The 56,555-nt window shown below is 67.1% G+C and carries 49 protein-coding genes, 4 tRNA genes and 1 riboswitch (1 of these 54 running past the window's edge); of the genes, 29 read left to right on the forward strand and 24 right to left on the reverse strand.

Annotation, left to right across the window (positions count from 1 at the left end):
• Nucleotides 1-187: 187 nt before the first annotated feature.
• From C0R07_RS17840 to C0R07_RS17865, 6 genes are all read right to left on the reverse strand, one after another.
• Nucleotides 188-263 (reverse strand) — tRNA-Glu (locus tag C0R07_RS17840).
• 50 nt (nt 264-313) lie between these two features.
• Nucleotides 314-389 (reverse strand) — tRNA-Ala (locus C0R07_RS17845).
• Nucleotides 390-613: 224 nt separating this feature from the next.
• Nucleotides 614-689 (reverse strand) — tRNA-Glu (locus tag C0R07_RS17850).
• A gap of 53 nt (nt 690-742) precedes the next feature.
• Nucleotides 743-818 (reverse strand) — tRNA-Ala (locus C0R07_RS17855).
• Nucleotides 819-900: 82 nt separating this feature from the next.
• Nucleotides 901-3,234: a heavy metal translocating P-type ATPase gene (locus tag C0R07_RS17860; protein WP_083298714.1), complete on the reverse strand. Its 2,334-nt coding sequence runs from the start codon at nt 3,232-3,234 to the stop codon at nt 901-903.
• Nucleotides 3,231-3,629 carry a heavy metal-responsive transcriptional regulator gene (locus C0R07_RS17865; RefSeq protein ID WP_070470841.1) on the reverse strand — a complete coding sequence of 133 codons (399 nt, stop codon included), beginning with the start codon at nt 3,627-3,629 and terminating at the stop codon, nt 3,231-3,233. Before C0R07_RS17865 ends, C0R07_RS17860 begins: the two co-directional genes overlap by 4 nt.
• A gap of 211 nt (nt 3,630-3,840) precedes the next feature.
• On the opposite strand from C0R07_RS17865, the gene C0R07_RS17870 reads away from it, so the two are divergent.
• The 9 genes from C0R07_RS17870 to map all read left to right on the forward strand — a co-directional run bounded on the left by C0R07_RS17870 (nt 3,841) and on the right by map (nt 14,346).
• Nucleotides 3,841-4,905: a helix-turn-helix domain-containing protein gene (locus tag C0R07_RS17870; RefSeq protein ID WP_102789581.1), complete on the forward strand. Its 1,065-nt coding sequence runs from the start codon at nt 3,841-3,843 to the stop codon at nt 4,903-4,905.
• 114 nt (nt 4,906-5,019) lie between these two features.
• A complete protein-coding gene (locus C0R07_RS17875; protein ID WP_102789582.1) occupies nt 5,020-5,820 on the forward strand; it encodes a TlpA disulfide reductase family protein in 801 nt (266 codons plus the stop codon).
• Between the two features lie 41 nt (nt 5,821-5,861).
• Nucleotides 5,862-6,683 carry a thiol:disulfide interchange protein DsbG gene (gene dsbG / locus C0R07_RS17880; protein ID WP_102789583.1) on the forward strand — a complete coding sequence of 274 codons (822 nt, stop codon included), beginning with the start codon at nt 5,862-5,864 and terminating at the stop codon, nt 6,681-6,683.
• A gap of 473 nt (nt 6,684-7,156) precedes the next feature.
• Nucleotides 7,157-8,590, forward strand: coding sequence for a DcaP family trimeric outer membrane transporter (locus tag C0R07_RS17885; RefSeq protein ID WP_102789584.1), 1,434 nt, complete (start codon nt 7,157-7,159; stop codon nt 8,588-8,590).
• Between the two features lie 51 nt (nt 8,591-8,641).
• Entirely contained in the window at nt 8,642-9,991 is a 1,350-nt protein-coding gene (gene adiC, locus C0R07_RS17890; protein ID WP_102789585.1) for an arginine/agmatine antiporter, read from the forward strand.
• Nucleotides 9,992-10,012: 21 nt separating this feature from the next.
• On the forward strand, nt 10,013-12,301 hold the full coding sequence (locus tag C0R07_RS17895; RefSeq protein ID WP_102789586.1) for an Orn/Lys/Arg decarboxylase N-terminal domain-containing protein: 2,289 nt from the start codon (nt 10,013-10,015) through the stop codon (nt 12,299-12,301).
• Nucleotides 12,302-12,329: 28 nt separating this feature from the next.
• Nucleotides 12,330-13,232, forward strand: a complete 903-nt coding sequence (locus tag C0R07_RS17900; protein WP_019185030.1) for a cation diffusion facilitator family transporter — start codon at nt 12,330-12,332, stop codon at nt 13,230-13,232.
• Nucleotides 13,233-13,369: 137 nt separating this feature from the next.
• Nucleotides 13,370-13,582: a ParD-like family protein gene (locus C0R07_RS17905; protein ID WP_019185031.1), complete on the forward strand. Its 213-nt coding sequence runs from the start codon at nt 13,370-13,372 to the stop codon at nt 13,580-13,582.
• Nucleotides 13,579-14,346, forward strand: a complete 768-nt coding sequence (gene map / locus C0R07_RS17910) for a type I methionyl aminopeptidase (protein WP_102789587.1) — start codon at nt 13,579-13,581, stop codon at nt 14,344-14,346. The genes C0R07_RS17905 and map overlap by 4 nt, the downstream gene beginning before the upstream one ends.
• Nucleotides 14,347-14,373: 27 nt before the next feature.
• On the opposite strand, the gene C0R07_RS17915 is transcribed toward map, so the two are convergent.
• Nucleotides 14,374-15,300 carry a LysR family transcriptional regulator gene (locus C0R07_RS17915; RefSeq protein WP_102789588.1) on the reverse strand — a complete coding sequence of 309 codons (927 nt, stop codon included), beginning with the start codon at nt 15,298-15,300 and terminating at the stop codon, nt 14,374-14,376.
• Between the two features lie 141 nt (nt 15,301-15,441).
• Here C0R07_RS17915 and C0R07_RS17920 point away from each other — a divergent pair, with 141 nt between their 5' ends.
• From C0R07_RS17920 to pnuC, 5 genes are all read left to right on the forward strand, one after another.
• The gene (locus tag C0R07_RS17920) at nt 15,442-15,831 is read left to right on the forward strand and encodes a RidA family protein (RefSeq protein WP_102789589.1); all 390 of its coding nucleotides are present in this window, start codon (nt 15,442-15,444) and stop codon (nt 15,829-15,831) included.
• 72 nt (nt 15,832-15,903) lie between these two features.
• Nucleotides 15,904-18,102 carry a hypothetical protein gene (locus tag C0R07_RS17925; RefSeq protein WP_102789590.1) on the forward strand — a complete coding sequence of 733 codons (2,199 nt, stop codon included), beginning with the start codon at nt 15,904-15,906 and terminating at the stop codon, nt 18,100-18,102.
• A 103-nt stretch (nt 18,103-18,205) separates the two neighbouring features.
• A complete protein-coding gene (locus tag C0R07_RS17930; RefSeq protein ID WP_102789591.1) occupies nt 18,206-19,342 on the forward strand; it encodes a phosphotransferase enzyme family protein in 1,137 nt (378 codons plus the stop codon).
• A 40-nt stretch (nt 19,343-19,382) separates the two neighbouring features.
• Nucleotides 19,383-19,478, forward strand: a riboswitch (TPP riboswitch).
• Nucleotides 19,479-19,545: 67 nt separating this feature from the next.
• Nucleotides 19,546-21,711, forward strand: a complete 2,166-nt coding sequence (locus C0R07_RS17935; RefSeq protein ID WP_102789592.1) for a TonB-dependent siderophore receptor — start codon at nt 19,546-19,548, stop codon at nt 21,709-21,711.
• Nucleotides 21,708-22,304: a nicotinamide riboside transporter PnuC gene (pnuC, locus tag C0R07_RS17940; RefSeq protein WP_102789593.1), complete on the forward strand. Its 597-nt coding sequence runs from the start codon at nt 21,708-21,710 to the stop codon at nt 22,302-22,304. The genes C0R07_RS17935 and pnuC overlap by 4 nt, the downstream gene beginning before the upstream one ends.
• 48 nt (nt 22,305-22,352) lie before the next feature.
• On the opposite strand, the gene C0R07_RS17945 is transcribed toward pnuC, so the two are convergent.
• The 4 genes from C0R07_RS17945 to C0R07_RS17960 all read right to left on the reverse strand — a co-directional run bounded on the left by C0R07_RS17945 (nt 22,353) and on the right by C0R07_RS17960 (nt 26,318).
• Nucleotides 22,353-24,407, reverse strand: a complete 2,055-nt coding sequence (locus tag C0R07_RS17945; RefSeq protein WP_174704370.1) for a TonB-dependent receptor domain-containing protein — start codon at nt 24,405-24,407, stop codon at nt 22,353-22,355.
• Nucleotides 24,408-24,597: 190 nt separating this feature from the next.
• Nucleotides 24,598-25,527, reverse strand: coding sequence for a hypothetical protein (locus tag C0R07_RS17950; RefSeq protein ID WP_102789594.1), 930 nt, complete (start codon nt 25,525-25,527; stop codon nt 24,598-24,600).
• A gap of 46 nt (nt 25,528-25,573) precedes the next feature.
• Nucleotides 25,574-25,930, reverse strand: a complete 357-nt coding sequence (locus tag C0R07_RS17955) for a bleomycin resistance protein (RefSeq protein WP_070470823.1) — start codon at nt 25,928-25,930, stop codon at nt 25,574-25,576.
• A 10-nt stretch (nt 25,931-25,940) separates the two neighbouring features.
• Nucleotides 25,941-26,318, reverse strand: coding sequence for an H-NS family nucleoid-associated regulatory protein (locus tag C0R07_RS17960; protein ID WP_046272557.1), 378 nt, complete (start codon nt 26,316-26,318; stop codon nt 25,941-25,943).
• A 270-nt stretch (nt 26,319-26,588) separates the two neighbouring features.
• Here C0R07_RS17960 and C0R07_RS17965 point away from each other — a divergent pair, with 270 nt between their 5' ends.
• The 4 genes from C0R07_RS17965 to C0R07_RS17980 all read left to right on the forward strand — a co-directional run bounded on the left by C0R07_RS17965 (nt 26,589) and on the right by C0R07_RS17980 (nt 29,950).
• Nucleotides 26,589-26,921, forward strand: coding sequence for a glycine zipper 2TM domain-containing protein (locus C0R07_RS17965; RefSeq protein ID WP_235318858.1), 333 nt, complete (start codon nt 26,589-26,591; stop codon nt 26,919-26,921).
• Nucleotides 26,922-27,222: 301 nt separating this feature from the next.
• Nucleotides 27,223-28,497 carry a hypothetical protein gene (locus tag C0R07_RS17970; RefSeq protein ID WP_102789595.1) on the forward strand — a complete coding sequence of 425 codons (1,275 nt, stop codon included), beginning with the start codon at nt 27,223-27,225 and terminating at the stop codon, nt 28,495-28,497.
• Nucleotides 28,498-28,843: 346 nt separating this feature from the next.
• The gene (locus C0R07_RS17975) at nt 28,844-29,113 is read left to right on the forward strand and encodes a membrane protein (protein WP_019185050.1); all 270 of its coding nucleotides are present in this window, start codon (nt 28,844-28,846) and stop codon (nt 29,111-29,113) included.
• A 156-nt stretch (nt 29,114-29,269) separates the two neighbouring features.
• Nucleotides 29,270-29,950 carry a L,D-transpeptidase gene (locus C0R07_RS17980; RefSeq protein ID WP_102789618.1) on the forward strand — a complete coding sequence of 227 codons (681 nt, stop codon included), beginning with the start codon at nt 29,270-29,272 and terminating at the stop codon, nt 29,948-29,950.
• Between the two features lie 7 nt (nt 29,951-29,957).
• Here the strand turns inward: C0R07_RS17980 and C0R07_RS17985 are convergent, their stop codons facing one another.
• Nucleotides 29,958-31,442, reverse strand: a complete 1,485-nt coding sequence (locus tag C0R07_RS17985) for an FAD-dependent oxidoreductase (RefSeq protein WP_102789596.1) — start codon at nt 31,440-31,442, stop codon at nt 29,958-29,960.
• Nucleotides 31,443-31,489: 47 nt separating this feature from the next.
• On the opposite strand from C0R07_RS17985, the gene C0R07_RS17990 reads away from it, so the two are divergent.
• The 4 genes from C0R07_RS17990 (at nt 31,490) to C0R07_RS18010 (ending at nt 34,955) form a co-directional block, all read left to right on the forward strand.
• Complete coding sequence (locus C0R07_RS17990) at nt 31,490-31,975, forward strand: MarR family winged helix-turn-helix transcriptional regulator (protein ID WP_070470819.1); 486 nt, start codon at nt 31,490-31,492, stop codon at nt 31,973-31,975.
• 70 nt (nt 31,976-32,045) lie between these two features.
• Nucleotides 32,046-32,861, forward strand: a complete 816-nt coding sequence (locus C0R07_RS17995) for a S1 family peptidase (RefSeq protein ID WP_070470817.1) — start codon at nt 32,046-32,048, stop codon at nt 32,859-32,861.
• Between the two features lie 113 nt (nt 32,862-32,974).
• Nucleotides 32,975-33,562 carry a hypothetical protein gene (locus tag C0R07_RS18000; protein ID WP_102789597.1) on the forward strand — a complete coding sequence of 196 codons (588 nt, stop codon included), beginning with the start codon at nt 32,975-32,977 and terminating at the stop codon, nt 33,560-33,562.
• A 406-nt stretch (nt 33,563-33,968) separates the two neighbouring features.
• Nucleotides 33,969-34,955, forward strand: coding sequence for an MDR family oxidoreductase (locus tag C0R07_RS18010; protein WP_070470813.1), 987 nt, complete (start codon nt 33,969-33,971; stop codon nt 34,953-34,955).
• A 13-nt stretch (nt 34,956-34,968) separates the two neighbouring features.
• Here C0R07_RS18010 and C0R07_RS18015 read toward each other — a convergent pair whose 3' ends face one another.
• From C0R07_RS18015 to C0R07_RS18055, 10 genes are all read right to left on the reverse strand, one after another.
• A complete protein-coding gene (locus C0R07_RS18015) occupies nt 34,969-36,276 on the reverse strand; it encodes a chloride channel protein (RefSeq protein ID WP_070470811.1) in 1,308 nt (435 codons plus the stop codon).
• A 347-nt stretch (nt 36,277-36,623) separates the two neighbouring features.
• Nucleotides 36,624-36,779, reverse strand: coding sequence for a hypothetical protein (locus C0R07_RS19980; RefSeq protein WP_167390404.1), 156 nt, complete (start codon nt 36,777-36,779; stop codon nt 36,624-36,626).
• A 70-nt stretch (nt 36,780-36,849) separates the two neighbouring features.
• Nucleotides 36,850-36,972, reverse strand: a complete 123-nt coding sequence (locus tag C0R07_RS20235) for a hypothetical protein (protein WP_302476400.1) — start codon at nt 36,970-36,972, stop codon at nt 36,850-36,852.
• Nucleotides 36,969-37,736, reverse strand: coding sequence for a YggS family pyridoxal phosphate-dependent enzyme (locus C0R07_RS18025; protein ID WP_070470808.1), 768 nt, complete (start codon nt 37,734-37,736; stop codon nt 36,969-36,971). Before C0R07_RS18025 ends, C0R07_RS20235 begins: the two co-directional genes overlap by 4 nt.
• A 111-nt stretch (nt 37,737-37,847) precedes the next feature.
• Nucleotides 37,848-38,354, reverse strand: a complete 507-nt coding sequence (locus C0R07_RS18030; protein WP_070470806.1) for a hypothetical protein — start codon at nt 38,352-38,354, stop codon at nt 37,848-37,850.
• A gap of 111 nt (nt 38,355-38,465) precedes the next feature.
• Nucleotides 38,466-41,567: an error-prone DNA polymerase gene (locus C0R07_RS18035; RefSeq protein ID WP_102789598.1), complete on the reverse strand. Its 3,102-nt coding sequence runs from the start codon at nt 41,565-41,567 to the stop codon at nt 38,466-38,468.
• Nucleotides 41,564-42,979, reverse strand: a complete 1,416-nt coding sequence (locus tag C0R07_RS18040; protein WP_102789599.1) for a Y-family DNA polymerase — start codon at nt 42,977-42,979, stop codon at nt 41,564-41,566. The genes C0R07_RS18035 and C0R07_RS18040 overlap by 4 nt, the downstream gene beginning before the upstream one ends.
• 9 nt (nt 42,980-42,988) lie before the next feature.
• Nucleotides 42,989-43,606 (reverse strand): translesion DNA synthesis-associated protein ImuA, encoded by a 618-nt coding sequence (imuA, locus tag C0R07_RS18045; protein WP_070470800.1) that lies wholly within the window; start codon nt 43,604-43,606, stop codon nt 42,989-42,991.
• Nucleotides 43,607-43,862: 256 nt separating this feature from the next.
• Entirely contained in the window at nt 43,863-44,297 is a 435-nt protein-coding gene (locus C0R07_RS18050) for a VOC family protein (protein WP_102789600.1), read from the reverse strand.
• On the reverse strand, nt 44,219-45,565 hold the full coding sequence (locus tag C0R07_RS18055) for an MFS transporter (RefSeq protein ID WP_102789601.1): 1,347 nt from the start codon (nt 45,563-45,565) through the stop codon (nt 44,219-44,221). Before C0R07_RS18055 ends, C0R07_RS18050 begins: the two co-directional genes overlap by 79 nt.
• Nucleotides 45,566-45,640: 75 nt before the next feature.
• Here C0R07_RS18055 and C0R07_RS18060 point away from each other — a divergent pair, with 75 nt between their 5' ends.
• Nucleotides 45,641-46,084 carry a winged helix-turn-helix transcriptional regulator gene (locus tag C0R07_RS18060; RefSeq protein WP_102789602.1) on the forward strand — a complete coding sequence of 148 codons (444 nt, stop codon included), beginning with the start codon at nt 45,641-45,643 and terminating at the stop codon, nt 46,082-46,084.
• A gap of 268 nt (nt 46,085-46,352) precedes the next feature.
• Nucleotides 46,353-49,172, forward strand: a complete 2,820-nt coding sequence (locus C0R07_RS18065; protein ID WP_019185071.1) for a beta-glucosidase — start codon at nt 46,353-46,355, stop codon at nt 49,170-49,172.
• A gap of 38 nt (nt 49,173-49,210) precedes the next feature.
• Here C0R07_RS18065 and C0R07_RS18070 read toward each other — a convergent pair whose 3' ends face one another.
• Nucleotides 49,211-50,134: a LysR family transcriptional regulator gene (locus C0R07_RS18070; protein ID WP_102789603.1), complete on the reverse strand. Its 924-nt coding sequence runs from the start codon at nt 50,132-50,134 to the stop codon at nt 49,211-49,213.
• A 106-nt stretch (nt 50,135-50,240) separates the two neighbouring features.
• Between C0R07_RS18070 and C0R07_RS18075 the strand changes: the two genes are divergently transcribed.
• The 3 genes from C0R07_RS18075 to C0R07_RS18085 all read left to right on the forward strand — a co-directional run bounded on the left by C0R07_RS18075 (nt 50,241) and on the right by C0R07_RS18085 (nt 53,983).
• Nucleotides 50,241-51,596: an MFS transporter gene (locus C0R07_RS18075; RefSeq protein ID WP_102789604.1), complete on the forward strand. Its 1,356-nt coding sequence runs from the start codon at nt 50,241-50,243 to the stop codon at nt 51,594-51,596.
• Entirely contained in the window at nt 51,593-51,988 is a 396-nt protein-coding gene (locus C0R07_RS18080; RefSeq protein ID WP_102789605.1) for a hypothetical protein, read from the forward strand. Before C0R07_RS18075 ends, C0R07_RS18080 begins: the two co-directional genes overlap by 4 nt.
• A 99-nt stretch (nt 51,989-52,087) precedes the next feature.
• Nucleotides 52,088-53,983, forward strand: a complete 1,896-nt coding sequence (locus tag C0R07_RS18085) for a CocE/NonD family hydrolase (RefSeq protein ID WP_102789606.1) — start codon at nt 52,088-52,090, stop codon at nt 53,981-53,983.
• 100 nt (nt 53,984-54,083) lie between these two features.
• On the opposite strand, the gene C0R07_RS18090 is transcribed toward C0R07_RS18085, so the two are convergent.
• Nucleotides 54,084-55,178, reverse strand: a complete 1,095-nt coding sequence (locus C0R07_RS18090; RefSeq protein ID WP_102789607.1) for an alkene reductase — start codon at nt 55,176-55,178, stop codon at nt 54,084-54,086.
• A gap of 208 nt (nt 55,179-55,386) precedes the next feature.
• Between C0R07_RS18090 and C0R07_RS18095 the strand changes: the two genes are divergently transcribed.
• A complete protein-coding gene (locus C0R07_RS18095; RefSeq protein ID WP_070470785.1) occupies nt 55,387-56,145 on the forward strand; it encodes an SDR family NAD(P)-dependent oxidoreductase in 759 nt (252 codons plus the stop codon).
• 99 nt (nt 56,146-56,244) lie between these two features.
• Nucleotides 56,245-56,555 carry the 5' portion of an MgtC/SapB family protein gene (locus C0R07_RS18100; RefSeq protein ID WP_019185078.1) on the forward strand. The gene runs 148 nt beyond the window's last position, so the window shows 311 of its 459 coding nt (coding positions 1-311); it begins with the start codon at nt 56,245-56,247; its stop codon lies beyond the right edge, outside the window.

The following is a 56,555-nucleotide window of genomic DNA, read 5'->3' on the forward strand; positions in this document are numbered from 1 at the left end:
CCGCCGACCTCCTGCATGCCATGCAGGCGCTCTCCCAGCTGAGCTATGGCCCCACGTTGTACCGCGAGCCGCCTAGTATATCTGCCTGTTCACGTTTGTGGAAGCCTTTCGGGCATCCGCATCGCAACCGCAGTAGGCGGTGAACAAAAAGACCCGGCATGCCGGGCCTCGGTGTTCTTCTGATGAGTGGCGTCCCCACGGGGATTCGAACCCCGGTCGCCACCGTGAAAGGGTGATGTCCTAGGCCTCTAGACGATGGGGACGCATAAACTCATCAAATTGTTCAGCACACCGAACGGCCTAAGGTCCGGAGTGGTGGAGCCAGGCGGGATCGAACCGCCGACCTCCTGCATGCCATGCAGGCGCTCTCCCAGCTGAGCTATGGCCCCACGATGCTGGAGGCGGAATTCTACGCGGCCGTGAAGCATTCGCCAAGTCTTTTTTCTGAAATACCGAAGAAAGAATGCATGCAGGCATCCATCTGCAGAGGCTGATCGTTGCCCGCGCGAGTGCACCAGCACGCACGCGATAAAACAGGCCGCCAATGCCGAGCGTTGCTCGATGCGGCACAAACAAAAAGCCCCGACCGAAGTCAGGGCTGTTTGTTTGAAACTGGCGTCCCCACGGGGATTCGAACCCCGGTCGCCACCGTGAAAGGGTGATGTCCTAGGCCTCTAGACGATGGGGACGCACGAAAACTTCAAATTTTGTCACTGCAATCTGATCGGCCTAATGATCGGATTGGTGGAGCCAGGCGGGATCGAACCGCCGACCTCCTGCATGCCATGCAGGCGCTCTCCCAGCTGAGCTATGGCCCCACGTCGTGAGGAGCGAAATCATAGCGACGACGTTTTGGATTGGCAAGAAAAAAGTGAAGAAATATCGTCATGCAATCCGCGGTCACTCGCCGGGCAGTCGTTGATGGCGCAGCCGCAGTGCATTGCTGATCACCGAGACCGAACTCAGACTCATCGCCACCGCCGCCAACATCGGCGACATTACGATGCCCAGCGGATACAGCACGCCGGCTGCAACAGGAATGCCGAGGCCGTTGTAGAGAAACGCAAAGCCCAGGTTCTGCCGCATGTTGCGCACGCTTGCAGTGGACAGCTGGCGCGCACGCAGGATGCCGCGCAGATCGCCCTTGACCAGCGTGACCTGTGCGCTCGACATCGCCACATCGGTGCCGTTGCCCATCGCGATGCCAACGTCCGCACTCGCCAGCGCCGGCGCGTCGTTGATGCCATCGCCGGCCATCGCCACCTTGCGGCCCTGCGCCTGCAGCGAACGGATCAACGCGGCCTTGTCGGCGGGGCGCATCTCGCCGTGGACGTCATCCAGGCCGAGTTCCCGCGCGACGGCTTCCGCGGTGGCCGCGCCGTCGCCGGTGGCCATGACGATGCGCAGGCCATCGCGGTGCAGCTGCACGATCGCTTCGGCGGTGGAGGCCTTGATCGGGTCAGCCACCGCGAGCAGGCCGCCAAGCTGGCCGTCGACGGCGAGGTACATCACGCTGGCCGCGGTGCTGCGCAAGTGCTCGGCACGTTCGCGCAGCGTGTCCAGCGCGATACCGTGTTCGTCCATCAACGCGGTATTGCCAAGCAGCAGCTGCCTGCCGTCCACCGCGCCCTGCACACCCATGCCGGTCAGGGAATCGAAATCGTCCACGCTGGCCAGCGGCATCCCGCGCGCGCGTGCTTCGGCCACGATCGCGGCCGCCAACGGATGCTCGCTGCCCTGGTCCAGGCTGGTCGCCCATTGCAGGATCTGATCGGCAGCGAAGGGCGTCACCGCCTGTACGTCACGGAACGCTGGCTTGCCCTCGGTCAAGGTACCGGTCTTGTCGACCACCAGCGTGTCGATCTGGCGCAGTGCCTCGATCGCCTCGGCATCGCGGAACAGCACCCCGTGCTGCGCGGCGCGACCCGTGGCGACCATGATCGTCATCGGTGTGGCCAGCCCCAACGCGCACGGGCAGGCGATGATCAGCACCGCTACCGCGCTCAGTACCGCATGCGTCCATGACGGCGCCGGACCGAACAGTCCCCAGCCGAGGAACGTCAGCACCGCGACCGACAGTACCGCCAGCACGAACCAGTACGCGACGGTGTCGGCCATGCGCTGCATCGGGGCGCGTGAGCGCTGCGCCTGCGCCACCAGCTGCACGATCTGCGCCAGCATGCTGTCATCGCCAAGGCGATCGGCACGGACGACCAGGCTGCCAGTGCCGTTGAGTGTCGCGCCGATCACCGCGTCGCCCACGGCCTTGGCCACTGGCACCGGCTCACCGGTGAGCATGGATTCATCGATGGAGGAGCGGCCTTCGACGACCGTGCCATCCACGGGCACCTTCTCACCCGGGCGCACGCGCACGCGGTCGCCGGGCTGCAGCGCGGTAATGTCGACGTCTTCCTCGCGGCCATCCGCGCGCAGCACGCGTGCGGTTTTCGGTGCCAGGCCGAGCAGCGCCTTGATCGCGGCGGATGTTTTTGCCCGTGCGCGCAGCTCCATCAACTGGCCGAGCAGCGTGAGCGAGATGATCATTGCTGCGGCCTCGAAATAGACGCCGACATGCCCGTGCTGCTGGAACGACGGCGGGAACAGACCGGGCGCGACGGTGGCGACCACGCTGTAGCCGTACGCAGCGAGCACACCCGTCCCGATCAGGGTCCACATGTTCGGGCTGCGGCTGCGGATCGACTGCGCCCAGCGCTGCAGGAACGGCCAACCGGCCCACAGCACCACCGGCGTCGCCAGGGCCAACTCGATCCACACCCGCAGATCGGGCGCCAGGCCATGCAGCACGGGGGTCATCGCCAGCATCGCCAGGGCCATCGTCGCCACACTCAGCGGCAGGCTCCACCAGAAGCGGCGGCGGAAGTCGGTCAACTCGGGGTTCTCGCCTTCCTCAAGGCTGGGCATCGCCGGTTCCAGCGCCATGCCGCACAGAGGACAGCTGCCGGGACCGTCCTGCACGATTTCCGGGTGCATCGGGCAGGTGTACCGCGTGCCGGCGGGGGCTGGTTTGACGACGCCAGCAGGTGCGGCCAGATAGCGCTGCGGGTCGGCAATGAACCTGCGTCGGCAGCCATCGCTGCAGAACGCGTAGTCGTTGCCGTCATGGCGGGCATGGTGGGGCGTGGTGGCCGGGTCGACCATCATCCCGCAGACAGGATCCCTGACGGTGCCTGCATTGGTCGCCGTGGCGCCGGGGTGATCGTGGGCGTGCGTCATTGGCGGACGTCCGTCAACGCCGACAGGATCGGGCACTGCGCGTTGTCGCCGTGCCCGGGGCAGGCCTCGACCAGGTGCTTGAGCGCCCGGTGCATGCGCTGCAGCTCGTTGATGCGCTGTTCGATATCGGCGAGTTTGTTCACTGCGCTGTCGCGGATCTGTGCCATGTCCTGGCCGCGCTGATCGCTGAAGCCGAGCAGGTCGGCGACTTCATCCAGGCTGAAACCCAGCGCCTTGGCGCGACGGATGAACTGCAGCCGGGTCAGGTCGGCCTCGCTGAAGACGCGGTAGCCGCCGGCGCTGCGGCGGGCGGTGGGCAGCAGCTGCTGCCGCTCGTAGTAGCGCACCGTATCGATGGGCACGCCTGCCTGGCGCGCGAGCTGTCCAATGTTCATGAGCACCTCGTGGATGACCCGGTCATTGTGGACCCTGGAGTCTGGTCAAGGGTCAAGCCTTGCTGGAACCCAACTGAAGATTCATCGCGCGTGAAATTTGCAATTAGTTGCATGGTCGTCCTCGCGGGACGCCCGTAGCCTCAGGCCATCTTATGTACAGACCTGTTCTGCCCGGCCCCGTGTCGGCAGGCATTGTTCAAGGAGAATGGCCATGGACGCACCCCGCAACACGCTGCAGCCGGACCGCCGGCCGGACGCGCCGACCCTGATGGAAGTGGCGGTCGTTGAATTCCCCGGCAGTCTGCGCGCCGCCGCACCGGTGCTGTCCGAACTTGCCCAGCGCTGCAACCGCACAGTGGCCGCGGGGCGCCGCACCGGCGCACGGATGCTGGTGACGCGATGGACGATGTCCAGCCGGGGCATGCAGCGCGTTGCTGGCGCCGAACTGTTCGGCGATGCACTGCCGGCGATCATCGTCATCCCCGGCAGCGAATCGAGCTGGTCCATGGCACCGCCGGACGAACGCCTGCTGGCGTGGCTGCGCGAATGCCACGATGGCTGCAGCCTGCTCGCGGCCTGCGACGAGGGTGGCCTGCTGCTGGCCGCGGCGGGCATCCTGGCCGGCCGCCCGGTCAGCGTGCCCGATCCGGCCCGTTGCCAGGCGCTGCGCACGATGGTGCCCAGCTGGCAGCCGTGTGAACGGACCCTGGTCGACGATGGCGATCTGCTGACCGCCGCCGGACCGGACGCATGGAAGTATCTGAGCCTGCGCCTGATCGCACGGGTCTATGGGCAGAGTGTGATGAATACCGTCATCCAGCAGTTGCAGCTGATGATTCCACGCACGGAACTGGATGATCTGGAACGCTTCAGCGCCAACTTCGCCCACGGCGATCGCAGCATCCTCAAAGCACAGCGCTGGCTGCATGGCATCGCTGCCCGGGGTGTGGGGCTCGACGACATCTGCGTGCAGGCCGGGCTGGAACCGCGCACGCTGCAGCGTCGGTTCCTGAAAGCCACCGGGATGCGCCCGATCGAGTATTGCCAGCGCCTGCGCATCGCCAAGGCGCAGCTGCTGCTGCAGGCCGGCGGCGTCGTGGACCAGGTTGCATGGGCAGTGGGGTACTCGGACCAGAGCGCGTTCCGCCGGCTGTTCCTGCGTATTGTCGGGCTGACTCCGGCACGTTATCGCCGCCAGCTCGCTGCCCAGCAGCGTGAGCGGGCGCACTCACGCCCGGTCGCCCGGGTGCTTGAATCGATTCGTCCGGCTGCCTGAATCGCACGACTGTCGCGTGCTTGATCCCCTGTCGGCTTGCTGGGACCATGCCGGCGGGCCCGATGCAACAGCCGTCGCCACGTGGCAGATCACGGGCGGCGGCGGAGAAAAGCAATGATCAGCAGTGTAGGCCCGGTACCGCTTGCGGTCGTGTGGGTGTTGGTGGGTCTGGCCATCGCGATGCTGGTGGCCAGTGTGGTGCGTGCTCCAACAATCGAAGGCGTGCCGCGTCCGCGGTCGCTGGTGGTAGACATGCTGCTGCTGGGGCTGCTGGCCGGACGTGCGGCGTTCGTGATCTGGCACCTGGGCGACTATGCGCAGGATCCCTGGGGCGTGCTGCGCATTGGCGATGGCGGCTTCCTGGTGTGGCCGGCGATGGCGGCGGGGCTGGGATGGGGCGCCTGGCGCCTGCGCCGCTGGCCGTCGCTCCGGCGGCCGGTCGTGGCCGCCGCCCTGGCCGGCGTGCTGAGCTGGGCGGTACTGTCGGCGGGTGCTGGCTGGCTGCAGCAATCGCGGGTAACGCTGCCGGCGATCAGCCTGACTTCGCTGCAGGGTGAGCCGATCGCATTGGCCGACACGCAGGGCACCCCGGTGGTGGTCAATCTCTGGGCGAGCTGGTGTGGCCCCTGCCGGCGCGAGATGCCGGTGCTGGCTCGCGCGCAGCAGCGCCACCCGGACATCCGCTTCCTGTTTGTCAACCAGGGTGAAGCCCGCGAAGAGGTCGAGGGTTTCATCGCCGCCGAGCAGCTGACGCTGGACAACGTGCTGCTTGACGAGGCTGCGCTCACCGCCGAGCGGCTGCAGGTGCATGCCTATCCGACTACCCTGTTCTTCGACGGCCAGGGCCGGCTGCAGCAGATCCATCTGGGCGAACTCAGTGCCGCCGGCCTGCAATCCAAGCTCGACAGCCTGTAAGGGTGGTCGCGTTGTCATGTTCCTTGAATCCAGGAGTCACCATGAAGTTGAAGTCCTCGCGCCCATTGGGCACCGTGCTGGCGGTCTCGCTGTTGATGGCCCTGGCCGGGTGCAGCCAGGCGCAGACGCCCAGCGCCGCTGATGCCGCGCCGGCCAAGGGCGGTGCCGATCGCCCGGCGGTGCTGAAAGGCATCGAGAGGCACGGCTTCGAGGTGATCGGCGAGTTCGACGCGCCCGGTGGCCTGCGCGGCTTTGCCGGCGTGGTCGGTGGGCAGCAGCCCGCGGCGGCCTACGTCACCGCGGACGGAAAGCACGTCGTGGTCGGCAGCCTGTTCGATGCCAACGGCGAGGATGTGGGGGCGGCACCATTGGAAAAGCTGGTGGCCAAGCCGATGTCCGAGCGCAGCTGGAAGAAGCTGGATGAAAGCGCGTGGGTCCGTGATGGCCGCGCCGATGCGCCGCGCGTGGTCTACACCTTCAGCGATGCGAACTGCCCGTATTGCCATCGTTTCTGGGAAGCGGCGCGGCCGTGGGTGGACGCCGGCAAGGTGCAGTTGCGCCACGTGATGGTCGGCGTGATCCGTGAGGACAGCCCGGCCAAGGCGGCGGCGATCCTCACCGCGCCCAACCCCAGCGCCGCGTTGCTGGAGAACGAACGGCTGTTCGATCGCGGCGGAATCAAGCCGGCGGCTTCGCTGACCGCGGAGGTCGCCAACAAGCTCGATGCCAATCAGCTACTGATGATCGAACTGGGCTTCCAGGGTACGCCGGGTATTCTGTTCAAGGATGCCCAGGGCATGGTACAGCGCCGTTCCGGCATGCCCCAGGGCGATGACATGACCGTGGTGCTCGGCCCGCGCTGAGCCGAACCGGGTATCACTGCACACCGCGCCGGGCTCTGCCCGGCGCGCTTGGTTTGGGCGTCGTGCGGCCTGGCCCGGATGCGTTGACGCATTCGGCTTGATTTGGATCAAGGCTGAAAACGGGGCGGTCGCTAAGCTGCCCCGATGCGCTATTTCATGGATTGCCCCACACGCACCGGACGCGCGACTGCCCAGTCAGAAAACTGCCTGACAACATTCACGGCATTCTCACTTTGCGATTGTTACTCAGGGCGCTGGCTGACACGCACATGCGTGGCTGTCATCAGGGATGAGGGGATCCCGTGCGAGCGTACCCACGCACGCGATGCGTCCGCCGGCTTGACCGCCACCGGACCACGCGCATGCGGAGGTCGCGCGCATTGCAGTGCCGGGCTGCGTGCCGGTTGCCTGCGGCGTCATGGACGCCTGCCGGAATCGACACGTGGAACTGTGTACGGTTCAAGGAGGACGTGATGCGTTTGTCTGTATTGACGGTCGCATGCGCGGCAGCACTGGCTGCGGCGCCCGTGTACGCGCAGGATTCGGCCGCCGCGTTGCGGCAGGATATCCAGACGCTGCGGCAGACGCTGGAGCAGATGGAGAAACGACTGCAGGCGATCGAGTCCGGGCAGCCTCCACCTGCCTCGCCGGCCATCACGGCGGCGACTGCGTCCGGTACGGGCGTCACGCCCGCCCCCTTGCCAGCGCCCCTGACGGCCCAGGCCCAGGTGCCGGGCATGGGTCAGGCGATTCTGCCGCAACGCGATTCCGTCGCCGATCCCTCCAGCGCCGCCTCCCGCCCGGACAGCGCCGCCGGCCCGACCGATCCCGAGCTGAAAGGCTTCTTCGCGATCCCCAATACCGATACGCTGATCCGCATCGGCGGCTACGCCAAGCTCGATGCGATCGCCGATTCGCGCGCAGCCGGTGACCAGGAACAGTTCGTCACCTCGTCGATTCCGGTCGGCAGTGCGCATCGGGATGTCTCCAGCTTCACGCTGCATGCCAAGCAGACCCGCTTCAGCTTCGAAGCGCGGCGCCCGACCACGCATGGCAACCTGCGCTTCTATCTGGAAAACGACTTCTTCGGCAGCAGCGACAGTTATCAGTTCCGCCTGCGCCATGCCTACGGGCAACTGGGCAATACCTACGCCGGTTATGGCTATTCCACGTTCATGGATGCCGACAGCCTGCCCGACACCCTGGATTTCGCCGGGCCGGGTGGGGCGGGGTACCTGCTCGTGGCCGGCATCCACCACAGCTTCGCAATGGGCAAGGGGAACACCCTGACCGTGGCGGCCGAGGATCCGGATACCCAGTTGAGCAACCCCGCCGAGGGGATCATGCCGGTGGACCAGCTGCCGGACGTCACCGTAACCGCGCGCATGGAGCGTGACTGGGGCCATCTGCAGCTGGGTGCGGTCGCACGCAGCCTGGGGTACGACGGCGATGCCGGCGATGGCCGGCGCTTTGCGGGTGGCCTGCAGCTCAGCGGCTCGGCCGCGGTGGGCGAACAGGACCTGCTGTTGTTCGGCGCGCTCGGCGGCAAGGGCCTGGCCCGTTATACGGCCGACCTGACCGGTTCGGGCATGGACGCGGTGGTGAGCGCAGACGGGCGGCTGCAGGCGTTGTCGCTGTATGGCGGCTTCGTTGGTTACACCCATTACTGGTCGCCGCTGTGGCGCTCGAACCTGATCTACGGCCAGCTCACCAGTGGACGCAACGATGCGCTGGCCGCCGATGCGTTCCGCCAGAGCCGCTACGGCGTCTTCAACCTGCTCTGGAGCCCGGCCCCGTCCTGGACGATGGGCATGGAACTGCTCTACGGGCAGCTGGAACAGCAGAGTGGACAACGCGGCGACACGATGCGGCTGCAGGGCAGCCTGCAATACAACTTCATCAAGTAACTCCCAACGCCCGGCATGACCGGGTCCCTGCCTGGCAAAGGAGCAAGCGTCATGGCAAAAGCGAAGAAAATCGGGGTGGTCGGTGCCACCTTCCTGGTGGCCGGCAACATGATGGGGTCGGGGGTGTTCCTGTTGCCCTCCAGCCTGGCCAAGATCGGCACGGCCTCGATCTGGGGTTGGCTGATCACCACCGCCGGCGCGCTGCTGCTGGCCTTCGTGTTTGCCAAGCTCGGCAAGCTGGCGCCCAAGGCCGGTGGTCCCTATGCCTACGCCAGGGACTGGTTCGGCCCTTACATGGGTTTCCAGACCAACACCATCTACTGGTTCGCCAACTGGATCGGCAACGTTGCCATCCCGATCGCGGCAGTCGGCTACTTCAGCTACTTCTTCCCGATCCTGTCCGAGCCGTTGCCGCGCTGCATCGCGGTGCTGGCGCTGGTCTGGGCGTTGAGCTTCGCCAACGTGGTCGGCCCCTCGTTCGTGAGCAAGCTGCAGACGGTGACCACCAGCTTTGCGCTGGTGCCGATCCTGGGCATCGCGATCTTCGGCTGGTTCTTCTTCGACCCGACCATCTTCAAGGGGGCCTACAACGTCTCCGGCGAGTCCAACTTCGGCGCGATCTCCAGTGCCGCGGCGTTGACCCTGTGGGCCTTCATCGGCGTGGAATCGGCCTCGGTGACCGCCGGGGTGGTTGAAAACCCGGAGAAGAACGTGGCCCGCGCGACGCTGGGTGGCGTGTTCCTGGCCGCGATCGCCTACATCGCCAGCTCCTCGGTGATCATGGGCATGGTGCCCAATGGCGACCTGCAGGTTTCCGATGCGCCGTTCGCGCTGGCGGCGGCCAATGCGGTCGGTGGCTGGGGCGGGGCGCTGGTGAGCCTGTGCGCCTTCGTGGGCGCGGCCGGCTCGCTCGGTGGCTGGATCCTGCTGACCGCGCAGAGTGCCAAGGCGGCCTCCGATGACGGCCTGTTCCCGAGCATCTTCAGCAAGACCAACAAGGACGACGTACCGGTCAAGGGCGTGCTGATCGTGGCGGTGCTGATGACCCTGGCGGTGCTGGTCACCTCCACCTCCAAGACCGCCTCGGCCCAGTTCGATGTGATCACCTCGGCGGCGGTGGTGCTGACCCTGCTGCCGTACATCTACTCCTGCGTGGCCTGCTACTTCGTGGTCGAGCGCTCGCACACGCTGGTGCACACCGGCGCGTTCTGGCTGCTGACCAGCGTCACCGTTGTGTACTGCCTGTGGGCGATCTTCGGGTCGGCCGGCAACATCGTGCAGTACGCCTTCCTGTTCGTGCTGTTCATCACGGTGTTCTACCCGTTCTTCAGCGAGGAGCGCCGCCGCCAGCGCGGCCAGCTGCCCGCGCTCGACGCCGCCGTCCGCACGACGCTTTCGTGATATTGCCCCAGGAGAATCCCTGTGTACTTCAAGTCCCTTGATTACCCGATCATCGTCATCGACGACGACTACGAATCCCCGCGCATCGGCGGCATCCTGATCCGTGCGCTGGTGGACGAGCTGCGCAAGAATGACCAGCGCGTGCTTTGCGGCCTGACCCTGGCCGATGCCCAGGCCGGCGCGCGCACCTACGTGGCCGCCTCGGCGGTGCTGATCTCCATCGACGGCACCGAGGAGAACCCGGAGCAGTTCCAGCGCCTGCTGGGCTTCCTGCGCGAGCAGACCGCGCGCCGCGCGAACCTGCCGGTGTTCCTGTACGGCGAGCGCCGCACCATCGAGAAGGTGCCGAGCAAGCTGCTCAAGTTCGTGCACGGCTACATCTTCCTGTTCGAAGACACCAAGAGCTTCATCTCGCGGCAGGTGATGCGGGCGGCCGAAGACTACATGGCCAATCTGCTGCCACCGTTCTTCAAGGCCCTGATCCACCACACCGCCGAGTCCAATTACTCCTGGCACACGCCTGGCCATGCCGGCGGCGTGGCGTTTACCAAATCACCGGTCGGCCGTGCGTTCCACCAGTTCTACGGCGAGAACACGCTGCGCAGCGACCTGTCGATCTCGGTGCCGGAGCTGGGCTCGCTGCTCGACCACACCGGCCCGATCAAGGATGCCGAGAACGAGGCGGCGCGCAACTTCGGCGCCGACCACACCTTCTTCGTCACCAATGGCACCTCGACCGCCAACAAGATCGTCTGGCACGGGACCGTGGGGCGGGGCGACGTGGTCTTTGTTGACCGCAACTGCCACAAGTCGCTGCTGCACGCGCTGATCATGACCGGCGGCGTCCCGGTGTACTTTACCCCCAGCCGCAACGCGCACGGCATCATTGGCCCGATCAGCCTGGACCAGTTCACGCCCGAGTCACTGCAGCAGGCCATCGCCGCCAACCCGCTGGCCAGCAAGGCCTACAAGGCCGGCTCCAAGCCGCGCATCGCGGTGGTCACCAATTCGACCTATGACGGGCTGTGCTACAACGCCGAAAAGATCGCCGAGGAAATCGGCAGCGCGGTCGATTTCCTGCATTTCGACGAAGCCTGGTATGCCTATGCCGCGTTCCATCCGTTCTATGAGAACCATTACGGCATGGCCAAGGGCAAGCCGCGCGAGCAGGATGCGATCATCTTCACCACGCACTCCACGCACAAGCTGCTGGCCGCGTTCTCGCAGGCCTCGATGATCCACGTGCGCAACGCCGCGACCCAGGCGCTGGATGCCGAACGCTTCAACGAAGCCTTCATGATGCACACCACCACCAGCCCGCATTACGGCGTGATCGCCGCGTGCGATGTGGCCTCCAAGATGATGGAAGGCGCCGCGGGCGAGTCGCTGGTGCAGGAGATGCACGACGAGGCGATTGCCTTCCGCCGCGCGATGCTGCATGTACGCGAGGATCTGGGGCGCGACGACTGGTGGTTCAGCGTGTGGCAGCCGGACAAGCTGGAGCGTTCGCTGGCCAAGGGCGATGCGCCGGCCCCGATGGTGGCCAAGCGCAGCGAGTGGTACCTGCAGCCGGACGCTCACTGGCATGGCTTCGACGGCCTGGTGGATGACTACGTGCTGATCGACCCGATCAAGGTGACCCTGTTCACGCCGGGACTCTCGATGGACGGCGAGATGGGCCAGCGCGGCATTCCGGCCGCAGTGCTGAGCAAGTTCCTGTGGACCCGCGGCATCACGGTGGAGAAGACCAACCTGTACTCGGTGCTGTTCCTGTTCTCGATGGGCATCACCAAGGGCAAGTGGAGCACCCTGGTCACCGAGCTGATGGCCTTCAAGGAGCTCTACGACAGCAATGCGCCGCTGACCCGCGCACTGCCGCAGCTGGCGGCCGAGTTCCCGATCGCCTACGCCGGGTGGGGCCTGCGTGACCTCTGCGATGCGCTGCACGCCTTCAACGGCGAGTTCGGCGTGGCCGAAGTGATGCGCGCCATGTACGTGGATCTGCCCGAGCCGGTGATGACGCCCGCCGAAGCCTATGACCATCTGGTCCGCGGCCAGATCGAACGGGTCGACATCGAACAGATCAGCGGCCGCATCGCCGGCACCATGCTGGTGCCTTACCCGCCGGGCATCCCGACCATCATGCCGGGCGAGCGATTCGGCGCCAGCGATGAGCCGATCATCCAGTCGTTGCGGATCGCCCGTGAGCAGAACGCGCGCTTCCCGGGCTTCGAGTCGGATGTGCACGGGCTTATCATCGACACCGACGGCGATGCGCCGAGCTACAAGGTGGAGGTGCTGAAGGTCTGACGCCTGCGCGCAGGACCCTCGGCCAGCGATGGATACAGCACGCGAGCAGCGGGTCCTCAAATTCTCCATCGGGGTGACGATGGCGGTCAGCGCCATCGGCTTCATCGGTGGCCTGCTGGTGGGATCGCAGGCCATCCTGTTCGATGGCGTCTACAGCCTGGTGGACGTGGCGCTGACCCTGGTGGCGCTGTCGGTACTGCGGCTGGTGGCGCGGGAAGAAAGCCCGCGCTTCCAGTATGGCTACTGGCACCTGGAGCCGATGGTGGAGGCGCTTGGCGGGGCGATCCTGTCGCTGGCCTGCATCTATGCGCTGGCCAACTCGGTGATCGGGCTGACCACGGGCGGGCATGAGGTCAAGGCCGGGCCTGCGCTGCTGTGGGCGGCCCTGCTGTGCGTGAGCAATCTGGCGATGGCGGCCTTCGTGCGCACCCGCGCGATGCAGCTGCACTCGGCGCTGCTGTGGCTGGACGTGCGGGCCTGGCTGCTCAGCGGCATGATGAGCCTGGCGGTGGTGCTGGCGTTTGCGATCGCGCTGTTGCTGCGCGATGGCGAGCATGCGCACTGGATACCCTATCTGGATCCGCTGGTGCTGGCCGCGATCAGCGTGGCGGTACTACCCGTACCGTTGCGCAGTGCATGGAAGGCCATGCGCGAAGTGCTGCAGGTGGCGCCGGATACGCTGGATGCGCGCGTGCAGGCGGTGATGAAGGACTTCGTCGCCGAACACGGCTATCTGGATTTCACCAGCCACGTGGCCAAGATGGGCCGTATGCGGTTTGTGGAGATCCACATCCTCACCCACCCGGAGACGGTGATCGGCAACATCGGCAATGTGGACCGGCTGCGTGATGAGATCGCCGAGCGCCTGGATGCGCGCGGCAGTGAGTTCTGGTTGACCATCGATTTCACCGCCGATCCGGCCTGGACCTGATCGATCCCTGACCGCGCGATCACGACCGTCCAGCATCGCAGTGGCGCGAAGACGGCCGGTGACGACCCCTGGGCGGGCCTGCACAGCGCTATACGAAACGTATATGATGTGTATATACCGTATGAGAGGGGTTGCCCATGGGCATCGTGAACATCGACGACGAACTGCACGACAACCTGCGCCGCGCCAGCGGCGTCTCGGGCCGCTCGATCAATGCCCAGGCCGGTTTCTGGATCAAGATCGGCATGCTGTGCGAAATGAATCCCGGCTCGACCTACCAGGAGATCGTCAACCGTGAACTGCGTGCTGCAGGGGTTGAACCCGGCGCACTGCGGGTGGCCGAAGCATGATCAAGACCGCTGAAGAACAGGCGCTGATGCGGGTATCGGGGCGCCTGCTGGCCCAGGTGTTCGAAGCGCTGGACACGCTGCCGCTGGAAGGCATGAGCACGCTGCAGGTGAACGACTGGGTCGAGCGCTTCATCGTCGATGAGCTGCAGGCGCGCCCGGCGAGCAAGGGCCAGTATGGCTTCGGCTACGTGCTCAATTCGTCCATCGACAACGTGGTCTGCCATGGAGTGCCGTCGGCCGATGACATCCTGCGCAGCGGCAGCATCGTCAATCTCGACATCACGCTGGAGAAGGGAGGTTACATCGCCGACTCCAGCAAGACCTATCTGATCGGCGAGGTCGATTACGCGGCCAAGCGGCTGGTGCGGGTGACCCGCGAGGCGATGTGGAAGGGGATCGGGGTGGTGCGCCCGGGCGCGACGCTGGGCGACATCGGTTTTGCGATCCAGCAGCATGCCAAGGCCCACGGCTACAGCGTGGTCCGCGAATTCTGCGGCCATGGCATCGGGCAGCAGATGCACGAAGAGCCGCAGGTGCTGCACTACGGCCGTCGCGGCGATGGGCTGGAACTGGAGCAGGGCATGACCTTCACCATCGAGCCGATGATCAACCAGGGCCGTGCTGCCATCGACATGAGCGACGACGGCTGGACCGTGACCACCCGTGACGGCAAGCTCTCGGCGCAGGCCGAGCACACCGTGCTGGTGACCGCCGACGGGGTGGAGGTGCTGACCCTGCGCACGGGCGAGCGGATGCCCGACTGAGGCGGGCATCCGTGGCTGCATCGTGCATCAGCCCGGCGGCGGTCGCACCACGGGTGCATGATCGGCCACGATGCCACCGACCCAATCGATGAAGGCACGCAGCGTGGCGCTGACGTGGCGGTTGGGTGGGAAGGCCAGATGCAGTGGCATCGGCGGCAGCTGCCAATCAGCGAACAGGCGCACCAGCTCGCCTTCGGCCACGTGGGCGGCCGCCATGTACTCGGGTAGCCACAGCACCCCCAGGCCGGCCACGCCGGCGGCGAGGTAGGCGTTGCCGTCGTCCACCGCCAACAGGTATTGGCCGTGGACGGTCAGGGACACATCGCAGCGCTGCAGGGTATAGGGCAGCACGCCACCGCCGCGCGCACGGCGGTAGCCGATGATGCGGTGCGCGCTGTTTTCAAGATCGGCCGGATGGGCAGGATGTCCCATCCGGGCCAGGTAGCCGGGCGCTGCATAGAGGCCGGCCTGCAGATCGCCGATATGGCGGGCGATCAGCGACTGATCGGCGATCTGCCCGCCGCGGATCACGCAGTCCACGCTCTCGTCTATCAGGTCCACGTTCCGGTCGCTCACACCCAGATCCAGCTGGATATCCGGGTAGCGCGCCTGAAACCCGGGCAGGGCAGGCACCAGGATCAGACGGGCGAACGGTGCAGGAACGTCGATGCGCAGGCGCCCGCGAGGCGCCGCCGCCGCGGTCGACAGGCTGGTTTCAGCGTCGTCGAGGTCGGCCAGCAGCCGGATCACCCGCGCGTAATAGGCCGCGCCGTCGGCGGTGACATTCACCTGCCGGGTGGTGCGGTTCAGCAGGCGCACCCGCAGCCGCGCTTCCAGTTGCTGCACCAGTTGCGTGACCGTGGTGCGGCTCATGTGCAGTGTCTCGGCCGCCTTGGTGAAGCTGCCCGTTTCCACGACCCGGGCAAAGGCCTGCATCGCATCGAACCGGTCCATCTGCTTTCCACGGGGAGGATGATTGTTTGGATTCTACAAACAATGTTGGGCAGCAGACCGCGTTTATCCGGTGCCCCCTGCCGGTCTACCGTGGCCTTTCATTCTTGATGGGCCGGTATCGACCCAAGGCAGAGGTGGTTCATGGCAACACGTGACGTCGTTTTCCCGCCGGGCCGCCAGGCGCTGTACGAGCGCAACCGCTATTCGCCGGCCGCACGCTCCAATGGCTTCCTGTTCGTGTCCGGCCAGGTCGGCAGCCGCGAGGATGGCTCGCCTGAACCCGACCTCGAGGCCCAGGTGCGGCGCGCGTTCGAGAACCTCAACGCCGTGCTCGGCGCCGCAGGCTGCACGTTCGAGGATGTGGTCGACGTCACCGTGTTCCTGGTCAATCCCGAGAAGATCTTCGAACGGGTCTGGGCGATCGTGCCCGATTACTGGGGCGAGGCCCCGTACCCGACGCTGACCGGCATCGGGGTGACCTGGCTGTACGGATTCGACGTGGAGATCAAGGTGATCGCGAAGTTGCCGTAGCACGCCTTCACGCGGTGACGGCTGCGCGTTGCCGATAGTGGGCCGTCATCCTGCTTCCTGTCGCGGATCCACATGCCCCTGATTCCCGAGCGCGTCCAGCGCTGGCCCCGGCCGTGGCGCGTGGCGTTGCTCTCTCTGCTGGCGCTGTATGCGCTGTACCTGCTGGCGGGCAACGTATTCCTCAACACGCCGCTGTTCGATGCGGTGACCAACCGCAAACCTGAAAAATTCACGATGCAGACCGGCCCGGCGGTGACCTTGATGCCGGGGCAGGCCGTGGTCTGGAACATCCGCATGCGCGGCCAGGCCAATCGTACCCAGTACGTGTTCCGTGCCGATCGGGCCAGTGCGTGGATCGACCTGCCGGCGCTGTTGCGCAAGGAAGTGCGTATTCCGCGGATCGACGCGACGGGCGTGGAAGCGGAGGTCGAACGGGTCGAGAAAGCCATTCCGCCGCCGCCGCGCGGCGACCGTGGCTGGACCCTGCGTTTCGATGCGATCCACAGCGACACGATCCGCAGTGGGCGCTTCGGCAAGCTGCTGATCGTCGGCCAGGGGCACGGGAATGTCGGGTTCCTCAAGCAGCTCAAAGGTGGGCCTTCGGAGCTGTTCGACTCCACCGCCGGCTTCGATGACGCCCAGGTCAGCTTCGATGGCGTGAACGTACTGGACGATGCCCATATCGCGGCACGGTTCCACTTCCCGCGGCATTACCGTGACGACGCGCCGGGCCTGCAGAAGCTCGGGATCACCTGGGCGCAGCTGCAGATCGACGCGCGCAGCCAGGGGCTGCGTATCGACACCGGCGGCCCGCACGTCAAGGTCGGCAGCGCGGTCTCCAATGCGCGCCTCACTGCCGATGTGACGTTGGAGCAAGGCGCGCTGCGTCCCGGCAGCCGTCTGGTCTGGCGGCTGCCACTGCACGCCGGCGTACACGCAGATGACCGCGGCCTGCTGTCCCTGCAGCTGGACGTGGCGCAGGACATGCGGGTGCAGGCGCGGCTGCCGCGTGACCCGGAGACGGGCAGTGAGCTCAACGCCGATCTCCGCGTGACCGGCCGGAAGATTCCGTTCCAGGCGCCGGCCGAGCTGCTGCCGCGGTTGTCCGGCAAGGTCCAGGGCGCATGGCAGTTCCAGTCGCTGAACTGGATCAGCGATCTGTTCGTGAAAAAGCCGTGGTTCCATCTCGACGGTGGCGGTCTGCTCAAGGCTGACATCATTCTCGCCGACGGCGAGCTCGCACCGGGCAGCACAGTGGATATTCCGCAGGTGGCGGCGGTGGCCGAAGTCGCCGGCGTCCGCATGCGGGGCGATGCCCAGGCGCAGGGCCGGATTGTCGAGGGCACGCCTGCGCAGGCCGAACTGAAGGTACAGATCCCGCGCTTCCAGGCCGCGCCGACCAATGCGCCCAAGGCGCTGTTGTTCGATGGGCGGCAGCTTGCGCTGAACCTGCGCGGTGATGCGCGCCTGAAGCAGCTGAGCGACGGCATGCGGGCCCAGCTCCGCTTCACCGATGCACGGGTACCGGACCTGACCGCCTACAACCGTTACCTCGGCAATGACAACGTGCGCCTGCTCGGCGGGACCGGCCTGCTCAGTGGGGATGTCTCACTGGATGCCTCCGGGCGGGTCGGCAAGGGCAGTGCCGATCTGCGGGGCACCGGTGCCCGGCTGAGCGTCGCCGGTATTGCGATGCGCGGCGATGCGCAACTCCAGGCGCGTCTGCAGCGTGCGGATTTCGACAGCCGCCAGTTCGATCTCGGTGGCACCACCGTGGAGCTGCGCAACATCCATGTAGGCGATGAAAAGAGTGACGGCCGCTGGTGGGGCAAGGTCGCGATCCGCAGCGGCCACATTGATGCCGCCGCGCCGTTCCAGGTGGACGGGCTTGCGGACCTGCGCCTGCGCGATGCCGGGCCGTTGCTGGGCGTGTTCGCACAGCGAAGTGAGTACCCGCGCTGGGTACTCGGCCTGCTGGATTCCGGCGAAGTGCAGGCCAGTGGCCAGCTGCGCTGGCGCAGTGGCGAGCTGATCGTGGAGGACCTGCAGGCCGAAAACGAGCGGCTGTCCCTGCAGGCGCGGCTGGATCTGAGTCATGGCAAGCGCCGGGGCGACCTGTATCTGCGCTGGGGCGTGCTGGGCGCCGGCATCGAGCTGCAGGGCGAGCAGCGCAAGTGGCACCTCGCCGGTGCGCGTGACTGGTATGCCGAGCAGCCCCGTCTGCTGCCGGCCACGCCGGCCGCAGCAAAGGCGAGCGACAGCAAGCGCTGAGGGCAGGCACCTGCTTCCCCCTTGCCGGGCCCGGCTTGCTATCCTCGCCGCGCCCACTGTCTGGTGACAGCGCGCACTTTGCCCGTCATCGACCCGTCATTCCATGAGCAACAGCACCCACCGCGTCCAAGGCCTCAACAACGATGAGGTGGCCGCCGACTGGCCCGCCATCACCGAACGCGAGGTCAGCTGGCTGCGCGAGCGCTTCGCACCGCTGGCCGGCGCTGGCCGGTTGCAGTGGCACAGCCCGCGGCCGATGTCCGCCGCCGCCATCGTCGAGACCGACGGGGAGCGGGTGTTCGTCAAGCGCCACCATGGCAGCGTCCGCACGGCAGCCAGCCTGGCCGAGGAGCATCGCTTCATCCAGCATCTGGCCGATCACGGCGTTCCGGTGGTCGAGGTGTTGCGTGACCGCGATGGCGCCACGGCGGTGGAGCACGAGGGTTGGACCTACGAGCTGCATAGCGTGGGCCAGGGCCAGGATCTGTACCGCGACGCACCTTCCTGGACGCCGCTGACCGACACCGCGCAGGCGCGCGAAGCCGGGCGGATGCTGGCCAAGCTGCACAGCGCGTCGGCCTGCTATCACGCGCCCCAGCGCAGCACCCATCTGCTGGTCGCACGCGATGATCTGATCCGTGCCGCCGACCCCATTGCCGCCATCCAGGCCGATCTTCCGGGTCGTCCCGGGTTGGCCGCCTATCTCGCGCGGCAGGACTGGCAGGGTGATCTGCGGCGGGCCGTTGCGCCGTGGCACGCCGGCCTGGCCGCGCGCCTGCAGGCCGAGCCGCGCCTGTGGGCGCACAACGACTGGCATGTTTCCAATCTGCTCTGGCGCCAGCAAGGAGGTGCCACTGTGGTCGATACCGTGCTTGATCTGGGTCTTGCCTCACCGACCAGTGCCGTGTTCGACCTTGCGACCGCCATCGAACGCAACGCCATTGCCTGGCTGGCGCTGGAAAGCGGCGAGGCGGCCGTGCGCGTGGATATCGCGCTGGCGCTGCTGGCCGGCTACCGCGAGATCGTGCCGCTGTCGGCCGAGCGCGTGCATCTGCTGGCGGATCTGCTGCCCATCGTGCAGCTCGATTTCGCGCTGTCGGAAGTGGAGTACTTCCAGGGCGTGACGCACTCGCCTGCCAATGCCGACGTGGCCTACCACACCTTCCTGCTGGGCCACGCTGACTGGTTCAGCAGCGCGGCCGGGCAGGGCCTGTTGAAGGCGCTGCACGCGGCCGCCTGAAGGGCGGGCTCGCAAATCCGTACTATTTGTAGTGAAATAGTCACAGAAGCGGGGGTGCCTGGCGAAACCAGGCTGAGAGAGTCCCTTGGAACCTGATCCGGTTTGCACCGGCGTAGGGAGCTTTGAGCAGCAGGCATACCGCCGTGATGGGTCGGTGCGCGTGCGCGCCTTCGCTTCGTCTCCTCCAGCTGATGACGAATCGAATGAACCGCTGCTTCCGCCCTACGTTGTTGTCCGCCGCCCTCTGCGCCGCGCTGCCCCTTCATGCCAATGAACTCGCCGAGGCGCCCGAGCGCTCGCCGACGGAACTGGCCGCCGTGCGCGTGCAGGCGCATCAGCCGGCAGCCACCGCCACGCAGACCGGCAGCTTCGGCGCCGGCGACTGGAAGAGCACGCCGGCCTCGGTGAACGTGCTCGATCGCGACCTGCTGGACAGCCGCCAAGTCCGGACGCTGGCCGAGCTGGCCAGCAATGATGCGTCGCTGGGCGACAGCTACGCGCCGGTTGGTTACTACCAGAACATCGCGATCCGCGGCTTCCCGCTGGATACCGGCACCGGCTACCGCTTCAACGGGCTGGCCATCACCGGTGAGCAGCGGCTGGCCTTGGAGAACATCCAGGCGGTGGAAATCCTCAAGGGCGAGGCCGGCCTCGCCGCGGGTGTGATGGCCCCGGGCGGCATCATCAACTACGTGGGCAAGCGCCCGGCGGAGGTCCGCACTGTCACCCTCGGCACCGACTCGGAAGGCTCGCGCTACACCGCCGTGGATCTGGGCCACTGGCTCTCGCCACGTTTCGGGGTCCGCTTCAATGCCGCCTGGGAAGACAGCGATTCCTACATCGATCATGCCGACGGTCGCCGCAACTTCTATTCGCTGGCCACCGACTGGCTGATCGGCGAGCGCGGCAAACTGGAAGTGGATGCCAACTACCAGACCAGCGCGCAGCGCTCGGCCTCGGGCTATCAGCTGCTGGGCGCCACCGAGCTGCCGCGCGGCGTGGACCGCAAGCACCTGCTGGGCTATCAGGCCTGGCAGCGGCCGGTCGGCATCGACAGCACCAACCTGATCGCGCTGCATACCTTCGATTTCAGTCCGAACTGGCAGTCGCGCGTTTCCGCCAGCTACAGCCGCTCGGTGATCGACGACAACGTCGCCTTCGCCTACGGCTGTTACTACGCTGCCGGCTGTGCGGATGGCAGAGTGCCGGGCAACTACTTTGCGCCCAACGGCGACTACGACATCTACGATTACCGCAGCCCGGACGACACCCGCCGCAACCTGGAATTCCGTGGCGAGCTGCGTGGCAGTTTCGCCACCGGCGAGATCCGGCACGAACTGAGTATTGGCGCGGATCGGTTCGAGCGCACCGTGGAGAAGCGCCGCAACGTCAACGAGTACGTCGGCACGGCCAACATCCATGATGCACAGGTGCCGCAGTTCGACCCGTCGCCGCTGATGCCGGGCCCGTCCGCGCGGCGCCTGGACAGTGCGCAGACGGCGGTGTTCGCGCTGGACCGGATGAGCTTCGGTGATTGGCAGTGGTTGGCCGGTGGCCGCTTCGTCCGGCTGGACGAGCGTGCCTACGACAAGCGCGGCAATCCCGAGCGGCACAGCCGCCTGTCGCGGTTCCTGCCGCAGACCGCGCTGGTCTGGAAGGCGACCGATGAGGTCAATGCGTACGTCAGCTACGTGCGGGGCATCTCGCTTGGCCAGGAAGCGCCGTTCTGGACCTCCAACGACGGTGCGTTCCTGCCGTCCGTGCTGTCGCGCCAGACCGAAGTGGGCATCAAGTACGTGCCCAGTGATGCGCTGACGCTGGGTGCGGCACTGTTCCGCACCTCGCAGCCGTTCCAGTACGCCAGGCCGGACGGCAGCGACGCGGCCTACACCTTCGTCGAAGAAGGGCAGCAGACCCACACCGGGCTGGAACTCACCGCACAGGGGCAGCTCAGCGAGCGCCTGTCGCTGACCGCCAGCGCCAGTGTGCTGCGCGCCCGCGCACGCGATGCGGGCACGCCGGATTACGAAGGTCACCAGCTGATCAACGTGCCGAAAACGCGCGCGACCGTGCATGCGGAGTACCAGCTGCCGTTCGTGACCGGCCTGGGGCTGACCGGCGGCTGGCGCTATGCCTCCTCCAACGTGGCCACGGCCGACGGCCGCGTCAGTGCGCCGGCCTACAGCGTGTTCGACGCCGGGCTGCGCTTCAAACACCGGGTGGGTGAGCATCCGGTGACCTGGAACCTCTCGGTGGACAATCTGTTCAACCGCTTCTACTGGCGTGACACCGGCAGCAGCTCGGGCGACTACTACCTGTTCCCGGGCGCGCCGCGTCAGGCCCGGCTGTCGGTCACCTTCGCGCTATGAACCCGGCCATCCTGGAATGGTCGGCCGCCATCGTCAGCATGCTGGGCGTGTGGCTGATGACGCGCCGGGTCCCCCTTGCCTGGCCGGTGGGGCTGATCTCGGTCGCGCTGTATGCACTGGTCTTTGTCGAAGCCAGGCTGTACTCGGACACGCTGCTGCAGATCGTGTTCGGTGGTTTCCTGGTGTACGGCTGGGTGCGCTGGCGTGGCCAGGTCGAGGACGATGGGCGGGTCGCGATCGTGCCGTTGGCGCGGGTCGCCCTGTGGCGTGATCTGTCCATCGGCGTGGTGTTCGGCCTCGCCCTCGGCGCGGCGATGCATGTCTACACCAACGCTGCGCTGCCGTGGCTGGATGCGATGCTGGCCGCGCTGAGCCTGGTCGCCCAGTGGTGGCAGGCACGGCGGCATACGGCCGCGTGGTGGCTGTGGATCCTGGTCGACGTCGTCTACGTTGGCATGTACATGGTCAAGTCACTGCACGTGACGGCCGTGCTGTATCTGGTGTTCGTCGGCCTGGCCGTGATGGGGTTGCGAGCATGGACGGTGGCGCGCAACGATGCGCTGCTCCACAACGCAGAAGGGCGGCGCGGTTAAGTCCGCGCCGCCCTTCGTTGCTTCAGGTCTGCGCTCGACCCGGCGCGGTCAGAACCGCGCCGTGGCCCCCACGAAGAACGTACGTGCGCCGCCATCGTAGTTGTTGCCTTCCTCGATGGTGGAGACATCGCCGAGGTTGAGCACGCCCGCGCGCACGGTCAGGTGCTCGTTGACGTCGTAGCCGGTGACCAGATCCCAGGTGGTGTACGCCTTGGCGAAGGTGGCGCTGGTGGAGGACACCAGCTGTTCGCCGATGTGCTGCGCGCTCAGGTTGAGCGACCAGGCATCGGTGACCTGCCAGTCCAGCGAGGTGTTGGCGGTCAGCTTGGGCACCACCAGCAGGCTCGCACCGGTGGTGCGGTTCTTCGACTCCAGCATGCGCGTGGCATTGGTGATCCAGTTCAGTCGCTCATGCAGGGGCACGGTGACGCTGGCTTCGACGCCGCGGGTGCGGGCCTTCTGGATGTTCTGCGCGACCGTCCACCAGAACCCGTTGACGAAGCTGGTGGTCTGGCCCGGAATCTCGCGCAGCGGAACCTGCTGGATCTTGTCATCGAAATCGGTCAGGAAGTAGGTGGCCGAGGCAGACCAGCCGTTCTTGTCGAAGCCCACGCCCAGCTCGTAGTTGGTGCTGGTTTCCGGTTCCAGGTTCGGATTGCCGGCCATGTAGCAGCCAGTGGTGCCATCGGCGCTGACCGAGCGATTGGTCCAGCCTTCGGCGGTCAGGGCAGTGCAGCCGTTGCCACCGGACTGCGTCGCCGCGCCGGCCGTGCCCTGCTTCAACGTCGGTGCACGGAAGCCCTGCGAGACACCACCACGCACGGTCCAGTCATCGGACGGGTGCCAGACGCCGTAAACGCGTGGGCTGAGGTTGTCGTCGTAGTTGTCGGTGTTGTCCCAGCGCAAGCCCACGGTCAGGATGAAACGCTCGTGCAGGGTGATGTGGTCTTCAGCGAACAGCGCCCAGGAATCGGCTTCACTGACCGGGCTGATCCGGCCCGTGCCGGTCCAGGTCACCGGCACCGTCCCGATGGTATCGCCGTTCTTGAGCTCCTCGCGCTTCCACTGGCCGCCCACGTTCAAGCTCTGCTCGAACCCCCAATGGAAGCTGCGGGTGAACGCGGTATCGAACACCGTCTCCTTGGAGTGGTTGCCGACAGCGCTGCCCTTGTCTTCGTAATCGTTCTGCACCAGCGTCGTCTTGGACGTGGCGGCATCGCCGTAGCGACCATCGTGCATGACCACATAGCCGGTCTGCACCAGCTTGGACAGGCCCCAGGCGCCGACGTCACCAGCGCCGCTGTTTCGCTGCTCGCCGCGCGAGGCTTCGAAGCCCACGGTGTGGTCATCGTTGATGCGCCAGTTGAGCAGGGCATTGGCGTTCTCGGCCTTGTTGCCCGGCGTCTGCCGCCGCCCGGTGTCCGATTCCCGATTGGTCACGTTGGCACCGACGCGCAGGCCCAGATTCTCGGTCAGCGGGCCACTGAACAGCGCGCCCATCTGGGTGGTGTCACCGCGGGTCGGGGAATCCGGCTTGCTGTAGTTGTAGGTGACCGAGCCACCCCATTCGTTGGCGATCTTGCGGGTGATGATGTTGATCACGCCGCCCATCGCTTCCGAGCCGTACAGCGAGGACATCGGCCCGCGGACCACCTCGATGCGCTCGATCATGTCCGGCGAGAGCCAGTTCAGATCCTGCGGACCCAGGTCATCGCGGTAGTTCACGCCGGAGGAATTGCCCTGGCGGCGGCCATCGATGAGGATCAACGTGTACTGCTCCGGCAGGCCGCGCAGGCGGATCTTGGACTGCGCACCGGACAGCGCATAGCCACCGGTCACGCCGGGAACGGTGCTCAGCAGCTGGCCGATGCTGCTGACCGGCTTGCGTTCGATCTCCTCGCGGGTGATCACGCTGATGCTGGCCGGGGCGTCCTTGATCCACTGCTGGGCGCCGGTGGCGGTGACCACGACCGTATCCATCTGGCGGGGCGAGGAGGCGGCGTCCGCCGAAGCATCGGCATGCGCCTGGGCGGTCAGCACCAGGCCAATGGCAACGGCCAGCGTGGCGGCGGGACGACGGGGAGAGGGGGAGGGGTGCGACATCGCGAAAATACTCCGTGGCTATGGGAGCCCGCTGGCGATGGCTGGGGACGTCCGTGTGGGGGTTTCAAGAAATCTTAACAATCGTATCACGAACCATTCGCATTTGAAATGTAGTGATACATCTCCACGGCATCGGATGTCGTTAGCGTTGCGCGCTGTCTATCACAGGAAAACCATCCCGGCCGAGCGATCACTCCACCAGGGTCAATTGCCGGGAAAAGCTCGGCCGCAATGCCAGCTTGTGGGTAACGCTGGTGATGGTGCGGCGCGGATCGGTCGGATGCGGCCGGGAGGCGGTGCTGCTCCTGCCTTGGCGCCACAACCCGAACATCACGATCTCCGCCCCTACCGGGAAGGACTTCAGCCACGTGGCATCGGGGTGCCCGACGCTGACTTCGTAGAAATCCCGGCGGTCGGTCACGCCGGTGTGCTGATACTTCGGGGCACAATTGAGGAAGGTGACGCCATGGGGGTCACCGGGCTGCGGCGTACGATGTGACCGCACGGTTCCGAGCAGTGCCATCGGCAGCTCGCTCGAGGCGGCGCCAAGCCGCTCCCATGCCGCGTCGTAGCGCTCCTGCCGGTAGAGGAAATTCGTCCAGTCCACCCGCTTCTTGCCCAGGCGCAGGGTCAGCTGCGGGGCCAGCAGCGTGTCGTCCTCGCACATCGCCTGCAGCGTGAGCAGGTCGGAGAGGGTGCGCAGGTAACCGTCCAGCGGTGCGTCTGCCGGCAGCAGCGCCGGGCCCGAACTGCCGCGTTTCAGGGCGTGTTGGAGGATGAGCAGGCGAAGCTCGTGCGTCCCATCATCCAGGGTCGTCAGAAACTCGGGATCGGCTCCGGCGGCAAGCAGGGCCTGCAGATGGGCGGGCGCGTTGTAGCGACACCCGGGCAGATGCCCGGTGCCTTTGTTCAAGGCGAGGTAGGCGGGCAAATGGAGGGGCGGGGCGCGGTCCACGCCGGGCCTGCTGTGCTCGGGAACGAATCTCACCGGCACGTTGCACCCATCGCACAGCAGCGTTGGCAGGGTCTGTTGCGCGTCATGACGCTTCTGCAGGTCGCCCACCCGGTGCAGGGTGCCGTGCGTGCCCACTGCCTTGCGCATCTTGATTCCGCGACTCATCTGCAACCACTGCTTCGTTCAATGGCGACCATCATAGTCGCTTCGATCAGTGACCCTGCGTGGCGAAGCGCAGCCGGTTGTGGTCCGGGTCGATCACCATCATTTCGCGCCCGCCCCATGGCACATCTGCCGGCGGTCGGAAGACCGGCGCGCCGGCCGCAACGAACGCGGCATGCAATGCGTCCACGTCAGGCACATGAAAATACACGGCGCCCCCCGGCTCGCAATCGCCGGTGTGTTCGCTGAGGAACATCTGCTGGCCCTCACGGCTGATCTGCACGAACAGCGGCATGTCCGGTGCGAAGCGATGTTCCCAGTCGATCACGAACCCGAGCCGCTGGTAGAACGGCACGCTGATCGCGGCATCGGTCATGCGCAGTTGCGGAATGACGGTCTGGGGCATGCGTGCGGCCTCAGCCAGGATAGGACGGGAAGCGCTGATCGGGGTGGGTCTTCTTCCATTCGGTATGCGCGACCGTGCCTTCCCAGGACAGGAAAGCATTTGGCACGCGCCCGCGGCCCGACCAGGTGGCGCCGCTATGCGGCAACCAGAAACGGGGCGGCAGATCTTCCTTCGGGGCCTTGGCGACCTTGGGGGCCTTCTCGCGCCTGGCCGCAGGCGCGGTGTCCAACAGCGCCCGGATCCGGCGCTGCTGCTCGGGGCTGAAATCGGCATAGCTGGTGGTCAGCAGCACAGTGACCCGCTCATAGGCCTCTTTGGTCGCCGCCTTGAGCAGCGCCTGCTCGTCCAGTCCCGACCGCGCGACCGCCGCTGCCAGGCGGGTATTCATCGTTGCTGCGGAGGGGGCGGTGGAAGGCGTACGGGGCATGGGATTCCAGGGAGGAGGGGCTGACGGAGGGCACCATAACAAATGCGTACGTGAAGCGGCCGATGGCGTAACACGCCCTGCCCACGAAACCTGAACAGGGGGTTGGTTCATCCGTGGGTACGCAATGTTCCGGCAACCTTCGGCGACCAGATTCGATTAAACACCGTTCCCCAGGAGCAACCCACCACGATCACCTCGACCCTTTTCAGCTTCCGCGGCCTGGCCCTGGCAGTGGCGTTGACCGCTGGCGTGACCGCGGCAGGCAATGCGGATGCAATGTCGCGCAAGGACAAGAACACGCTGGTCGGCGCCGTCGTGGGCGGCGTAGCCGGGCACGTGCTGTCCAACGGTGATCCGCTGATGACCGCCGGCGGAGCAGTGGCCGGTGGTGCCATCGGCAACGTGACCACCAAGGACCGTCGCGACAACCGCAATGATCGCTACGACCGTGATCGTCGCTATGACCGTGGCCACCGGTACGAGCGCACCAGCCATCACGATCGCCGCCATGACCAGCGTCGCTGGAACCAGGACCGCCGCAACCACAATCGCGGCTGGCGCTGATCCCCAGGGTATCGCCCGGGCCCGGCGCGCCAAGCCTGCGTATCCAGCGCCTGGGCGCCCGCTGGGTGGCCGCGCAGCGCGCGCCATGAGATAGCGCGCCAGCGGCACGTCATGACATCGCGGGCTGGCGTGGGTTACCGTCCGGATCTGACGCAGCGCGGGTGCTGTCAGGTAGAGGCCGGAGATGAGGGCAGGGAAGTCCACAGCGGAACGGGCAGGGCTGCAGCGGCGCCATGCACGGAGATACAGCGTTGCTGCCGCCGTTGCAGCCAGCGTCGCCGGTCTCTGGCTGATGCCATGCATGGCTGCGGCCCAGCGTCCGCCGGTGGGCGTGGAGGAGGCGCTGACCCGCATCGCCACCGTGGCGGACGCACCCGCCTCCACGCAGGCCGCACAGGCGCTGTGGCGCATGCCGCTGGACGCGCCGGTTATCGTGCATGACCGCGCCTCCGGGAGCAGTTGGCGCAGAGACTCCGCCACAGGGCCCGCGCTGCCTGTCGTACTGCGGAATGACCAGCCGCCCGCCAACACCTGCATCACGATCGATGGCGCCCCTGCCGTCCTGCTGCTTCTGCCGCTTCCCGGCGACCGGGACGGATTGGCGACGCTGTTCTGGCACGAGCAGTGGCACTGCGTGCAGGCGGCCCTCGGTCTGCCTGCCACCGAGGGCGACACCGCACACCTGGATGGGGAAGCCGGTCGCACGGCGTTGCGGCTGGAGATGCGCGCGCTGGCGCAGGCACTTTCCACGCGCGACGAGCACCAAGCGCGCCAGCACGCGGCAGCAGCGCTGGGCTACAGGGCTCTGCGTTCTGATGCCGCGGCACCGCCGACGCGCGCGCTGGAGGAAGAAGCCAAGGTAGAGCGCAATGAAGGCCTGGCCGAGTACTCGGGACGCGCGATCGCTGCGGCCACCCACGGTGGCGATGCGACCGCTGCCGCCGTAGATGCACTCGCCAAGGCGGATGCGTCGCAGAGTTTCGTGCGTTCGGCGGCGTACGTGACCGGGCCCGCGTACGGACTGCTGCTCGACCGTTGGTCGCCAGCGTGGCGCCGCGGGTTGTCTGCCGGCACGACGTTGCCTGCGCTGCTGGCGGATGCGCTGGGCGTCACATGGCGTGGGGCCGGCATCGCACAGAACGGTGCCGGCTATGGCGCCGATGAGGTGCGTACAGAGGAACGCGAGCGAGCAAAAGAGCGGGAGCGACGCAGTGCCGGCTATCGCGAGCGTTTCCTCGGCAACGATGCGATTCGTCTGCCCCTGCGCAACCCGTCGATCTCCTTCGATCCCCGCTCGCTGTTCCCGCTCGATGATGCCGGGACGGTCTATACGCCGCTGACGGTGCGGGATGAGTGGGGCGAGTTGACGGCAGTATCCGGGGGGCTTCTGTCCAGGGATTGGGCGTTGCTCAGCGTGAGCGGCGGCGTAGTGGACGGCGCGGGTTCCAGATGGACGGGACCAGGCTGGACGATCGTACTCGGCGAAGGATGGCGCCTGGAGCGGGGCGGCGACGGGTGGGGTTTGACGAAGGAGTGGGGATCGGGCGTGGGCGATCCGGGCGACGCGGGTGAGTGACGTTGCCTGACAGCCGATCGCGAACGTCCCCGCGGCGAGGCAGGCCGTGCGCGTGCCGTTGGCAACGCCGGATTGCGTGACAGTCACGACGACCACGCGGTGTTGGCGGCTCTGCTGGAAAAGCCGGCAGGGGATGCGTGCGGAGCAGCGGCGTGGCCTTGCCTTTGCCGTGTTGTCGCACCTGAAACGCGTTGCGATGGACGCGCAGGTCAACGGCGAACCCTGATCGGAAGCGTTCAGTTTCTTCACGTTCCGTCTACGTCTTTCGGCTTCAACTGAACCCCGGTCATGGCTCTGGCGATGAGGCCGCTATCGTCCGAACACCCCATACGAAGGAGGCAGTGCAATGTTCCTGACAAAACAGCAACTGACAACGGCACGTACGCTGACAGTGGCGTTGATCGCGACTGTGGGCCTGAGTGCCTGCGCTACGTATAAAGACGAGTTCGCCACCATCAACTCCCGCCTGGATCAACTCGACACGAAGGTGCAGGGCGCCGCCCAGAGTGCCGAGTCGGCCAACCAGTCGGCGCAGCAGGCCAACCAGCGTCTGGATCAGATCGAAGGTCGCGTCCAGCAGCTCGAACAGGCGCCCCGCCGCAAGCCGCGCGGTTGATCGCTGCTGCACCGTTTGTGTGCAACGTCTGAATCGGCGACCGGTGGCCTGTGCAGGCCACTGGTCTCCGTTGGTCGTGCAATGTCCTTTGCAAGGAAGTGTCCCATCCGTACGCACTCATCTCCTGCCGTCCTGGCCCTTCGCGGGGCGCTGACCCTGGCGCTGGCGTTCGCGAGCATTGGCGTGGCCAATGCCGACGAGGCTGTCGCGAAACCGACCGCCGCCGTCGATGAACTTCCGCCGGGCCAGGAAGTCTCCAACACCGTGATTGACCTGGCCGGCTGGGTTGTCGCCACCAAGGACAGTCAGGGCTATCCGTTCGCCATCATGGACAAGGCCGCTGCGCAGATCCTGGTCTTCGACGGCGAAGGCAAACTTCGCGGCGCCGCCCCGGGGCTGTTCGGCTCGGCCACCGGCGACCATATCGCGCCCGGCATCGCCGGACTCGCCCTTCGCGAAATTCCAGGCCGGGATCGCACGACGCCCGCCGGGCGCTTCGTGGGGGGCTTTGGGCCGTCCATCGACGCGGGCCGCGTCCTGTGGGTCGACTACGATTCCGCCGTCTCCATCCACCCCACAGCGACAGGTGTCCCGAAAGAGCGACGGGCCGAGCGCCTGGCATCGGCGTCACCGGACGACAATCGCGTCACCCATGGCTGCATCAATGTCTCGCCGGCGTTCTACGCGCAGATCATTGAATCCACGTTCCAGCGGGGCGGGGTGTTTTACGTGCTGCCCGACAAGGCATCGATAGCCGAGACCTTCCCGGAGTTCGCGAAGAGTCGCGAGGCGACCCAGGGCGATGAGGGAGCCCGCGCGGGTCCCGCCGGCAAGTAATGCGTCGTCACGGCGCATGGCGTTCAAAATGCGCCAGCAGCGCCGCCAGGTGCGGCGTGTCGACGACAGCGGCGACGTAGCCGTCGGGCCGGATCAGCAGCCAGTCGCCCGGTTGCACGCCATAGGCTTCGACGAAGTGCCCCTCCGCATCGCGCAGGTCGCCAGCCGGGCCGATGACGTGGACGCGCAACCCCGCACGGGAGGGGGCGTTGGACCGATCACAGGCGTAGCCCAGCAACGTCCAATGCGTTCCGCGCAGCACCTCGAACAGGCGCACGCGCTGTCCACCCGCGCCCTGCAGCGGCGCATCCGGCGCCCGGTTGCCCGGCGCAATGCGTCCGCTGCGGGCCTCGGCAGGCAGCGTGAGTGACGATTCAGCATAGGCGAGATCGAGCTGCTGGACGTCGCGCCCACGGCGGTTGTCGCCGCGCTGGGCTTGGGCGAGCAGCGTCGTGGCAAGCCCGAGCATCGAGGCTGCAATGGGGCGGCGCTCTTGCTCGTAGGTATCCAGCAGGGCCTGCGGCGCACCCTTCAACACCGCCGCCAGTTTCCAACCGAGGTTGTAGGCGTCCTGCGCGCTGGTGTTCAGGCCCTGGCCGCCCGTGGGCGGATGCGTGTGGGCGGCGTCGCCGATGAGGAACACGCGGCCGTTGCGGTACCGGTCGGCCAATCGCGCGTTCATCCGGTACGCCGAGGCCCAACAGACATCGAGCACCGCGAGATCATTGCGGCCGGTACGCACGCGCACCATGTCCGCCAGCCCGTCGACGGAAAGGTCCACGTCACCGTCGAGCGGTACGGGGGCCTGCAGCTGGAACAGCGCCGTTCCCATCAGCGGGCACAGCGAGATCCGCCGCTGCGGGTCGTCTTCGTTGAAGTTGTGCCAGGCATCGCGCGGCAGACCGTGCAGCACGATGTCGGCCACCACCGCTCGCACGCCCAGTGTTTTGCCCGGGAAGCCGATGTCCAGTGCCTGGCGTACGAAACTCCGACCGCCGTCCGCGCCGACCAGGTAGCGCGTGCGCACGGTCTGCTCGCCCGTTGGCGTGGCAAGGCGGACGCTTACGCCGTTGGCGTCCTGTTCCAACCCGATCACTGCGTGCCCGAACTCGACCCGGTGGCCCAGCTCGGCGAGGCGATCGCGCATCACGGCCTCGGTCAGGAACTGCGGCACCATCAGCGGCCGCCGATAGGGTTCGGCCGGTGTTGCCGGGGCGGCCTCGATGACCGCGGCGTCCGTGCAGGTGCCATCGGCATGGTGCGACCGCGAGACTGGATAGAGGCCGCCGGCGGCGAACAGTCTGTCGACGATGCCCATGTCCTCGAAAATTTCCTGGCTGCGCGGCTGGATGCCCTTGCCACGTGAGCCATGGAAGGGCTGTTCCCGCTGCTCCACCAGGCGGAATGCCACGCCGCGGCGGGCCAGTTCGATGGCCAGGGTGAGGCCGGCGGCGCCGGCACCGCAGATCACTACATCAAGGGTGTCGCCCATCATTCCGCTCCAGGTGTGTGTAATATGCACTTACTAGGAGGGATGCTATGCCGGTGAAAAAGAAGGTGCAAGATACACATAATTCGGCCGAGCTAAGGTCGCTTCACCTCTCCATGGTCAGCCTCGCCAGCGTGATGAACCGGCCGCGCAACGATGAGCGGCTCATCCAGGAGGCCGGGGTGACGCTGGACCAGGCCCTGTTCCGCCTGCTGGTGGTGATCGAGCGGGTTGGGCCGATCGGGGTGGTTGAGCTGGCCGATCGGCTGGGCCGCGACTACACCACCATCAGCCGGCAGGTCGCGAAGCTGGCGGCGATGGAGCTGGTTACGCGTCGTGGCAACCCGCAGGACCGCCGTATCCGGGAGGCGACCATCGCGCCGAAGGGCAAGGAGATGACCGATCGGCTGGACGCCGCACGCGAGCGGATCGGCCGTGAGATCTTCGCCGCGTGGCCCGCGCAGGAGGTATCGGAGCTGGTCCGTTTGATGGCACAGTTCGCCAGCGCGCTGGAAGCCCGTGAGCGGGAGCCGTAACGACGCAGCGCAGACTTCAGGCCACCGCCCGTCGCTTGGACGCCCCTGTCAGATCCTCAAGGCATCACACGTGAAAGGATTCCTGCTTCTCGCCCTGCTCACGGTCGCGTCCTCGACCGCCCACGCCATCGTCATCCGCCACGACGTGGACGATGCGCGGTACCGCGTTCCCGCCACCGAGTTTCCCGCCCTCGTGGATATGCCCGGCGAAGGCCACGGTGCGCTGATCGCACCGCAGTGGGTGCTCACCGCCGCGCACACGCTGCCGATGCATGCCGACCTCAAGCAGGTGGTGATCAACGGAAGTGCCCGGGACGTCGAGCGCGTCGTCACCCATCCCGGCTATCGCACGCTGCCGCAGACGTTGATCGACCAGGCCATGGCCAGTGGCGAGGCGATGCTGATCGTGGTGTTTCTGGCCTCGGGCGATGATGTTGCCCTGATCAAGTTGAAGACGCCCGTCACCGACGTCGCGCCTGTTGTGCTTTACAGCGGCAGCGACGAGGCCGGCCAGATCGCGAAAATCCTGGGGAAGGGCGCGACGGGTACCGGTGCTACCGGGCACTCTCCCAATGGCCCCAACCGCACCGACCTTCGCCGCGCATTCAACCGGATCACCAGTGCCTACGACCGCTGGCTCTGCTATGTCTTCGATGCACCACCAGAACCGCTGCCGCTCGAGGGTGCGCTGGGCAACGGTGACAGCGGTGGCCCCGTGCTCGTCGAGCACGATGGCCAGTGGCTGCTGGCAGGGCAGGGGTCGTGGAAAGTCGTCCAGGGCAATGTGCTGACGGCCCGGCCCGGGCGCTATGGGCAGGTGACCTGCAATGTGCGCGTGAGTCACTACCGGGACTGGATTCAACGTGTGATGGCCGGGCAGCCTTAGATGGCGTTGGAAGAGGGTACCTGGCCGACCAGGTATCACCGCGTGGCGCAAGGTCAGCGGCGATGCCAGGGCTATGATCCAAGGAAGGACATCAGCAAAGGAGCACCACGCACATGGACGTTGTAGAACCGCTGGAGGTGCTTCGCACGTCCGTACGCCGCCTCACTCTGTTGACTATCGCCCTTGGACTGCTTGTTGCAGCCCTGGCGGTGGCAGTCATCGCATTGTCGATGGCGCCGCGCGGAACACTCACCGTTGATGAACTCCGTGCCCATCGCGTCGTTGTGCTGGATGACCAAGGCGTAATGCGTGTTGAGGTGGGCCAGGATTCACATGATGCCGGCCGACGATCGCGCACGGCCGGTGTGTGGCTGTACGACGCCAAAGGCGATGAACGCGGTGGGATGGCAACCCACGAAGATGGCCTGGTAGCTCTTGCCTTCGATGCCCCGGTGGGGAAGGGCGAGGATCACCTGCGTGATCGCCTGAGCCTGCGCGTGAATGCCGACGGTGCTTCCCAGGTACTGCTTACGGAAAACCTGACCCGCGGCATTGTCGGTCTTCTGTCCGACGGTACAGGCAACGGCGGGGTGGAGACGTATCGCTGGGACATGGATGCCAAGCTCATCCACCGCCGTTACATCACGTTCGATCAGGACGAGCGGCAGCAGCGCCCGTTGGGTGAGCCGCTGGCGCAATAGGCCGTCATCGCTCATGCCCACGCAGCGCCGCGTGCTCGACCGGGATCGAGAGCTGCTGGCTCACCTCGGATCGAGCAGGCGCCGGGCGTCCCCCGGCGCCTGCGTCACGCTATGCGGTCAGCCCGCCTGACCCAACCGTACCTTCAGCTGATCGATCTCCGCCTTGCTGACGCCGATGGATTTCAAGTAGCCTTCGGCACCGCCGTACTGCTGATGCAGGTCACCAGGAACAGCTCCATGTTCTCCGGTGTGGTGCCCGACATGCCGGCCATCTTCCTGCCGATCTACGGGCGGAGCCCCTGCTCTGTACTGTGGAGTGATCCCAGCGATTTAACGCCACGGTACGGCCAGGTGCGCACACTGGTCCGGTCTGCACTGTCCCTCATGCACCGCAACCGGAGATCCCATGACCTTCAACGCCCTCCTTGCCACCAAGACCGGCGATGCCATCAGCGCCGGTGTCGTCCAGCTGACCGAGCAGGACCTGATGCCCGGCGACGTCACCGTGGCCGTGGAGTACTCCACGGTGAACTACAAGGATGCCCTCGCGCTGAGCGGTCGCTCACCGGTGATCCGTACCTTCCCGTTGATCCCCGGTATCGATCTGGCCGGTGTGGTCGAGACCTCCAGCCATCCCGGTTACACCGCTGGTGACCGTGTGCTGGTCAACGGTTGGGGGTTGAGCCAGACCCACCACGGCGGCTATGCGCAGAAGGCACGCGTGCCCGGCGAGTGGCTGGTGAAGATCCCCGAGGCGTTCACCAGCCGCGATGCGATGGCAATCGGTACGGCCGGCTACACCGCGATGCTGTCGGTGCTGGCGCTGGAGCATGGCGGTGTATCACCGGACCAGGGGGACATCCTGGTGACCGGTGCCAACGGCGGTGCCGGCTCCATCGCCATCGCGCTGCTGTCCACGCTTGGCTATCGAGTGGTGGCATCGACCGGCCGGCTGGAGGAGTCCGCGTATCTCAAGGCGCTGGGTGCGGCCGAGATCATCGATCGGGCGACCTTGTCCGCGCCAGGTGCACCGATCGCCAAGGAACGCTGGGCCGGTGCGATCGACGCGGTGGGCAGCCACACGTTGGCCAATGTGCTGGCGCAGACGCGCTATCGTGGCGTGGTGGCGGCCTTCGGATTGGCCCAAGGTGCGGATCTGCCGGGTTCGGTGCTGCCTTTCATCCTGCGCAACGTGACGCTCGCCGGCATCGACTCGGTCAACGCGCCTTACGCCGCGCGCGAGCAGGCCTGGACGCGCCTGGCTACCGATCTGGACCTGGGCAAGCTGGCGCGCACCACGCAGATGATCGGGCTGGCCGAGGTGCCGGCGCTGGCCGACCAGGTGCTGCAGGGGCGTGTACAGGGCCGCACTGTGGTCGACGTCAACGCGTGATCCTGTCGCGGCACTAAGCCGGGTGGGGGCCAGGCAGCTGCTTGACCAGCTGTTCGGCCATGGCCTTGTAGATCGGCACGCGGCACACCAGGCCGGAGACGCCGCGCGCGATCAGCACGGTGGCCAGAATGGGCAGCAGCATATCGCTGCTGTCGGTCAGCTCCAGCGAGATGACCGCCGAGGTCAACGGTGCCTGGGTGACGCCGGTCAGGTAGGCACACATCCCCAGCAGCACGAAGATGCGTTCATCGACCGAAGGCATGAGGGCGGCGAGGTTGTGGCCGAGCCCGGCGCCGACGGCCAGGGCGGGCGAGAACAGGCCGCCGGGAATACCGGCGACGTAGGAGACCAGATTGGCGACCAGCTTCATCAGGCCGAACTCGTGACCCACCGAGGGCGCTCCCTGCACCAGTCCCTTGGCCTGCTCGTAGCCGGTGCCGAAGGCCCCTGCGCCAAAGGCGGCGCCCAGCAGCACCAGGGCGAGCCCGCACAGCGCCGCCAGCAGGACCGGATGGCGCTGGCGCAGCGTGCCCAGCCAGCGTGGTCTGCCTTCCATGGTCAGCAGCACGGCTTTGGCGAACAGGCCGCCAAGCAGTCCCGCGACGGTGCCGCACAGCACGATCGCCAGCCAGGCCTGCCCCAGCGGCAACGTGGCAGTCACCTTGCCGAAGTACGTGTAGTTGCCGAGCAGGCCCAGCGACACCACGCCACCCACGATGACCGCGGTGAGCAGCGTGCCGGAGAAGCGGTGCTCGAAGCGGCCGCTGAGTTCTTCGATGGCAAACACGATGCCCGCCAGCGGGGTATTGAAGGCCGCCGCGATGCCGGCTGCGCCACCGGCGAGCAGAAAGTGGGACAGCTCTTTCGGATCGCGGAACCCGAACCATCGCCCGAACATGTACATCACGCTGGCACCGACGTGCACGGTAGGGCCCTCCCGGCCGACCGAGGCGCCCCCGAGCAACGACAGCGTGGTCAAGGCGAGTTTGCCGGCCGATACGCCCAGCGAGAGATTGTCACGCCGGAACGTGGGCGTCGGGATCTCCAGGGCCGCGATCACCTGCGGAATGCCGCTGCCGCGGGTGGGCTTGAGCGCACCACTGGTCAGCCATGCCAACAACGCGAACACCGTTGGGGTGAGCAGCAGCGCCCACCAGATCGACTGGGCGATGATCGACTGGAAGACCCGGAAGGCCGCATCGCTGGCCTTGGCAAACACGATCGCGACCAGGGCGACAGCCACGGCACCGCCCCACAGGGCCGCACGGCGCTTCCACGCATCCCTGGACAGGAGAGGGCGTTGAGGGTCTGGCGAGGTCATGGGGCGAATTATCCCACGGTGATTCGCCGGTCCTCTTCACCGAATCTGTCGGTTTGCGCTTTCAAGCGCGGGTGCCCGCGCAGGCACGCTGCGGGTTTACGTGCCGCGAGTGTCCGCGCGATCCTGTGGATCCGGGCGAATTTCAGCGGTGTCTGGCGTACCGATGAGGTGGCGCGCGTTGCGTGCATGAGTCGCTCGAGCTTCCATGCCCATTTCAAGGCGGTCACGGCGATGAGCCCGCTGGACTTCCGCCCGGTGGTTGCGCGATGACATCGGGAGGAGCTGCGGGACACCGTGGTGTGGCCGCACTCCCATGATGCCCGCGATGTAAGCGGAGGTGCCGCCGGTCAGACCGGGGCGAAACCGCGGGTGGTCTTCTTTTCGTTCTTTTCCGCCTTCTTTTCCTTGGCGGTCTTGGCAGGTTTCTTCTTCTGCTCTTTCTGTTTGTTCAGGCCTTTGGCCATGGCGACGCTCTCCAGGTGGGTTGCAACGGAGGCGAGCATGGCACATCCGGTGTCGGCCGGCGCATCGGCGTGCGATGGGTGCGCTGAAGTGAATCCGGGGTGCGCCCGTTCATGGCGCAGGGATATCCCGATAAACCGCCTCGCTGCTCAGCACCTTCAGTCCATCCGGACCACTGTGCAGCCGCCGCTGCTCACCGACCGCCTGCTGCGATTGCAGGCGATAGCCGCTCATGTCGGGGTCGGCCAGTAAACACTGTCCGGCGTCGAACGCGCGCCGAAGATGGCCTGGCCCACGCGCACCACGGTCGCGCCTTCTTCGATGGCGATCTCGACATCACCTGACATGCCCATGGAGAGCTCCTCCAGGCTGATGCCCGTCGGCAGGGTGGGGCGCAGCCGGTCGCGCAGTTCGCGCAGGCGCGCAAAGCACGGGCGCACCTGTTCCGGATCCGGGGAGAACACCGCCAGGGTCATCAACCCGCGCACATGCAGATTCGGAAACGCTGGCAACTGCTGCACGAAGTCGGCGACCTCGATCGGGTCCAGGCCGTACTTGCTGTCTTCGCCCGAGGTGTTGACCTGCACGAACACATCCAGCGTGCGCTGCTCCAGTTCCAGCCGCTGATCCAGCGCCTGTGCCACGCGCAGGCTGTCCAGCGCCTGGAACTCGCTGGCGAAGCGTGCGACGTCACGTGCCTTGTTGGTCTGCAGGTGGCCGATCACCGACCAGCGCAGGCCGGGCAGGTCGGCCATCGCCGCCGCCTTGCGCTGGGCTTCCTGCACCTTGTTCTCGCCCAGCTCATGGCAGCCGGCCTCCCACGCCAGGCGCAGGCGGGCCTCATCGACGGTCTTGCTGACCGGCAGCAGGCGCACGCCGGCCGGGTCGCGGCCGGCCAGTGCGCAGGCGCGGGCGATGCGTTCGCGGACCATCGCCAGGTTGTGGCGGATCTCGTCGACAGTGGTGGCCTGGGGCCAGGTGGGGGCAGCGATGGGCATGGGGAGCTCCGGAAGCGGGGACGGCTGCGGCGCGTCGGCGCGCCAGCAGGGCGGTCCCGTAACAACGGACAGGTTGTCATAGCGCTACCCGAAAATCACCGCCCGCCGATGTCAGGGCGCGGCGGCGGCGTTCGGGCTGACGTAGTGCGTCTGTTCGTCGTCGTTGAGGAAGATCAGTTCCGGTTTGCCCTGCCAGGAGGTCAGCATCGCGCCGGTGCTGTTCTGGTGTTTGACGACCAGGGTGGCGCCGCGATCCGGGTTGGCGGTGACCTTGAATACCTCGGTGGTGCCGGTGGCATCGTCCAAGGTGAGGATGGCCTCGTCGCCGACATCGGCGGTGCCGTAGCCGCCACGCTCGGAGCCATCGGCGCCCAGCAGGATCAGGCCTGACAGCGGTGACGCACGCGGCCCCTGGGTGATGCCCTTGGTGAGCGGATCGGGGACGGGGGCGCCGAGAATCACCCGCGCCTGGCCACTGGCATCGCGGATCACCACGCCACGGGCGGTGATGACACGCTCCTCGGACTGGCTCTGGTGCAGGCGCAGCGCGGTCCAACCGGAAACGATCAGGGCGAGGCTGGAAACGACCAGCGTGGTGACGGTCAGCGCGCGCGACATGGGGTTCTCCGGATCCTTGGAAGGCTGCGACCATACCGGATACGCCCTTCACGGCACCAGTCGGAAAAGTCTGGAATTGCATTCAGGGCGTGAGGTCGGCCGCGGGAGGGCTCAGCGGAAATCGCGGCTGTGGGTACGCACCCCGTCGATCAGCGTATCGATGTTGTGCATCTGGCGGACGATCAGGTGCTGCACGCCGTCCACGCGTTCCAGGCGGCCATCGATCTGCATCATCCGGGCTTCGACCAGCACGCGGTGCTGCCGGTCGGCGATCTTGCGCCAGACCACCGCGTTGACCATGCCGCATTCGTCTTCCAGGGTGAGGAAGGTGACCCCGCTGGCGGTCTGCGGGCGCTGGCGCATGCGCACCAGCCCGGCAAAGCGCACGCTGCGCCCGTGTGGCAGCGCGGCCAGTTCATCGGAACGGTGGCAACGGCGCTGACGCAGCTGGCTGCGGATGAAGGAGACCATGTGCCGGCCCAGCGTGGTGCCGGTGGTGTTGTAGTCGGCCTGCATGTCCTGGAAGGCGCTGGGCAGCGGCAGTGGCACGGCGGCTTCGGTGGTGGCACGGGCGGTCTCGAACAGCGGCAGCGGCTTCTCCACGCCGGAGACTTCCCAGCGCGCGCGATGGCGATGGCCGCTCAAGCCCTTGAGTGCGCCGGCATCGGCCAGCAGGCCTTGATGGCGGCGGTCCAGCCGGGCGCGCTGGCTCAGGTCGGCGACGCTGTCGAAGGGGGCGCGGGTGCGTGCCTGCACCACGCCGGTGGCGACATCTTCGCTGAAGCCATCGATCAGGCGCAGCCCCAGCCGGATGCCGAACGGCCGGCCCGGCGAGGCGGGAGGCACCAGCGTGCAGTCCCATGTGCTGTAGCGCACATCCACCGGCAGCACCGGCACGCCATGGCGGCGCGCGTCCTGCAGGATCTGGTCCGGGGTGTAGAAGCCCAAGGGCTGGCTGTTGATCAGGCTGGCGGCAAACGCGGAAGGGTGGTGGCACTTGAGCCAGCAGCTGACATAGGTGATCAGCGCGAAACTGGCCGCATGGCTTTCCGGAAAGCCATAACTGCCGAAGCCCTTGATCTGGTCGAACAGGCGCTCGCCATAGTCGCGGCTGTAGCCATTGGCGGCCATGCCGGCAAGCAGCTTGTCGCGGTGGGGTTCCAGCCCACCGTGGCGTTTCCACGCCGCCATCGAGCGGCGCAGTGCGTCGGCCTGCCCGGGGCTGAAGCCGGCGGCGGCGACGGCCAGCTGCATCACCTGTTCCTGGAACAGCGGCACGCCGAGGGTGCGTTTGAATACCTTCTCCAGGGCGGGCGGGTAGTCGATCTCTTCGATGCCTTCTTCCTTCAGCCGCTTCCGTCGATTCAGATACGGGTGGACCATGTCGCCCTGGATCGGGCCGGGGCGCACGATCGCCACTTCGATCACCAGATCGTAGAAACAGCGCGGCTGCATGCGCGGCAGCATCGCCATCTGCGCGCGCGACTCGATCTGGAACACGCCCAGGGTATCGGCGCGGCAGATCATGTCGTAGGTGGGCGCATCGCCCTGCGGAATCTTCGCCATGGTCATCCGCGGTCCGCCATGCGCCTCCAGCATCGCCAGGCATTTGCGTACCGCGGTGAGCATGCCCAGCGCCAGGCAGTCGACCTTCATCAGGCCGGTGACGTCCAGGTCGTCCTTGTCCCACTGGATCACGGTGCGGTCGGCCATGGCCGCGTTTTCCACCGGTACCATCGTGGACAAGGGATGTTCGGAAATCACGAAACCGCCCGGGTGCTGGGACAGGTGGCGCGGGAAGTCGACCAGTTCACTGGTCAGCGCCACCACGCGTCGCATCAACGGGGTCTCCGGATCGAAGCCGCGTTCGCGCAATGCCTCGGGCAGCGGCTCGTGGCTGCTCCAGCGGTCCAGGCAGGCGGCCAGTTCGTTGACCTGGTCCGGTGGCAGGCCCAGCACCCGCGCCACATCGCGCACCGCGCTGCGGCCACGGTAGCTGATCGCCACGGCGGTCAGTGCCGCACGCTCGCGGCCGTAGCGGTTGAACACGTACTGCAGCACTTCCTCGCGGCGTTCGTGTTCGAAGTCGATGTCGATGTCCGGCGGCTCGTCGCGCTCGGCGGAGATGAACCGTTCGAACAGCAGCTCCATCTCGCTGGGATCGATCTCGGTCACGCCCAACACGTAGCACACCGAGGAATTGGCGGCCGAGCCGCGGCCCTGGCACAGGATCTGCTGGCCGCGCGCGAAGCGCACGATGTCGTGCACGGTCAGGAAATAGGACTCGTACTGCTTGGTATGGATCAGCGCCAGCTCGTGTTCGATCTGGTGGCGCTGCCGGGGCGTCTCGCCCGCTGGCCACCGCCATTGCATGCCTTCTTCCACCAGTACCCGCAGCCAGCTGGCCGGGTCGTGGCCGGCCGGCACCAGTTCGCGCGGGTAGGTGTACTGCAGTTGCTTGAGATCGAAGTGGCAGCGCTCGGCGATGCGCAGGGTCTCGGCCAGCAGCTCGGGCGGGTACAGCGTGGCCAGGGCCTGGCGGGTGCGCAGGTGGCGCTCGCCGTTGGGGAACAATCGCCAGCCGGCTTCGCCGAGCGTGCAGTGGTGGCCGATCGCGGTGAGGGTGTCCTGCAGCGCGCGGCGGCGGCGCACATGCATGTGCACATCGCCGCTGGCCACCAATGGAATGCCCTGGTCGCGGCCGAAACGACGCAGGCGCTGCAGGCGCGCGCGGTCGTCGGCCTCGCGGTGCAGTTCAACCGCCAGCCACAGCCGCTGCGGGAAGCAGGCCTGCAGCCACTGCGCATCCTCGATGGCCGGGGCAGGTGCCGGCCACAGGCACAGCAGGCCGGCGTGCAGCTGCTCGATGTCGCTGCGCAGGCAGCGGTACTCGCCCTTGGGTGCACGCCGGCGGCAGGTGGTGATCAGCTGGCACAGCGCGGCGTAGCTGCCCTGATCGGTGCACAGCAGCACCAGTTTCGGGCCGTCCTCCAGTTGGAATTCAGCGCCGGTGATCAGGGGCAGTGCGTGCTTCTGCGCGGCCTGCCAGGCGCGCACGATGCCGGCCAGCGAGCACTCATCGGTGATCGCCAGCGCGCGGTAGCCCTGGCCCTTGGCACGCGCGAACAACTCCTCGGCGATGGACGCGCCACGCTGGAAACTGAAGGCCGACAGGCAATGCAGCTCGGCGTAGTCGGGCAGGGGCGCGCTCATGCGAACCAGCCGTGCAGCATGAACGGCCCGCTGCGTGCATCGGCGGCGGTATACGCCCACCCGCGTTGGCCCTGCGTGGTTTCCACCACGTAATAGTCGCGGCGGATGTCCCCGGCATCCCACCACCCCGATTCGATCCGTTCCGGTCCGGACAGGATGCGCAGGTGGGGATCCTGCAGCGCCTGCGGCTGGGCCAGCAACCAGCCCGGGCGCATCGGCAGCGGCGGCGGCGGTGCTTTGGGGGCGCCCTTGGCATCGCCGGTCGCGCGTTCGGGCCGATGGTCGGCGCGCAGCCCCAGCCCCTGCACGGCGTCATCGCCGAGCCGGGCACGCAGGCGTTCGCGCAACTGCTCCCACGGCATCGCCTGCTGCGGGCGCGGGTCGAACAGATCGCGTGCGGCCGGCACGAACGGCGGCAGCTGCTCGGCCTGCAGGCGCAGGCCACGGCTGCCGGCGGGCAACTGCAGATGATCGACGCGGTTGCGGGCCAGTTCGAACAGCATTGCCGGTTCGCGTTCGGGGGCGAGCAGGCCGATCGAGAGGCGCGTATCGGGGTGGTTTTCGTGTTCGAACCACAGATCGAACTGCAGCACGCCGCCATCGCGCGAGCACAGGAACGCGGCCAGGTCGGCGGTCAGGCGCCGCAGCGGGAACAGCATCGCCTGGGTGGACTCGACCTCGTACTCGAACTCGATGCGCGCATCGAAGCGGTCCGGTGGCTGGAAATAGCGCAGCGGTGGCGTGCTGATGCCGCGCAGTGCATCCAGATGCGCCAATACCTGCGGCGGGAAGCGCCGGGCCAGGCTCTCGCGCGGCAGGCCGAACGTGGCGCCCAGCGTGCGCAGGCCCGAGCGCGCGAGCACCGTGACCGCCTCGGCCGGCAACCCGCTGCGTTCGATCGGCACCTGGGCCAGCGCCGCGTCCAGCTGGGGTGCAGCCACGCCGAGCCGCCCATGCACGCGGGCCAGCACGCTGGCGGCATGCGGATTCGGTGCGGCCACCAGCCGATGCCGGAAACCCAGTTCGGTCAGGCCACGGGTGAGCCGCTGCTCGACCTTCGGCCAATCACCGAACAGCGCGCGGCTGGCCCGGATTTCCAGCGCCATCGCATGCGGGAAATCCAGGCTGACCTGTGAGCTGATGCCGTACAGCCAGCTGGCCAGCAGGTGGCGGGTGGCCTGCTCGGCGCGTGGGTCGTACTCCACGGTGAGCACGTCGCGGGTCAGCACCTGGGCGGCCGAGAGCAGCATGCCGCGGCGCAGCCCGCGCTGCCGGGCCGAGGGGCTGACCGCGTGCAGCACGCGCCGCTGCGCCGGGCCGGTGACCAGCACCAGCGGCGCGTCCGGATCGGGTTGCTGGCGCAGGGCGGCATCCAGCGCCAGGTGCGGCAGCAGCAGGCAGGCCCAATCCACGGCGGCGGCTCAATGGGCCACGGCCAGCGGCAGCGGCTGTACCGGTGCCAGCCCGCCACGGCACTTGAGCACCCGCACCTGGCCATCGTCGAGCTGCAGGCGCAGCGCGGCCGGGGAGGGATTGCGCGCATGCCGGGCATCGCGGAAGGAAAAGCCCAGGCACTGGCCGGTTTCAGCGGCCACCTGCAGCCGGCGCAGCGCGCGGTCATCGGCCTGCTGCGGCCAGCACAGCACTGCCGCGCAGGCAGCCGAGCGCAGGCATTGTTCGGCCGCCCACAACGCATCGCGCGGGCTGGCCTGGACCACCTGCACCTGGCTCAGTGCCAGCCCGGCGCGTGCCCAGGCCGGGGCATGCGGCAGGTGCGGCGGGGCGATCAGCACCACGGTCTGCTGTTGCTGGCTCAACCGCGCCAGGGTCGGCCAGACCAGCGCCAGCTCACCGACCCCGGGCGAGGCCAGCAGCACTTCCGACAGGGCCGAGGGCGGCCAGCCACCACCGGGCAGGCGGGCATCCAGTGCCGGGTGGCCGGTCGGGTGCGGCGCTACCTCGGGGAACGCCGTACGTGGCTGCCCCCGCCAGACCCGGCGGGTTTCCAGCAGCCGGTCCAGGGCCAGCACGGCGCCCATCAGCGGGCCTCCCGGCAGGGCTGGAGCAGGCGGAAACGGGCGGGAAACAAGGGCATGGCGGCGAGTATCGGCAGCACGCGTGTCAAAGGCTGAGACCGACAATCCTACCCGCAATTAGTAAAAATGCTAACGAATTCGACGGCCGGATTCCGAAGCGGTTGAGGGTGATGAATGCTTCAGCGAGAGCCTCCGCGCATGGCGTGGATCTACACGGGATGGGGGCTGGGCGCCCTCTCGATGCACACCGAGCGGGGTCTTAGCGCCCCTGCGGATCAGGCCGGTGGTGCACGTACTCGACCACGGTGCCGTCCGGATGCACGGCGTTGAAGGCTGCGCCGGTCGGCACGACCTGCAGCGGGAAGATGATCTCCGCCCCGGCCGCCACCAGCCGCTCGTAGTACGGCTGCACGTCATCCACCAGCAGCGTGCCGGTGGTGGAAGTGAACGGGGCCAGCTTGTCCGGCGCGCCTTCGATCAGCAGGAACGCCCCGACCATCGCCAGGCGCAGGCCGGCCTCGGGGAACGGAAAGCCCGCATCGGCCACCACCCCCTGCAACTGCTCGTAGAACGCCACCCGCGCTTCCAGTTCGCCTGGGCCGACGAACACCCGGATCAGCACCCGCGGGCTGCGTTGCCGGGAGGTGTCGTTGCGGTCGCGCCAGAGTTGATCGAAGTGGCGGTGTGGGGGCATGCGGTCGCTCCGGGACGTGAGCGGTCATTATCGATCCGCGATCCACCGGGAACCGGGCTGGGCTCATGACCACCGGTGATGGTGTGATAACCCCGCATCGCCCACCACGCCAGCAGTGCCAGCAGCGAGACGGCAGCGCCGGCCATGCACACCCCGGGCCAGCCGAAGGCGGCATACAGCGCACTGCCGGCCAACGCGCCCAGCCCGCTGCCTGCCGCGTAGAACAGCATGTAAGCGGCGATCACCTGTGCCTGCGCGTGCGGTGCGGCGGCCAGGATCCGGCTCTGATTGGTGACGTGCAGCGCCTGCACGGCCAGATCGAGCAGCAGCACGCCCAGCACCAGCCAGCCCAGGTGATGGGACATCGCCGCGATCGGCGCCCAGCTCAGCAGCATCAGCCACAGGGCCCCGGTGGTGACCCGCCCGGCATGGCCCCGGTCACTCCAGTGCCCGCTGCGGGCCGCGGCCAACGCACCGAGCACGCCGACCAGCGCGAAAGCGCCGATGGCGGTGTGGCTGAGGGCATAGGGTGGCGCGCTGAGTGGCAGGCTCATGCTGCTCCAGAACACCCCGAACACGGTGAACAGCAGCAGGCCCAGCACGCCGCGCTGGCGCAGCACCGGCTGCTGCCGCAGCAGCGCGAACAAGCCGGTCCGCGCGTCGTGTGCGGCCGACACAGGCAATCGCGGCAGCCGTGCCCACAACAGGGTGCCGGTCACGATCATCAGCACTGCCGAGAGCAGGTACACCGCGCGCCAACCGCCCAGATCGGCCACCGCCCCGGCCACCACCCGTGCCAGCAGCAACCCGACCACCACGCCTGCCTGTGCGGCGCCGACCACCCGGCCACGCTCGTGCTCGCCCGCCGCGGCGGCGGCGTAGGCAATCAGCCCCTGGGTCATCGCGGTGCCGAGCAGGCCCACCGCCAGCATCCCCAGCAGCAGGCTCCAGGCCTGCGTGGCCAGCGCGACGGCCAGCAGCGCCAGCACCAGGCCAATGGTCTGGATCGCGATCAGGCGGCGGCGGTCCACGCGGTCACCCAGTGGCACCACCCAGAGCAGCGCCGCCACCGACCCCAGCTGGGTGGCGGCGATCACCGCGCCGATGCGGGACGTGCTGATCTGGAGATCGGCGGCCAAGGCATCCAGCAAGGGCTGGGCGTAATAGACATTGGCCACGCTCAAACCGGCGGCGCAGGCGAACAGCATCAGCAGGGCGGAGGGGAGCGGGGAGGTGGACGCACGCGAGGCGGAGGCAGGGAGCGGCATGATGTAGTCTCAAAAAAGAACCAGTTGATTCTGGAGTATGTGGTTCTAAAATGAAACCTCGAAAGGAGGCCGCACATGACAACCGATGCCACTACCCCCTGCCCGGTGGGGCGCGCGCTGGATCTGGTCGGCGACCGCTGGTCGCTGCTGATCGTGCGCGAGGCGTTCGATGGAGTAGGGCGCTTCAGTGATTTCCAGCGCCGCCTCGGGATGTCGCGCAGCATGCTCAGCCAGCGCCTGCAGGCCTTGCTGGAGGCCGATGTGCTGACGCAGCAGCCGCTGGAGGAGGGGCGCAGCTACCAGCAGTACGTGCTCACCGAACGCGGCCGCGCGCTGTTCCCGCTGGTGGTGGCGCTGCGGCAGTGGGGCGAGGCCTTCCTGTTCGCGCCGGGCGAGCCGCGCTCGGTGCTGCAGGCCGACAGCGATGGCCTGCCCTTGGCGCTGATGCAGCCGCGTGACCAGCATGGGCAGGTGGTGGCGGCTGCCGACACCCAGCTGATCAAGCCGCCGTCGCCCTGATTCGGGCCGGGTTTCGCTGTCTCAAATGTAAGCATCCTGTTGACAGGCATGAACACGCTCGGACACTCTTCCGGGGTGAGGTGCCGGCAAGGGCCTCCCGGGTGGTGCGGCTGTCACGACGGGCGGAGGGGCCTGGACGTAGCCGTCATCGCCTTGCGTTGTAAACGGTTCCGCGCCCCTGCGCGTGGTTCCCGCCGATATGGCGCTGCACCCTTCTGCGGCAAGACTCCCTGGATTTATTGCGCAAGCAAAGGTGTTTCGTCCGCTCATGAAAACGATTTCAAAGCCCCTGGCCCTGACGGCCGCCATCGCGCTCTCGCTGAGCGCTTCTGCCTGGGCCGCTGCCCCGGCCGCCACCACCGACGCGTTCACCGTATTGACCCTGGAACAGACCCCGGGTGAGCTGGATGCGGCCGTGGTCGCCGCACAGCTGGAACAGCTGCAGGTCGATGCCGTGACGGTGCGCAACGTGGAGCGCCGCGCCGACCGCGTGGATCCGCTGCAGGGTCTGGCCGATGCGCTGGGCTATCACTATCGTTTCGTGACCGCCGATCCGGCCGCCGCGCAGCAGACCGGCAGCGTCGTGCTGACCCGCCTGCCGATCGAGGCCGAGTCGGGCACCGAACAGCCGTCGCTGAATTACCTGCGCCTCAACGATGGCCGCCATGTGGTCGCGCTGTACACCAGTGCCGCCGATGCCGCCGCGCTGCCGCCGCTGGTCACCGGCTCGCGCCTGGGCGCACCGGCCGTGCTGCTGGGCGCGGTGAGTGCCGATGCGGCCACCACCGCCGGCTTCGATCCGTCGCGTGTCGCGCTGGAAGCCAACGAAAGCTACTTCAGCGATGGCTTCCAGTCGGCTACCTCGGCCGCCATCAAGCTGCGCACCCATGACGGAAAGAAGGGCACCACCGCGGCTACGCTGCTGACCCTGGGCTACACCGCGCCGGTCGGTGGCGATACGCCATGGATGGACACCGGCCTGAACGCCGATGCCCGTGCCAAGGCACTGGTCGCGCAGATGACCGTGGACGAGAAGTTCCAGATGCTGCACAGCTACTTCGGGCTGGGCAAGGACGGCGGCCCGCTGCCCGAAGGTGCGGTTGGTTCGGCCGGCTTCGTGCCGGGCGTGCCGCGCCTGGGCATTCCGGCGCAGCAGTCGGCCGATGCCGGCGTCGGCGTGACCAACCCGGGTGGCCTGCGCAAGGGTGACCATGCCACGGCGATGCCGTCGGGCCCGTCCACCGCATCGAGCTGGAACCCGGACATCGCCTTCGCCGGCGGTGCCACCATGGGTCGCGAAGCCTGGCAGCAGCGCTTCAATATCCTGCTGGCCGGCAGCGTCAACCTGCAGCGCGACCCGCGCAACGGCCGCAACTTCGAATACGCCGGTGAAGATCCGCTGCTGGCCGGCGTGCTGGTCGGCGAGTCGATCCGCGGCGTGCAGAGCCAGCACGTGATCTCCACGATGAAGCACTTCGCGCTGAACGACATGGAGACCTCGCGCAATTTCCACAGCGCCGAGATCGGCGAGCAGGCGATGCGCGAATCGGACCTGCTGGCGTTTGAAATCGCCATGGACATCGGCAAGCCGGGTTCGGCGATGTGCTCGTACAACCGCATCAACGGCACCTACGGCTGCGAACACGATTACCTCATGAACGAGGTGCTCAAGCAGGAATGGAAGTTCCCCGGTTTCGTGATGTCCGACTGGGGCGGCGTGCACAGCGGCTCCAAGGCGGCGCTGGCCGGCCTGGACCAGCAGTCGGCCGGTGAAGTGTTCGACAAGGCGGTCTACTTCGATGAGCCGCTGCGCCTGGCCGTGGCCGGTGGCGTCGTGCCGCAGGCGCGCCTGGACGACATGGTCGGCCGCATCCTGCGCACCATGTTCGCGCACGGCAACTTCGACCTGCCGCCGGTGCACGAGCCGATCGATGACGAGGCCGGCTTCCTGGCCGCGCAGCGCACCGTCGAAGAAGGCAGCGTGCTGCTGCGCAATGCCGATGACCTGCTGCCGCTGGGCAAGGACGTGCAGCGCATCGTCATCATCGGTGGGCATGCCGACAAGGGCGTGATCGGCGGTGGTGGTTCCTCGATGGTGGGCTGGACCGCCCGCGGCACCAATGCGGTGCCGGGCGTGATGCCGACCACCTGGCCGGGCCCGGTGATCTTCCACCCGTCCTCGCCGCTGGAAGCGCTGCGCGCCGAGCGTCCGGATGCCCGCATCGATTACGTGGATGGCCGCGATGTCGCGGCCGCCGCGCGCGCTGCCGCTGCGGCCGATGTCGCCATCGTGTTCGCCACCCAGTGGTCGGCCGAGTCGGTCGATCTGCCGCACATGCAGTTGCCGGACAACCAGGACGCGCTGATCGCCGGGGTGGCCAAGGCCAACCCGAAGACGGTGGTGGTGCTGGAAACCAATGGCCCGGTCGAGCTGCCGTGGCTGCAGCAGGTGCCGGCCATCCTGCAGGCCTGGTATCCGGGTATCCGCGGTGGTGAAGGCATCGCCGCGCTGCTGACCGGCAAGGTCAATCCGTCCGGCCGCCTCCCGGTGACCTGGCCGGTGGATGTCAGTCAGCTGCCGCGCCCGCACGTCAACGGCCTGGGCTTCAACCCGAAGAACAAGCCGGATGACACCATCGACTACGACATCGAAGGCGCCAACGTCGGTTACAAGTGGTTTGCCGCCAAGGGCCTGACCCCGCAGTACGCGTTCGGCCATGGCCTGTCCTACACCAGCTTCGGCTACGACAACCTGACGGTGGTGGTGGAAGGCCAGCGCGTGGTCGCCAGCGTGGATGTGCGCAACACCGGCAAGGTCGCCGGTGCGGATGTGCCGCAGCTGTACCTGCAGCTGCCGCAGGGCAGCACCACCCCGATCCGCCTGATCGGCTTCCAGAAGGTGACGCTGCAGCCGGGCGAAAGCCGCCGGATCCGCATCGAAGCCGAGCCGAAGACGCTGGCCAGCTTCGACACCGCCGACAAGCAGTGGAAGATCGCCGGTGGGCAGTACGAAGTGCAGCTCTCGCGCGCGGCCAATGCACCGGTGCAGCGCGTGCCGCTGGAGCTGGCCGGGCAGGTGGTCCGCTGAACTGACGGGCAGGGCACGACCGTGGGTCGTGCCTCCGGTCACCCCGGCAGGTGCTCGCGCAGGTGCGCCACCGGCAGGTGCTCGCGCAGGTGCGCCAGCAGCAGCCGGACCCGGCGCGAGGGCTGGGCGGTGTTGGGAAACACCGCATACACTCCCTGGCGCGGGAAGCAATGACGGCGCAGGATCGGCAGCAGCCGGCCCTGCGCCAGATCGTCATCGATCAACCACTGCGGCAACACGGTCGCGCCGGCCCCGGCCAGCGCGAACGCCCGCAGGGTGGAGGCGTTATCAACCGTGACCACCGCATGGGCGGGGTTGCAGGCAAACAGCTGGTCGCTGCCATCGGGCGCCACCAGTGGGAGATCCGCCAGGCGCGGATAGCCCAGCCTTGGCAGCGTGCGGACCCAGTCCGGATCATCGCGCGCGGCCTCATCGGGCAGCGTGGCCAACAACGACGGTGAGGCGACCGCGCATAGCGCGTGTTCGTCCAGCAGGGTCGCGCGCAGCTGCGAATCCTGCAGGCGCCCCAAGCGGATGGCCAGATCGAACCGCTCGGGAATCAGGTCCGCCGGCGCCGGTGAGGTGGACAGGTGCAGGCGCAGCTCGGGATGCAGGGCGCGGAATGATTCCAGCACCGGCACGACCCGGGCGATCGCATATTCCGGCGTGGTGGTCAGGCGCAGCGTGCCGCGCAGTTGCAGCTGTTCGCTGCGTGCTTCCTCGATGGCGAGCTCGGCAGTGGCCAACAGCGCCGTGCAGTGCTGGTAGAAGCGTTCACCGGCCTCGGTCAGGGCCAGGCTGCGGGTATTGCGTACCAGCAGGGTCACGCCCAGTTCCTGTTCCAGCCGCTTGAGGTTGAAGCTCACCACGGCGCGGCTCTGGCCGAGGCGCTGTGCGGCAGCGGTCAGGCTGCCGGCATCGACAATCGCCTTGAAGGTCTCGAAGCGGTCCAGGCTGACCATGGGGGCGCTCTGACTGTCAAAAATGGTTTGACAGTCTTGCATCCGCCTGCCCGTATATCCAGCCGCTGCCGACGCGCATGCTGCCGCCTCGCAATCGGAGCGCGCCATGACATACCGGGCCAGAGTGGAAACGCTGTACCTGCTGGGATTCTCGCTGGATCTGGTGAACATGTTCATCGGCACCGTGGCCTATCCGGCCATCGCCGCGGACCTGCAGGCCTCCGTGCCGCAGCTGGCGTGGATCGGCAATGGCTACATGCTGGGCCTGTCCCTGGTCATTCCGCTGGGCAGCTGGTTGGCGGCGCGCCTGGGCGAACGCCGGGTGCTGTGCCTCTCGCTGGCCCTGTTTACCGTGGGCGCCGTGCTGGCAGGCACCGCGCCGAGCATCGAGTGGCTGATCGCGTGGCGCCTGCTGCAGGGGCTGGGCGGTGGGCTGTTGATTCCGGTGGGGCAGGCGATGGCCTACCGCGAATGCCCGCCGGCCGATCGTGCGCGACTGACCGCCCGCATCATGGCGGTCGCACTGCTGGTGCCGGCGCTGTCACCGACGCTGGGCGGCCTGCTGGTGGAGTGGGGCTCGTGGCGGGGCGTGCTGCTGGTCAGTGTGCCGCTGGCCGCGCTGGCCTTCGCGCTGGCGGCCGCATGGGTGCGCCACGGTGCGACGGTGGCCGTACCTGCGCTGGACCGTCGAGGGCTGCTGCTGGGCTCCGTGGGCCTGAGCGCGTTGCTGGTCGCGCTGGGACTGCTCGCAGCGCCGGGGCAACGGATGCTGGGCGCGGGCCTGCTGGTGGTCGCCACCCTGGTGCTGGCGCTGTATGCCCGCAGTGCGCGCCGGACGGATCATCCGGTCCTGCAGTGGTCGTTGCTGCGGCATGCGTCGCTGCGGCTGGCGATGGCGGTCTACCTGCTGGTGCCCGGGACCTTCATCGGCACCCAGCTGGTGGCGACGTTGCTGCTGCATGGGCAAGGCTACGGCGCCGCCGCCATCGGTGGCTTCATGCTGCCGTGGGCGATCGCCTCGGCCTGTGCGATCGCCACGGCGCGGCGCTGGCTGCCGCGCATCGGGGCGCGCCCACTGCTGAGTGCCGGGATGGGATGCCAGGCTGTCGGTATCGTGCTGCTGATCGCCGTGCAGGCCCAGCAGCCCTGGCTTCCCGTGCTGGCCTTCGCGCTGATGGGCCTGGGGGGCAGCCTGTGCAGCAGCAGCGCCCAGACGCTCGCCTTCCAGAGGCTGGCCGATGCGGAGCTGCTGCCGGGCAGCGCGCTGTGGAATCTCAACCGCCAACTCAGCTTCTGCCTGGCGGCCGCGGTGCTGGCCTGTGTGCTGGCGGTGCTCTCTTCGGTGACACCGGACCACGCCTTTGTACTCACCCTGGTGCTGGCGGCGGGCATGAGCCTGCTGCCGCTCCTTCCCTTGTGGCGCCTGCCGGCGTCCGCCCTTTCCTTGAGAACTTCCTCATGAATGACACCCTTGCCTTCAATGAGATCCACGACCTGCATGTGCTGATCGAAGACTGGTTCACCGGCCGCTCGCCGGTGGCTGCGCTGGACACACTGCTGGCCCGCTTCAGCGAGGGCTTCAGCATGGTCGGCGTCCGCGGCGTGCGCCTGGACAAACCCACGCTGGCCGGCTTCTTCGCTGCCGCGCATGGCAGCCGGCCGGGATTGCGCATCACCATCGATGCAATGACGTACCTGCCGCTGGGGACGGGCGCATGCGCGGTGCGCTATCGGGAAGACCAGAGCGACGCACAGGGCACCGGCAATCGGCGCGAGTCCTTGGCCATTCTTGTTGGCGGCACCGACGGCATGCTGCGCTGGCAGGCTTTGCACGAAACGGTGGTTGGCGGCTGAATGGGGATGAAGGCCTTGCGCCAGGCCGATCGGCATCTACCGGTGCGGGCCGGGCAGCGCTAGGCTCCGGACGTTGCCTTCACTGCCGGGAGAGAGCCCATGCGTGTGCGTGTATTGCCAGTTGCGCTGTTGAGTCTGATGGTCGTCGCCAGTGTGTCGGCGCAGACCTCGCCGATGACCCCGGACATTCCGGCCAAGGGCTTCGTGACCCCCACGGCGCAGGACAACTACGACAAGCGCGTGGTGATGGTGCCGATGCGTGATGGCACGAAGCTCTACACGGTGATCGTGGTACCCAGGGGCGCCAGGAACGCGCCGATCCTGCTGACCCGCACGCCCTACGATGCGGCCAATCGTGCCAAGCGCATGGATTCGCCGAACATGCGTGACATCCTGCCGCAGGGCGATGAGGTGTTCGTGGATGGCGGCTACATCCGCGTGTTCCAGGACATCCGCGGCAAGTACGGCTCCGAGGGCGATTACGTGATGACCCGGCCGCTGCGCGGGCCGCTCAACAACACCAAGGTCGACCACGCCACCGATGCCTGGGACACCATCGATTGGCTGGTCAAGCATGTGCCAGAAAGCAACGGCAAGGTCGGCATGCTGGGCTCGTCCTACGAGGGCTTCACCGTGGTGATGGCACTGACCAACCCGCACCCGGCGTTGAAGGTGGCCGCGCCGCAGAGCCCGATGATCGATGGTTGGATGGGCGACGACTGGCTCAACTACGGCGCGTTCCGGCAGGTCAATTTCGGCTACTTCACCGGTCAGCTGGCCAAGCGCGGCAAGGGCCCGGCGATTCCCAGCGTGGGCTACGACGATTACACCACCTTCCTGCGCGCCGGCTCGGCCGGTGACTACGCCAGGGCCAACGGGCTGGACCAGTTGCCGTGGTGGCACAAGCTGATCGAACACCCCAGCTACGATGCGTTCTGGCAGGAACAGGCGCTGGACGCGCGCATGGCCAGGACCGAACTGAAGGTCCCCACGATGTGGCTGCAGGGCCTGTGGGACCAGGAAGACATGTGGGGCGCGGTCCACAGCTATGCGGCGATGGAGCCGCGTGACACCGGCAACACGCTGAACTATCTGGTGATGGGGCCTTGGCGGCACAGCCAGGTCAACTATGACGGCAGCAGCCTGGGCGCATTGAAGTTCGAGGGCGACACCGCGCTGCAGTTCCGCCGCGATGTACTCAAGCCGTTCTTCGATCAGTACCTGGTCGATGGCGCGCCCAAGGCGCAGACACCGCCGGTGTTGATCTACAACACCGGGGAGAACCACTGGGACAAGCTGCAGCAGTGGCCGCGCAGCGCGGCGCAGTCCCGGCCGCTGTACCTGCGCGCGGGCGGCAGGCTGTCCTTTGAAGCACCACAGGTGGGGGAGGCCACGTTCGAGGCGTATGTATCCGATCCGGCCAAGCCGGTGCCGTTCGTACCGCGCCCGGTGCGGTTTGCTGACCGCGACATGTGGACGAGTTGGCTGGTGAAGGACCAGCGCTTCGTGGATGGTCGCCCGGACGTGCTGACCTTCGTCAGCGAGCCGTTGACCGAGCCGCTGCGGATCGGCGGCGCGCCGCAGGTCAATCTGCAGGCAGCCACGAGTGGCAGCGACAGCGACTGGGTGGTGAAACTGATCGATGTGTATCCGGACCAGACGCCGTCGACGCCCGAGATGGGCGGGTACGAGCTGTCGGTCTCGATGGCGATCTTCCGTGGCCGGTACCGCGAGAGCTTCAGCGACCCGAAGGCGATCGCGAGCAACCAGGTGCTGGACTATAGATTCGGTCTGCCAACGGCGAACCATGTGTTCCAGCCGGGCCACCGGGTGATGGTGCAGGTGCAGTCGAGTCTGTTCCCGCTGTACGACCGCAACCCGCAGACGTTCGTGCCGAACATCTACCTCGCCAAGCCGGGCGATTACCAGAAGGCAACGCAGCAGGTCTGGCATTCGCCGCAGCAGGCCAGCTTCATTTCGTTGCCGGTGTACTGAACCCTTGAAGGAAGTGCCGGCCACCGGCCGGCACTTCCAGGATGCAGCGCATCTCGCCCTGTTGGGCCGAAACGTGCATCCGGCCCACCAGGATCAACACTCAACCGTCGATGGTCGGGTAGTCGGTGTAGCCGTGCGCGCCACCGCCATAGAGCGTGTCCTTGTCCAGCTCGGACAGCGCCACGCCCAGACGGAAGCGCTCGACCAGATCGGGATTGGCGATGAAGGGACGACCGAAGGCGACCATGTCGGCATAGCCGGAGGCGACCGTCGCTTCGGCACGCGCCTGGTCGTATCCGTTGTTGGCGATCCATGCGCCCTTGAACTTGGCGCGCAGCGCGGCGTAGTCGAAGGCGATGTTGTCGCGCGGGCCGCCGGTCGCGCCTTCGATCACGTGGATGAAAGCGAGCGGGCCGATGGCATCCAGACGCTCCACGGCGCGTTCGAACAACGGCTGCGGGTTGGAGTCGGCAGCGTCGTTGGCGGGCGTCACCGGCGAGAGACGTACGCCGGTGCGTTCTGCACCGATTTCCGAAACGATCGCGCTGACCACTTCATCCAGCAGGCGGGTGCGGTTTTCGATGCTGCCACCGTATTCGTCGGTGCGCTGGTTGCTGCCATCACGCAGGAACTGGTCGATGAGATAGCCGTTGGCAGCATGCACTTCCACACCGTCGAAGCCGGCCGTGATGGCGTTGCGTGCGGCCTGGCGATAGTCCTGGATCAGGCCGGGAATCTCGTCCAGGCGCAGGGCGCGCGGCTCGGAGACATCTTCAAAGCCCTTGGCGGTGAACGTCTTCGCATCGGCGCGCAGGGCACTCGGCGCCACCGGTACCTCGCCCTCGGGCAGCAGGCTGGTGTGCGAGATGCGGCCGACGTGCCACAGCTGCAGCACGATCTTGCCACCGCGCGCGTGCACGGCGTCGGTGACCTTTTTCCAGGCATCGATCTGGTCCTGGCTGTAGATGCCGGGCGTATCCAGATAGCCCTGGCCCAACGGACTGATCTGGGTGGCTTCGGCGATGATCAGCCCGGCGCTGGCGCGCTGTTCGTAGTACTGGATGGCCAGAGGATTGGGAATGCGGTCCTTGATGGCGCGGTTGCGGGTCAGCGGTGCCATCGCGACGCGGTTGGCGACGTCGATGGCCCCCAGACGGGTGGGGGAGAACAACTGGCCGTCAGTGGAATCTGTCATGGGCTTACCTTGGGAGGGGGCGACCGCCAGCGGCGGATGAAAGAAAGGATGTGGTCGTACGACCCCGAGCATAGGGGCAGGTGCGTTGCAGCGATGGGAAGGATTGTTGCGGAGCACGCTGTGCACGTTCTGTAACGTTTTCGCGGCGTATGGTCGAGGCATGGGCAGGCAGTGCCCGCAGCCTTATTCCAACCCGAGGAACGACGCGATGATTGATTATCAGCTCAAGGGAAAGGTCGCCATCGTCACCGGCGGCGTCTCCGGCATCGGCCTGGCCGTGGCCGAACTGCTGGCCGATTCCGGCGCGGCGGTGGCGGTGTGGGATCTCAAGGCCGACGCCGTCGAGAAGACCGCCGAGGCGCTGCGCAGCAAAGGCGTGAAATCGATCGGCATCGCCTTGAACGTCACCGACGAGCACGCGGTGGAAGCAGCCGTGAAGCAGACCGTGCAGGAACTCGGTGGGCTGGACATCGCAGTGAACAACGCGGGTATCGGCGGGCCGTCGGCGGCCAGTGGCGATTACCCGGTGGATGGCTGGAGGAACGTCATCGACGTCAATCTCAACAGCGTATTCGTGTGCCAGCGGGCGCAGATCCAGGCGATGCGCAGCACGGGCAAGGGCGGCAGCATCATCAACATGGCCTCCATCCTGGGCCAGGTCGGTTTCAACAATTCGGCGGCCTATGTCGCGGCCAAGCATGGCGTGGTCGGTCTGACCCAGACGGCGGCGTGGGAACACGCGGCGGACAAGATCCGCATCAATGCGGTGGGCCCGGGCTTCATCGCCACCCCGTTGCTGGACAAGATGGACCCGAAGGTGAAGCAGGCGCTGGAAAGCAAGCACGCGCTGGGACGCCTCGGCAAGCCGGAAGAAGTCGCCGCACTGGTGGCCTGGCTGGCCAGCGCGGATGCGGGTTTTGCAACCGGCACTTACTACGCGATCGATGGCGGATATCTGGCCCAGTAAGACACGTGGTGGCAGGCTCAGCCGGGCCTGCCACTGGTTTCACGGTCCCCAGACGCCCCTGTCTGCGACGCTCCGTCCATTGCCGGATGAGAGACGCAGATGGGACTGGAACAAGATCTATCGATCCTGCTGCGGATTGCCGTAGCCATGCTGCTGGGCGCCACGCTCGGCATCGAACGCGAGATGGGCAAGCACGCCGCCGGACTGCGCACGCACATGCTGATCGCCGGTGCAGCCGCACTGATTGTCGGCTTGGGCGACAGCATTGCCGAACACTTCCAGGAGGAACGCTACCGTGACCTGCTGCAGGTCGATCCGGTGCGTCTGATCGAGGCGGTGGTGGCCTGTGTCGGCTTCGTTGCCGCCGGCACGATCCTGCGGGGCTCGCGCGATGACCAGGTCAGCGGCCT

The organism is Stenotrophomonas bentonitica (assembly GCF_002887735.1).
Classification (GTDB): Bacteria; Pseudomonadota; Gammaproteobacteria; order Xanthomonadales; family Xanthomonadaceae; genus Stenotrophomonas; species Stenotrophomonas bentonitica_A.

Excerpts from the sequence above, each read along its gene's own strand:
- C0R07_RS17860 (WP_083298714.1), bottom strand. The coding sequence starts at position 3,234 with ATGACGCACGCCCACGATCACCCCGGCGCCACGGCGACCAATGCAGGC.
- C0R07_RS17865 (WP_070470841.1), bottom strand. The coding sequence starts at position 3,629 with ATGAACATTGGACAGCTCGCGCGCCAGGCAGGCGTGCCCATCGATACG.
- C0R07_RS17870 (WP_102789581.1), top strand. The coding sequence starts at position 3,841 with ATGGACGCACCCCGCAACACGCTGCAGCCGGACCGCCGGCCGGACGCG.
- C0R07_RS17875 (WP_102789582.1), top strand. The coding sequence starts at position 5,020 with ATGATCAGCAGTGTAGGCCCGGTACCGCTTGCGGTCGTGTGGGTGTTG.
- dsbG (WP_102789583.1), top strand. The coding sequence starts at position 5,862 with ATGAAGTTGAAGTCCTCGCGCCCATTGGGCACCGTGCTGGCGGTCTCG.
- C0R07_RS17885 (WP_102789584.1), top strand. The coding sequence starts at position 7,157 with ATGCGTTTGTCTGTATTGACGGTCGCATGCGCGGCAGCACTGGCTGCG.
- adiC (WP_102789585.1), top strand. The coding sequence starts at position 8,642 with ATGGCAAAAGCGAAGAAAATCGGGGTGGTCGGTGCCACCTTCCTGGTG.
- C0R07_RS17900 (WP_019185030.1), top strand. The coding sequence starts at position 12,330 with ATGGATACAGCACGCGAGCAGCGGGTCCTCAAATTCTCCATCGGGGTG.
- C0R07_RS17905 (WP_019185031.1), top strand. The coding sequence starts at position 13,370 with ATGGGCATCGTGAACATCGACGACGAACTGCACGACAACCTGCGCCGC.
- map (WP_102789587.1), top strand. The coding sequence starts at position 13,579 with ATGATCAAGACCGCTGAAGAACAGGCGCTGATGCGGGTATCGGGGCGC.
- C0R07_RS17915 (WP_102789588.1), bottom strand. The coding sequence starts at position 15,300 with ATGGACCGGTTCGATGCGATGCAGGCCTTTGCCCGGGTCGTGGAAACG.
- C0R07_RS17920 (WP_102789589.1), top strand. The coding sequence starts at position 15,442 with ATGGCAACACGTGACGTCGTTTTCCCGCCGGGCCGCCAGGCGCTGTAC.
- C0R07_RS17925 (WP_102789590.1), top strand. The coding sequence starts at position 15,904 with ATGCCCCTGATTCCCGAGCGCGTCCAGCGCTGGCCCCGGCCGTGGCGC.
- C0R07_RS17930 (WP_102789591.1), top strand. The coding sequence starts at position 18,206 with ATGAGCAACAGCACCCACCGCGTCCAAGGCCTCAACAACGATGAGGTG.
- C0R07_RS17935 (WP_102789592.1), top strand. The coding sequence starts at position 19,546 with ATGAACCGCTGCTTCCGCCCTACGTTGTTGTCCGCCGCCCTCTGCGCC.
- pnuC (WP_102789593.1), top strand. The coding sequence starts at position 21,708 with ATGAACCCGGCCATCCTGGAATGGTCGGCCGCCATCGTCAGCATGCTG.
- C0R07_RS17945 (WP_174704370.1), bottom strand. The coding sequence starts at position 24,407 with ATGTCGCACCCCTCCCCCTCTCCCCGTCGTCCCGCCGCCACGCTGGCC.
- C0R07_RS17950 (WP_102789594.1), bottom strand. The coding sequence starts at position 25,527 with ATGAGTCGCGGAATCAAGATGCGCAAGGCAGTGGGCACGCACGGCACC.
- C0R07_RS17955 (WP_070470823.1), bottom strand. The coding sequence starts at position 25,930 with ATGCCCCAGACCGTCATTCCGCAACTGCGCATGACCGATGCCGCGATC.
- C0R07_RS17960 (WP_046272557.1), bottom strand. The coding sequence starts at position 26,318 with ATGAATACCCGCCTGGCAGCGGCGGTCGCGCGGTCGGGACTGGACGAG.
- C0R07_RS17970 (WP_102789595.1), top strand. The coding sequence starts at position 27,223 with ATGGCTGCGGCCCAGCGTCCGCCGGTGGGCGTGGAGGAGGCGCTGACC.
- C0R07_RS17975 (WP_019185050.1), top strand. The coding sequence starts at position 28,844 with ATGTTCCTGACAAAACAGCAACTGACAACGGCACGTACGCTGACAGTG.
- C0R07_RS17985 (WP_102789596.1), bottom strand. The coding sequence starts at position 31,442 with ATGGGCGACACCCTTGATGTAGTGATCTGCGGTGCCGGCGCCGCCGGC.
- C0R07_RS17990 (WP_070470819.1), top strand. The coding sequence starts at position 31,490 with ATGCCGGTGAAAAAGAAGGTGCAAGATACACATAATTCGGCCGAGCTA.
- C0R07_RS18000 (WP_102789597.1), top strand. The coding sequence starts at position 32,975 with ATGGACGTTGTAGAACCGCTGGAGGTGCTTCGCACGTCCGTACGCCGC.
- C0R07_RS18010 (WP_070470813.1), top strand. The coding sequence starts at position 33,969 with ATGACCTTCAACGCCCTCCTTGCCACCAAGACCGGCGATGCCATCAGC.
- C0R07_RS18015 (WP_070470811.1), bottom strand. The coding sequence starts at position 36,276 with ATGACCTCGCCAGACCCTCAACGCCCTCTCCTGTCCAGGGATGCGTGG.
- C0R07_RS19980 (WP_167390404.1), bottom strand. The coding sequence starts at position 36,779 with ATGCTCGCCTCCGTTGCAACCCACCTGGAGAGCGTCGCCATGGCCAAA.
- C0R07_RS20235 (WP_302476400.1), bottom strand. The coding sequence starts at position 36,972 with ATGAGCGGCTATCGCCTGCAATCGCAGCAGGCGGTCGGTGAGCAGCGG.
- C0R07_RS18025 (WP_070470808.1), bottom strand. The coding sequence starts at position 37,736 with ATGCCCATCGCTGCCCCCACCTGGCCCCAGGCCACCACTGTCGACGAG.
- C0R07_RS18030 (WP_070470806.1), bottom strand. The coding sequence starts at position 38,354 with ATGTCGCGCGCGCTGACCGTCACCACGCTGGTCGTTTCCAGCCTCGCC.
- C0R07_RS18035 (WP_102789598.1), bottom strand. The coding sequence starts at position 41,567 with ATGAGCGCGCCCCTGCCCGACTACGCCGAGCTGCATTGCCTGTCGGCC.
- imuA (WP_070470800.1), bottom strand. The coding sequence starts at position 43,606 with ATGGGCGCCGTGCTGGCCCTGGACCGGCTGCTGGAAACCCGCCGGGTC.
- C0R07_RS18050 (WP_102789600.1), bottom strand. The coding sequence starts at position 44,297 with ATGCCCCCACACCGCCACTTCGATCAACTCTGGCGCGACCGCAACGAC.
- C0R07_RS18055 (WP_102789601.1), bottom strand. The coding sequence starts at position 45,565 with ATGCCGCTCCCTGCCTCCGCCTCGCGTGCGTCCACCTCCCCGCTCCCC.
- C0R07_RS18060 (WP_102789602.1), top strand. The coding sequence starts at position 45,641 with ATGACAACCGATGCCACTACCCCCTGCCCGGTGGGGCGCGCGCTGGAT.
- C0R07_RS18065 (WP_019185071.1), top strand. The coding sequence starts at position 46,353 with ATGAAAACGATTTCAAAGCCCCTGGCCCTGACGGCCGCCATCGCGCTC.
- C0R07_RS18070 (WP_102789603.1), bottom strand. The coding sequence starts at position 50,134 with ATGGTCAGCCTGGACCGCTTCGAGACCTTCAAGGCGATTGTCGATGCC.
- C0R07_RS18075 (WP_102789604.1), top strand. The coding sequence starts at position 50,241 with ATGACATACCGGGCCAGAGTGGAAACGCTGTACCTGCTGGGATTCTCG.
- C0R07_RS18080 (WP_102789605.1), top strand. The coding sequence starts at position 51,593 with ATGAATGACACCCTTGCCTTCAATGAGATCCACGACCTGCATGTGCTG.
- C0R07_RS18085 (WP_102789606.1), top strand. The coding sequence starts at position 52,088 with ATGCGTGTGCGTGTATTGCCAGTTGCGCTGTTGAGTCTGATGGTCGTC.
- C0R07_RS18090 (WP_102789607.1), bottom strand. The coding sequence starts at position 55,178 with ATGACAGATTCCACTGACGGCCAGTTGTTCTCCCCCACCCGTCTGGGG.
- C0R07_RS18095 (WP_070470785.1), top strand. The coding sequence starts at position 55,387 with ATGATTGATTATCAGCTCAAGGGAAAGGTCGCCATCGTCACCGGCGGC.